General features: G+C 65.6%; 29 protein-coding genes, 1 pseudogene and 1 riboswitch (1 of these 31 running past the window's edge). Of the genes and pseudogenes, 23 read left to right on the forward strand and 7 right to left on the reverse strand.

Annotated elements, in window-relative coordinates:
- Nucleotides 1-207 precede the first annotated feature (207 nt).
- The 7 genes and pseudogenes from APH44_RS00005 (at nt 208) to APH44_RS00035 (ending at nt 8,582) form a co-directional block, all read left to right on the forward strand.
- Nucleotides 208-516, forward strand: coding sequence for a DUF485 domain-containing protein (locus APH44_RS00005; RefSeq protein WP_054890632.1), 309 nt, complete (start codon nt 208-210; stop codon nt 514-516).
- A pseudogene (locus APH44_RS00010) lies at nt 507-2,075 on the forward strand (cation acetate symporter); the annotation flags it as partial. The gene APH44_RS00005 and the pseudogene APH44_RS00010, both read left to right, overlap by 10 nt.
- 33 nt (nt 2,076-2,108) lie before the next feature.
- Nucleotides 2,109-3,341, forward strand: coding sequence for an OprD family porin (locus APH44_RS00015; protein ID WP_054890634.1), 1,233 nt, complete (start codon nt 2,109-2,111; stop codon nt 3,339-3,341).
- A gap of 24 nt (nt 3,342-3,365) precedes the next feature.
- Entirely contained in the window at nt 3,366-5,417 is a 2,052-nt protein-coding gene (gene paaZ / locus APH44_RS00020; RefSeq protein ID WP_054890635.1) for a phenylacetic acid degradation bifunctional protein PaaZ, read from the forward strand.
- 83 nt (nt 5,418-5,500) lie between these two features.
- Nucleotides 5,501-5,707, forward strand: a riboswitch (cobalamin riboswitch).
- 111 nt (nt 5,708-5,818) lie between these two features.
- Entirely contained in the window at nt 5,819-6,595 is a 777-nt protein-coding gene (locus tag APH44_RS00025; RefSeq protein WP_054890636.1) for an ABC transporter ATP-binding protein, read from the forward strand.
- Nucleotides 6,592-7,560: an ABC transporter substrate-binding protein gene (locus APH44_RS00030; RefSeq protein WP_054890637.1), complete on the forward strand. Its 969-nt coding sequence runs from the start codon at nt 6,592-6,594 to the stop codon at nt 7,558-7,560. The genes APH44_RS00025 and APH44_RS00030 overlap by 4 nt, the downstream gene beginning before the upstream one ends.
- The gene (locus APH44_RS00035; protein ID WP_054890638.1) at nt 7,560-8,582 is read left to right on the forward strand and encodes an iron ABC transporter permease; all 1,023 of its coding nucleotides are present in this window, start codon (nt 7,560-7,562) and stop codon (nt 8,580-8,582) included. Before APH44_RS00030 ends, APH44_RS00035 begins: the two co-directional genes overlap by 1 nt.
- A 131-nt stretch (nt 8,583-8,713) precedes the next feature.
- Here the strand turns inward: APH44_RS00035 and APH44_RS00040 are convergent, their stop codons facing one another.
- The gene (locus APH44_RS00040) at nt 8,714-9,235 is read right to left on the reverse strand and encodes an acyloxyacyl hydrolase (RefSeq protein WP_054890639.1); all 522 of its coding nucleotides are present in this window, start codon (nt 9,233-9,235) and stop codon (nt 8,714-8,716) included.
- Between the two features lie 230 nt (nt 9,236-9,465).
- The gene (locus APH44_RS00045; RefSeq protein WP_054890640.1) at nt 9,466-10,329 is read right to left on the reverse strand and encodes a LysR family transcriptional regulator; all 864 of its coding nucleotides are present in this window, start codon (nt 10,327-10,329) and stop codon (nt 9,466-9,468) included.
- A 118-nt stretch (nt 10,330-10,447) separates the two neighbouring features.
- On the opposite strand from APH44_RS00045, the gene APH44_RS00050 reads away from it, so the two are divergent.
- The 11 genes from APH44_RS00050 to APH44_RS00100 all read left to right on the forward strand — a co-directional run bounded on the left by APH44_RS00050 (nt 10,448) and on the right by APH44_RS00100 (nt 23,546).
- A complete protein-coding gene (locus APH44_RS00050; RefSeq protein WP_054890641.1) occupies nt 10,448-11,833 on the forward strand; it encodes an aldehyde dehydrogenase family protein in 1,386 nt (461 codons plus the stop codon).
- A 254-nt stretch (nt 11,834-12,087) separates the two neighbouring features.
- The gene (locus APH44_RS00055) at nt 12,088-13,158 is read left to right on the forward strand and encodes an enoyl-CoA hydratase/isomerase family protein (RefSeq protein ID WP_054890642.1); all 1,071 of its coding nucleotides are present in this window, start codon (nt 12,088-12,090) and stop codon (nt 13,156-13,158) included.
- Nucleotides 13,159-13,175: 17 nt separating this feature from the next.
- The gene (locus APH44_RS00060; protein WP_054890643.1) at nt 13,176-14,327 is read left to right on the forward strand and encodes an acyl-CoA dehydrogenase family protein; all 1,152 of its coding nucleotides are present in this window, start codon (nt 13,176-13,178) and stop codon (nt 14,325-14,327) included.
- A 564-nt stretch (nt 14,328-14,891) separates the two neighbouring features.
- On the forward strand, nt 14,892-15,953 hold the full coding sequence (locus tag APH44_RS00065; protein ID WP_054890644.1) for a 3-deoxy-7-phosphoheptulonate synthase: 1,062 nt from the start codon (nt 14,892-14,894) through the stop codon (nt 15,951-15,953).
- Between the two features lie 79 nt (nt 15,954-16,032).
- Nucleotides 16,033-16,314: a peptidylprolyl isomerase gene (locus tag APH44_RS00070; RefSeq protein ID WP_054890645.1), complete on the forward strand. Its 282-nt coding sequence runs from the start codon at nt 16,033-16,035 to the stop codon at nt 16,312-16,314.
- Between the two features lie 46 nt (nt 16,315-16,360).
- The gene (locus APH44_RS00075; protein ID WP_082420863.1) at nt 16,361-18,277 is read left to right on the forward strand and encodes an extracellular solute-binding protein; all 1,917 of its coding nucleotides are present in this window, start codon (nt 16,361-16,363) and stop codon (nt 18,275-18,277) included.
- Nucleotides 18,274-19,332, forward strand: a complete 1,059-nt coding sequence (locus tag APH44_RS00080) for a microcin C ABC transporter permease YejB (protein ID WP_054890646.1) — start codon at nt 18,274-18,276, stop codon at nt 19,330-19,332. Before APH44_RS00075 ends, APH44_RS00080 begins: the two co-directional genes overlap by 4 nt.
- Entirely contained in the window at nt 19,332-20,348 is a 1,017-nt protein-coding gene (locus tag APH44_RS00085) for an ABC transporter permease (protein WP_054890647.1), read from the forward strand. Before APH44_RS00080 ends, APH44_RS00085 begins: the two co-directional genes overlap by 1 nt.
- 66 nt (nt 20,349-20,414) lie before the next feature.
- Nucleotides 20,415-21,185: a 3-hydroxybutyrate dehydrogenase gene (gene hbdH / locus APH44_RS00090; protein ID WP_054890648.1), complete on the forward strand. Its 771-nt coding sequence runs from the start codon at nt 20,415-20,417 to the stop codon at nt 21,183-21,185.
- Nucleotides 21,186-21,277: 92 nt separating this feature from the next.
- Nucleotides 21,278-23,236, forward strand: a complete 1,959-nt coding sequence (locus APH44_RS00095; protein WP_054890649.1) for an acetoacetate--CoA ligase — start codon at nt 21,278-21,280, stop codon at nt 23,234-23,236.
- A gap of 34 nt (nt 23,237-23,270) precedes the next feature.
- Entirely contained in the window at nt 23,271-23,546 is a 276-nt protein-coding gene (locus tag APH44_RS00100) for a peptidylprolyl isomerase (RefSeq protein ID WP_054890650.1), read from the forward strand.
- A 3-nt stretch (nt 23,547-23,549) separates the two neighbouring features.
- Here the strand turns inward: APH44_RS00100 and hisN are convergent, their stop codons facing one another.
- A complete protein-coding gene (gene hisN, locus APH44_RS00105) occupies nt 23,550-24,341 on the reverse strand; it encodes a histidinol-phosphatase (protein WP_054890651.1) in 792 nt (263 codons plus the stop codon).
- A gap of 206 nt (nt 24,342-24,547) precedes the next feature.
- Between hisN and APH44_RS00110 the strand changes: the two genes are divergently transcribed.
- The 3 genes from APH44_RS00110 (at nt 24,548) to APH44_RS00120 (ending at nt 28,061) form a co-directional block, all read left to right on the forward strand.
- The gene (locus APH44_RS00110; RefSeq protein ID WP_054890652.1) at nt 24,548-25,207 is read left to right on the forward strand and encodes a LuxR family transcriptional regulator; all 660 of its coding nucleotides are present in this window, start codon (nt 24,548-24,550) and stop codon (nt 25,205-25,207) included.
- Nucleotides 25,208-25,339: 132 nt separating this feature from the next.
- A complete protein-coding gene (locus APH44_RS00115; protein WP_054890653.1) occupies nt 25,340-26,671 on the forward strand; it encodes a hypothetical protein in 1,332 nt (443 codons plus the stop codon).
- Between the two features lie 88 nt (nt 26,672-26,759).
- A complete protein-coding gene (locus tag APH44_RS00120) occupies nt 26,760-28,061 on the forward strand; it encodes a hypothetical protein (protein ID WP_054890654.1) in 1,302 nt (433 codons plus the stop codon).
- A gap of 58 nt (nt 28,062-28,119) precedes the next feature.
- Here APH44_RS00120 and APH44_RS00125 read toward each other — a convergent pair whose 3' ends face one another.
- The 4 genes from APH44_RS00125 to APH44_RS00140 all read right to left on the reverse strand — a co-directional run bounded on the left by APH44_RS00125 (nt 28,120) and on the right by APH44_RS00140 (nt 55,736).
- A complete protein-coding gene (locus tag APH44_RS00125) occupies nt 28,120-30,126 on the reverse strand; it encodes a MacB family efflux pump subunit (RefSeq protein ID WP_054890655.1) in 2,007 nt (668 codons plus the stop codon).
- Between the two features lie 2 nt (nt 30,127-30,128).
- On the reverse strand, nt 30,129-31,286 hold the full coding sequence (gene macA, locus APH44_RS00130; protein ID WP_054890656.1) for a macrolide transporter subunit MacA: 1,158 nt from the start codon (nt 31,284-31,286) through the stop codon (nt 30,129-30,131).
- A 148-nt stretch (nt 31,287-31,434) separates the two neighbouring features.
- A complete protein-coding gene (locus APH44_RS00135; RefSeq protein ID WP_054890657.1) occupies nt 31,435-42,837 on the reverse strand; it encodes a non-ribosomal peptide synthetase in 11,403 nt (3,800 codons plus the stop codon).
- The gene (locus APH44_RS00140) at nt 42,834-55,736 is read right to left on the reverse strand and encodes a non-ribosomal peptide synthetase (RefSeq protein ID WP_054890658.1); all 12,903 of its coding nucleotides are present in this window, start codon (nt 55,734-55,736) and stop codon (nt 42,834-42,836) included. Before APH44_RS00140 ends, APH44_RS00135 begins: the two co-directional genes overlap by 4 nt.
- Before the next feature lie 349 nt (nt 55,737-56,085).
- Between APH44_RS00140 and msuE the strand changes: the two genes are divergently transcribed.
- Nucleotides 56,086-56,646, forward strand: a complete 561-nt coding sequence (gene msuE, locus APH44_RS00145) for an FMN reductase (protein WP_054890659.1) — start codon at nt 56,086-56,088, stop codon at nt 56,644-56,646.
- 9 nt (nt 56,647-56,655) lie between these two features.
- Nucleotides 56,656-57,671: the 5' portion of an acyl-CoA dehydrogenase family protein gene (locus tag APH44_RS00150; RefSeq protein ID WP_054890883.1), read on the forward strand. 172 nt of this gene lie beyond the right edge of the window; 1,016 of the gene's 1,188 nt are visible here — the first part of the coding sequence; it begins with the start codon at nt 56,656-56,658; its stop codon lies beyond the right edge, outside the window.

A 57,671-nucleotide genomic window follows, 5' to 3' on the forward strand; every position in this document is an offset into this window, starting at 1 on the left:
GGGACTGGGCTGGACTTTAAAGGGACAAGCCTGCTCCCGCAGGGATTGGGCTGGACTTCAAATTTTGAGCAAGACCGTTGCTCCCACAAGACCCATGGTCACTGCTGTACCTGTGGGAGCGGGCTCGTCCCGCGATGAGGCCGCCAGCAACCCCGCAACACCCTGCGTGACCTGAAAAAACAATTACAAGACAGAGGACCGCTTCCCATGACACCCGAGCACATCGACTCCATCAGCAAGCACCCCGACTTCCAGCAACTGATCCGCCGCAAGCGCCGCCTCAACGGCAGCCTCACCCTGACCATGCTTGCCGCCTACTACGGCTTCGTGCTGCTGGTGGCCTTCGCCCCCGGCCTGCTCGGCCAGTCGCTCAGTGGCGGCGTCACCAGCGTCGGCATGCTGGTGGGTGTGCTGATGGTGCTGCTGTCGTTCGCCCTGACCGGCATCTACATGCACCGCGCCAACCGCGTCATCGACCCGCTCAACGACAAGGTTCGCCAGGAGTGCGCGCAATGAACTGGACTGCCATCTCGATGTTCATGGTGTTCGTCTGCTTCACCCTGCTGGTGACCCGCTGGGCCGCGGCCCGCACCCGCTCGACCAGTGACTTCTACACCGCAGGCGGTGGCCTGACCGGGATGCAGAACGGCCTGGCGATCGCGGGTGACATGATCAGCGCCGCGTCCTTCCTCGGTATCTCGGCGATGATGTTCATGAACGGCTACGACGGCCTGCTCTATGCCCTGGGCGTACTCGCTGGCAGGCCGATCATCCTGTTCCTGATCGCCGAGCGCCTGCGCAACCTGGGCAAGTACACCTTCGCCGACGTGGTTTCCTACCGCCTGGCCCAGGCCCCGGTACGCCTGAGCGCCGCGTTCGGCACGCTGACCGTCGCGCTGTTGTACCTGGTGGCGCAGATGGTCGGCGCCGGCAAGCTGATCGAGTTGCTGTTCGGTATCAGCTACCTCTACGCCGTCACCCTGGTGGGCGTACTGATGGTGCTGTACGTGACCTTCGGCGGCATGCTCGCCACCACCTGGGTGCAGATCATCAAGGCGGTGATGCTGTTGTCGGGCACCACCTTCATGGCGTTCATGGTGCTCAAGCATTTCGGCTTCAGCACCGAGGCGATGTTCGCCAGCGCCGTAGCGGTGCATGCCAAGGGCCAGGCGATCATGGCCCCCGGCGCACTGCTGTCCAATCCCATCGACGCCATCTCGTTAGGGCTGGGCATGATGTTCGGCACCGCCGGGCTGCCGCACATCCTCATGCGGTTCTTCACTGTCAGTGACGCCAAGGAAGCCCGCAAGAGCGTGTTCTACGCCACGGGTTTCATCGGCTACTTCTACCTGCTGCTGATCGTCATCGGTTTCGGCGCCATCGTCATGGTGGGGACCGAGCCGGCCTACCGCGACGCCAGCGGCGCGATCATCGGCGGCGGCAACATGGTTGCCGTGCACCTGGCCCAGGCCGTGGGGGGCAACCTGTTCCTGGGCTTCATCTCGGCAGTGGCCTTCGCCACGATTCTTGCCGTGGTCGCAGGCCTGGCGCTGTCCGGTGCCTCGGCGATCTCCCACGACCTCTATGCCTGCGTCGTGCGCAAGGGCCAGGCCAGCGAGCAGGAAGAAATGCGCATGTCGCGTATCGCCACCCTGCTGATCGGCCTGCTCGCGGTGCTGTTGGGGTTGCTGTTCGAATCGCAGAACATCGCCTTCCTCTCGGGCCTGGTGCTGGCCATTGCCGCCTCGGTCAACTTCCCGGTGCTGCTGCTCTCGATGTTCTGGAAAGGCCTGACCACCCGCGGCGCGGTAGCCGGCAGCATGGCCGGGCTGGTCTCGGCCATCGTGCTGGTGGTGCTGGGCCCGGCGGTGTGGGTCAACGTGCTGCACAACGAGCGCGCGCTGTTCCCCTACAGCAACCCGGCGCTGTTCTCCATGAGCCTGGCCTTTCTCGGTGCCTGGGCCTTCTCGGTCACCGACAGCTCGCAACGGGCCAGCGAAGAGCGTGGTCGCTACCTGGGCCAGTTCATTCGCTCCATGACCGGGATCGGCGCTGCCGGCGCCAGCAAGCACTGAACCCTTGAACCTCGAATGTCGGGTATAACAACAATGAACCACACTCGTTTCAAGTCGGCCGCCTGGCTGGCCACCCTCGCCCTGCCCTTGCCGGCCATGGCGGGTTTCATCGCTGACAGCCACGCCCGCGTCGAGCTGCGCAACCACTACATCAACCGCGACTTTCGCCAGTTCAATGCACCGCAAGCCAAGGCCGAGGAATGGGCCCAGGGGTTCACCGCGCGCTTCGAATCGGGCTTCAGCGAAGGCCCCATAGGCCTGGGCGTGGACGCCATGGGGCAACTGGGGATCAAGCTCGACTCCAGCCGCGACCGGCGCAACACCGGCCTGCTACCCTTCGGCCCGCACAGCCTGGAACCGGTAGACGACTACAGCGAGCTGGGGCTGACCGGCAAGCTGCGCGTATCGAAGAGCACCCTGCGCCTGGGCACCCTGCAGCCGATTCTGCCGGTGGTGGTGTACAACGACACCCGCCTGCTGTCATCGACCTTCCAGGGTGGCCTGCTGACCAGCCAGGAGGTCGAGGGCCTGACCGTCAACGCCGGACGGCTGACCAAGGCCAACCTGCGCGACTCATCCGGGCGCGACGACATCGGCTACGGCGCGGCCAGCAGCGACCACTTCGACTTCGGCGGCGGCAGTTACGCGATCACCCCACAGACCAGCGTCAGCTACTACTACGCCAAGCTCGACGAGGTCTACCGCCAGCAGTACCTGGGCCTGCTGCACACCCAGCCACTGGGCGAAGGGTTGAGCCTGCGCAGCGACTTGCGCTACTTCGACAGCCGCGGCGACGGCGCCGAACGCGCAGGCAGCATCGACAACCGCAACTTCAACGCCATGTTCACCCTGGGCGTGAAGGCCCACAAGTTCACCGCCACCTGGCAGCAGATGTCCGGCGACAGCGCGTTTCCGTTTCTCAACGGTGGCGACCCCTACACCGTCAACCTGGTCACCTACAACACCTTCACCCGCGCAGGTCTCGACTCCTGGCAAGTGCGCTACGACTACGACTTCGTCGCGATGGGCATTCCGGGCCTGAGCTTCATGACTCGCTACACCGACGGTCGCCACGCCAAAACCGCGACCCTCAGCAATGGCCGCGAACGCGAGCGCGACACCGACCTCACCTATGTCATCCAGAGCGGCCCGTTCAAGGACGTCAGCCTGCGCTGGCGCAACGTCACCTTCCGTTCCGGCAATGGCCTGACCAACGCCGTGGACGAGAACCGCCTGATCATCGGCTACACCCTGGCGCTGTGGTAACCGCGCCCCTCAAAGGAGAACAGCATGTCTGAAGCCCACACCCTGCAGAGCTTCATCGCCGGTCGCTGGATCGGCCAGCACGGCGCCCAGGCCCTGCGCAGCGCCCTCGATGGGCAGGTCCTGGCCTATAGCCATGAGGAACGCCCGGACTTCGCCGAAGCGCTGGACTTCGGCCGCCGCCAGGGCCTTGGCGGGCTCATGGCCCTGGACTTTCAACAGCGCGCCGCCCGCCTGAAGGCCCTGGCGCTGTACCTGGCCGAGCGCAAGGAACAGCTCTACGCCCTCTCCCACCACAGCGGCGCGACCCGTGCCGACAGCTGGATCGACATCGAAGGCGGTAATGCCACGCTGTTTTCCTACTCCGGCATCGGCACCCGCGAGTTGCCCTCGGGCAACCTGCTGCACGAAGGCCCGGCGATCCCGCTGGGCAAACAAGGGCGCTTCGCCGGCAGCCATATCCTGGTGCCACGGGCAGGCGTGGCAGTGCACATCAACGCCTTCAACTTCCCGATCTGGGGCATGCTGGAAAAGTTCGCACCGACTTTCCTCGCCGGCATGCCGTGCATCGTCAAGCCCGCGACCTCCACCAGCTACCTGACCGAAGCCGTGGTGCGCCTGATCGACGAATCCGGCCTGCTGCCGCCCGGCAGCCTGCAGCTGGTGATCGGCAGCACCGGCGATTTGCTCGAACGCCTGCAAGGCCAGGACCTGGTGACCTTCACCTGCTCCGCCGACACCGCAGCCAAGCTGCGCATGACACCGAACCTGGTGCGCAACTCGGTGCCCTTCACCGCTGAGGCCGACTCGCTGAACTGCGCCATCCTCGGGCCGGACGTAACCCCCGACGACGAGGAGTTCGACCTGTACGTCAAGGAAGTGGTGCGCGAGATGACCACCAAGGCAGGCCAGAAGTGCACGGCCATTCGCCGCGCCATCGTGCCGGCCAGGCACCTGGATGCCGTCGCCACCCGCCTGCGCGAGCGCCTGGCCAAGGTGGTGGTGGGCGATCCGTCGGTCGAAGGCGTGCGCATGGGCGCGCTGGCCTCCCATGACCAGCAGCTTGACGTCGGTGAGCGCGTGCGCAGCCTGCTGCAAAGCTGCGACCAGCTGTTCGGCGCCGACGACGGCTTCTCGCCGGTGGGCGAAGGTGTGGCCGAAGGTGCGTTCTTCGCCCCGACCCTGCTGCACGCACGTGACCCGCACGCCGAGGGTGGCGCCCACGATATCGAGGCGTTCGGCCCGGTCAGCACCCTGATGGCCTACGACGACCTGGACGAAGCCCTGGCCCTGGCCGCGCGTGGCAAGGGCAGCCTGGTGGCGACCCTGGTGACCCGCGACCGCGCCATCGCCGCCAAGGCCATTCCCGCGGCCGCCGCCTGGCACGGCCGCCTGCTGGTGCTCGATCGCGAGGCCGCGCCGGAGTCCACCGGGCACGGCTCGCCGCTGCCACAGCTCAAGCACGGCGGCCCCGGGCGTGCGGGGGGCGGCGAAGAGCTCGGCGGCCTGCGGGCGGTCAAGCACTACCTGCAGCGCGCCGCGATCCAGGGCTCGCCAAGCATGCTGGCAGCGGTGACCGGCGAGCACGTGCGCGGCGCCGAAGTGATCGAGACCGAGGTGCACCCGTTCCGTCGCTACTTCGATGAACTGCGCATCGGCGAATCGCTGCTGACTCACCGACGTACCGTCACCGAGGCGGACCTGGTGAACTTCGGCTGCCTGTCGGGCGACCACTTCTACATGCATTTCGACGAAATCGCCGCCAAGCAGTCGCAGTTCGGCAAGCGCATCGCCCATGGCTACTTCGTGCTGTCGGCGGCGGCCGGGCTGTTCGTATCGCCAGGTGAAGGACCGGTACTGGCCAACTACGGGCTGGACACCCTGCGCTTCATCAACCCGGTGGGGATCGGTGACACGATCCAGGCGCGCCTGACCTGCAAGCGCAAGATCGACCAGGGCAAGACCAGCCCGTTGGGGCAGCCGCAAGGGGTCGTGGCCTGGGATGTGGAGGTGACCAACCAGCTCGGTGAACTGGTGGCCAGTTACGACATCCTGACGCTGGTGCTCAAGCGCAGTTGATCATTGCCGGCCTGAACGTGTCGGCCCTGGCGCGGGCGTGCCCCGCGACAGGGCCGGTTGACTCCCCACCCCATAAATGCTCAGATGCGCCCCTTGTTTCAGGTGTCCCCTGCCGCCGAGCCGGGGATTAAACGGGAAGCCGGTGCCTCGCCCATGCGAGCAGTCCGGCGCTGCCCCCGCAACGGTAAGCGAGCGATGCATTCGATACACCACTGTGCCAACGGCATGGGAAGGTGAATGCCTCACGCCCCTCGCAAGCCCGGAGACCGGCCTGTCACAGCAGTTGGCAACTCCCGCGGTGGGCGGGCGCAGGCCGGTTCTCGCGGCAGCCGCACGCCCGCGACAGCTGCGCGCACCTCCACCGTACGGGTATCACTCACCCTGCGACGGTTGGTTCATCCATGTCATGCCCTACCCTGCATATCCAAGGCCTGCACTGGTCACCGCACAGCGGTGGGCAGCCGCTGCTGGAGGGCATCGACCTGCAGATCGGCGCCGGCGAATTCGTCGGCCTGATCGGCCCCAACGGCAGCGGCAAGACCAGCCTGCTGCGCTGCACCTACCGCTTCAATCGCCCCTGCGCAGGCCAGGTGCACCTCGATGGCGAGGATATCTGGCAGCGCAACCCACGCTGGGTCGCCCAGCGCATCGCGGTGATGCTGCAGGAGTTCCCCGAAGACTTCGGCTTGAGTGTGCGTGACGTCGTTGCCATGGGCCGTACCCCGCACCTGGGCTGGTTCGACGGTGATGGCGACGCGAGTCTGATCGACGACACCCTGGCCAGGCTCGACCTGCTGCCGCGCGCCCTCGATGCCTTCATCTGCCTGTCGGGCGGAGAAAAACAGCGCGTGCTGCTGGCCCGAGCGCTGGTCCAGCAACCTCGGCTGCTGATCCTCGACGAGCCGACCAATCACCTCGACCCACGCTTCCAGCTGGGGTTGCTGCAGCAACTGCGCAACACCGGCCTGAGCCTGCTGGCCAGCTTCCACGATCTGAACCTGGCCGCCGCCTTCTGCGATCGGCTGTACGTGATCGATGCCGGGCGCATCGTCGCACACGGCACGCCAGGGCAGGTGCTCACCGAGCAATGCCTGGCGGAGGTGTTCGGCGTACAGGCACTGGTCGACCGCCACCCGCTGGCCTCCCATCCACGCATTACCTGGATCAGCCCCGCATGAAATCGCTGCTCACCAGCCTGGCCCTGCTGGCCGCCCTGCCGCTGGCCGCCGAGGCCGACAACTATCCACTGACCGTGCGCAGTTGCGAACGCGACGTCACCTTCACCCATGCGCCGCAGCATGCCGTCAGCCACGATATCAATCTCACCGGCATGCTTCTGGCCCTCGGCCTGCGCGACCACATGGCCGGCTACAGCGGTATCAGCGGCTGGAAAACCCTCGACCCAAGCCTGCGCGAAGCACTCGACGGGCTGCCAGAGCTGGCGCCGCGCTACGTGTCGGTAGAAAACCTGCTCGATGCCAACGCCGACTTCTTCCTCGCCGGCTGGAGCTACGGCATGCGAATCGGCGGGCCGGTCACCCCACAGACCCTCGCGCCCTTCGATATCCCGGTGTACGAACTGAGCGAGTCGTGCTCCTGGATCATGCCGCAACGCCAGGCCAGCCTCGACGACCTCTACCGCGACCTGGACAACCTTGGCCGCATCTTCGATGTGCGCGAGCGCGCTACCGCGCTGGTCAACCAGTTGCGCCAACGCGTCGAGCGCGTCGCAGCGCAGATGGCCGAGGTCAGGCAACGGCCGCGCGTATTCCTCTACGACAGTGGCGAAGACCGCCCCACCACCTCCGGACGCTTCGGGATGCCACAGGCGCTGATCAGCGCTGCGGGGGGCGATAACGTCATGAGTGATGTCGCCGCCAGCTGGACCCAGGTGAACTGGGAAAGCGTGGTGGAACGCGATCCGCAGGTGATCGTCATCGTCGACTATGGGCCCACCAGTTGGCAGCAGAAACGCGACTTCCTTCTACAGCACCCGGCACTGGGCAGTGTCGAGGCGATCCGCAAGCAGCGTTTCGTGGTGCTGTCGTACCTGGAGGTGACACCGTCGGTGGAGAACGCCCAGGCCATCGAGACCCTGGCCACGGCCTTGCATCCGCAGCCGTTCGCCGAGGCCCGCCGCTGATGCCGATTCGCAGCCCTGCGGGCTATCGCCTGCTGATCGTTTCGCTGCTGCTGGCCTTGCTGCTGTCGTGCCTGCTGTCACTGGGGTTCGGCTCGGCGCAGGTCGAGCTGGGCAAGGTGGTTGGCATTGTTTTGCAGCAGGTGGGGCTGGGGCAAAGCGGCGACTGGAGCCGCGGCCAGGCGCAGATCATCTGGCAGATCCGCGCGCCGCGCGTGCTGCTGGGGGCGCTGGTCGGTGCAGGGTTGGCGCTGGTCGGCGGCGCCCTGCAGGCAGTGACCCGCAACCCCCTGGCTGATCCGCACTTGCTGGGTGTCAGCTCCGGGGCGGTGTTCGGCGCAGTGCTGGTGGTGCTGTTTCTCGGCCCGTTCGCCGGTGCCTTCAGCCTGCCCCTGGCCGCGTTCATCGGCGCGTTGGGCAGCATGCTGCTGGTGCTCGGCGTGGCCAGTCGTGGTGGGCGCCTGGAAAGCGATCGCCTGCTGCTGGCCGGGGTGGCGGTGTCGTTCGTGGTGATGGCCGCCGCCAACCTGCTGCTCTACACCGGCGACCCGCATGCTGCCGCCTCGGTGATGTTCTGGATGCTTGGCGGCCTGGGCTTGGCACAGTGGTCGCTGCTGTGGCTGCCGACCGTTTGCGTGCTGGCGGGCTTCGTGCTGTTGATGAGCCTGGCGCGGGCGCTGAACGCGCTGATGAGTGGCGAGCAGACCGCTGTCAGCCTGGGCTTCGACACCCGGCGCGTGCGGGCCAAGGTGTTCGTCGGCACGGCGTTGCTGACCGGTGTGCTGGTGTCGCTGTCGGGCGCCATCGGTTTCGTCGGCCTGATGCTGCCCCACGTCGCTCGCCGCCTGGTGGGTGCCGAGCATCGCCGGCTGCTGCCGGCCTGTGCCTTGCTCGGTGCGCTGTTCATGATCTGGGTCGATGTCGGCGCACGCACGCTGATCGCCCCGCAGGATCTGCCGATCGGCATCGCCACGGCAGCCATCGGCGGACTGTTCTTCATCCTCTTGCTGCGACGCAAGGCCTGAGATGAACGATACCTGCGGACTGCTCGCCGGCCCTGACCTGGCAGAGGGCTCGTCAAGCCACGCCTTCAGCCAGGGCTAGCATGGCGCGCGTGTGCACCATCGGACCGATACCGACGGTGCACAGGCAGCGCTTAGAAGCCGGCGCTGTAGAACAGCGCGTACGACTCGATGCCGTCGTTCGGCTGCTTGATGCCGGCGTTGGAGTAATGCGTGGCGCGAATACCGATCTTCTGCTGACCCGGCAGCTTCAGACCGAAGCCGATGCGGTCTTCGAAGTTGACCGACGACCCCAGCTTCTGATCACCGACGTCGGTCTTGGAGAAGGCGGCCAGGCCGATACCGGCCTCGATGAACGGGACGTAGCCCGAATCGCCGAACTCATAGACGAATACCGGGCTGAACGACAGGGAGTGGGCGCCGCTGTAGTCGCCACCCTCCCAGTAGGTGTAGGCGCCATCCCAGTAACCGGTCAGGTGGCCGGTGCTGCTCTGCAGCCACTTCTTGTCCCAGTCGAACGACAGGCCGATGCGATAGGTCATGTCGCCCTGGCTGGTGGCGCCCACGGCACCGGAGATTTGCGCGGCCTGGGCCAGGTTGGCACCGGCCAGAGCCAGTACTGCGGCGGCCAGCGAGGTGGCAAGACGGGTTTTCATCAATGACTACTCCAGAAGGTCTTCACGGGCAGGTGCCCTGGTGGGTCGTGCCTGCAGCAAGTGGAGGCTTGGCCTCTCGTTATTCGCTTGCGCCCCAGGCCATCCCATCTGGGGTCACAAGTAGTAATACTTTTCTGATTATCGTCAGCCGCGATAAAAGATGAAAGTCATTTGCCACTATCGAATAGGAAAAAAGTTAGCAAGGTATCGTTTTTTTCGCCTCGAACTCCTCAGCCGGCCTGCTCCTCCAGCAGGCGGATGAACATGCTCAGGCTGCGTGACACCGTACCGCGACGCCAGACCAGCCAGGTCTTGAGGTAACGAAAATCCTCGGACAACGGCCAGGCGCTGACCGTACTGGCGCCGGGCATGCTGTCGAGCATGCTGCGGGGCATCAGTGCCAGGCCTGCACCGGCGCTGACACAGGCGAGCATGCCGTGGTACGACTCCATCTCGTGGATCTTGCCCGGGACCGCCTTGTCCTTGACGAACCAGCTCTCGAAATGATGCCGATACGAGCAGTTGGCACGGAAGGCGTAGATGCTTTCGCCGTTGACATCCTGGGCGCGACTGACCGGGGCGTGGTTCAAGGGTGCGATGACCATCATCTCCTCCTCGAACACCGGCATGCCCTCAAGTGTCGGGTGCAGCACCGGGCCGTCGACGAAGGCTGCCACCAGCCGTCCGGACAGCACCCCTTCGAGCATGGTCCCCGACGGGCCAGTGGAGAGGTCCAGATCGACCTTCGGATAACGCTGGTTATAGGCCGCCAGCACCGTAGGAATGCGCACCGCTGCGGTGCTCTCCAGCGAGCCGAGGGCAAAGGTGCCTTGCGGGTCTTCGCCGGCCACGGTCGAGCGCGCCTCCTGCACCAGCTCCAGGATGCGCCGGGTGTACTCCAGGAAGTTCCAGCCCGCCGGAGACAGGCGCAGGCGGCTCTTTTCGCGGATGAACAGCTCCACCCCCAGGTCTTCTTCGAGCTGCTTGATACGGGTGGTCAGGTTCGACGGCACCCGATGGATGTGTTGGGCGGCAGCGCTGATGCTGCCGTGTTCGGCCACCGCCTTGAACATCTCCAGTTGCACCAGGTCCACAGCCTTTCTCCATTCGTGAATGTTTCGCTCATTATTATTCAGTTTTCATTAAAGGCGCACGCCACTAGTCTGGCCTTCAGTCGAATACGACACCGCCAAGACAACAAGAGGACCCGCCATGAGCGAGATCAGCAGCCTGACCCATGCCATTTCCGTCGACCCGTACAGCGGCGAACAGATTGGCGCCTACCCCTACGACACCGATGCCGCACTGGACGCAGCCCTGCAACGCGCCAAGGCCGGCTACGCCCAGTGGCGCCAGGTGTCGCTGGGTCAGCGCAGCGAATACCTGATCGCTCTGGCCGACGCACTGCAGGCCAACCAAGAGGCCTTCGCGGTGATGATCACCCGCGAAATCGGCAAGCCGATCGCCCAGGCCCGTGGCGAAGTGACCAAGTGCATCGGCCTGTGTCAGTGGTACGCCGAACACGGCCCGGCCATGCTCGCTCCCGAGGCCACCCAGGTCGAGAAAGCGCGTATCGAATACCGCCCGCTCGGCCCTATCCTCGCGGTGATGCCGTGGAACTTCCCGATCTGGCAAGTGCTGCGTGGCGCCGTCCCCGCCCTGCTGGCCGGCAACACCTATGTGCTCAAGCACGCGCCGAACGTGATGGGCAGCGCCTACCTGCTGGCCGAGCTGTTCAAGCAGGCTGGCTTGCCGCAAGGCGTGTTCGAGGTGGTCAACGTCACTCCGGATGGCGTCACCCGCGCGATCAATGACCCGCGCATCGCCGCCATTACCCTCACCGGCAGCGTGCGTGCCGGCATGGCCATCGGCGCCCAAGCGGGCGCAGCGCTGAAGAAGTGCGTGCTCGAACTGGGCGGCTCCGATCCGTTCATCGTGCTGGCCGATGCCGACCTCGATGCCGCCGTCAAGGCTGCAGTGATTGGCCGCTACCAGAACACCGGCCAGGTCTGCGCCGCGGCCAAGCGCTTCATCGTGGAAGACAGCATCGTCGAGGCCTTCACGCAGAAGTTCGTGGAAGCGACCTGCGCCCTGAAAATCGGCAACCCACTGCAGGACGACACGTACATCGGCCCGATGGCCCGCTTCGACCTGCGCGACGAGCTCGATGGCCAGGTCCAGGCGACCCTCGCCGAAGGCGCCACGTTGCTGCTGGGCGGCAAGAAGGTCGAAGGCAGCGCCAACTTCTACGAGCCGACCGTGTTCGCCAACGTGACCCGCGACATGACTGCCTTCAAGCAGGAGCTGTTCGGCCCGGTGGCGGCGATCATCAGCGCCCGTGACGCCGAGCACGCGGTGGAACTGGCCAACGACAGCGAGTTCGGCCTGGCGGCGACGATCTACACCGCCGACCTGGCCCAGGCCGAGCGTATGACCTCGGCGCTGGACACCGGCGGTGTGTTCATCAACGGCTACTGCGCCTCCGACCCCCGCGTAGCGTTCGGCGGCGTCAAGAAGAGCGGTTTCGGGCGTGAGCTGTCGCACTTTGGTGTGCGTGAGTTCTGCAACGTGCAGACGGTGTGGCTGGACCGTAACTGAGGCGAGTGCGCGTCGCTCTTTTCGCGGGCAGGCCCGCTCCCACTGAGGATCACACCAGAGCTTGTGGGAGCGGGCTTGCCCGCGAAGAGGCCAGCACCCACACGGCAGATGCCTGATCATCTGCCACAAAAATGCACCCCTCCCCTGCAGATTTACCAATTGTGTCAGGCAAATACGCATGGCAGGATCCGTTGATCCTCCAGCGTATTTCCAGACTTGACTTGGAAAATCAATAACAAAGCAGGGAGACCGCGATGACCGCGCACGCTCAACCAACGGCCACGGATCATGTTCTGGCCGACACCCGCAATCACATCGGCCACCTGACACTCAACCGTCCCTCCGGCCTCAACGCCCTGACCCTCGACATGGTGCGCAGCCTGCAACATCACCTCGACGCCTGGGCGCAGGATCCGCAAGTCAAGGCCGTTGTACTGCGCGGCGAAGGCCCCAAGGGCTTCTGCGCTGGGGGCGACATCCGCTCGCTGCACGACAGCTTCAAGTCCGGCAGCGACCTGCATGAACGCTTCTTCGTCGAGGAATATGCCCTCGACCTGTGCATCCATCATTACCGCAAACCCATCCTGGTACTGATGGACGGCTTCACACTCGGTGGCGGCATGGGCCTGGCCCAGGGCGCGGACCTGCGCATCGTCACTGAACGCAGTCGTCTAGGGATGCCCGAAGTCGGTATCGGCTATTTCCCCGATGTCGGCGGCAGCTACTTCCTTTCGCGCATCCCTGGCGAGCTAGGGATCTACCTGGGTGTCAGCGGCGCGCAGATCCAGGCCGCCGATGCGTTGTACTGCGGGCTGGCGGACTGGTATGTGGACAGCGCAAAGCTGGCCGCGCTGGACGAAGGCCTGGACCATCTGAACTTCGGCGACCAGCCACTCAAGGATCTGCAAGGTCTGCTCGCCAAACTTGGCTCGCAGATATTGGAAGACGCGCCCCTGGCCAAACTCCGCCCGGCCATCGATCACTTCTTCGCCCTGCCCGACCTGACCAGCATCATCGAGCAACTGCGCGCCGTGAGCATCGGCGACAGCCGCCCCTGGGCACTGGCCACCGCCGATCAGCTGGAAACCCGCTCACCGCTGGCGATGGCGGTTACCCTGGAGATGTTGCGTCGCGGTCGCCGCCTGAGCCTGGAAGAATGCTTCGCCATGGAACTGCACCTGGACCGCCAGTGGTTCGCCCATGGCGACATCATCGAGGGCGTGCGTGCGCTGATCGTCGACAAGGACAAGCAGCCCCGCTGGAACCCGCCCACACTCGCCGCGCTGTCGCGCCAGCGGGTCGATCAATTCTTCGAAGGCCTGTGAGCCCGGGAGTACACAGCATGCAAGACCTGGAACTGAGCGAAGAACAGATCATGATCCGCGACATGGCCCGGGACTTTGCCCGTGGCGAGATCGCGCCCCATGCCCAGGCCTGGGAGAAGGCTGGCTGGATCGACGATGACGTGGTCCGCGCCATGGGCGAGCTGGGCCTGCTGGGCATGGTCGTGCCCGACACCTTCGGCGGCAGCTACACCGACTACGTCGCCTATGCCCTGGCGGTAGAAGAAATCTCGGCTGGCGACGGCGCGACCGGTGCGATGATGAGCATCCACAACTCGGTCGGCTGCGGCCCTCTGCTGGCTTATGGCAGCGCTGAGCAACAGCAGCAGTGGCTGCCGCGCCTGGCCAGTGGCGAAGTGATTGGCTGCTTCTGCCTGACCGAGCCGCAGGCCGGCTCCGAAGCCCATAACCTGCGCACACGCGCCGAGATGGTGGACGGCCACTGGGTCATCAGCGGCGCCAAGCAGTTCGTCAGCAACGCCCGCCGTGCGGGGCTGGCCATCGTCTTTGCCGTCACCGATCCGGAGCTGGGCAAGAAGGGCCTGTCGGCGTTTCTGGTAGAGACCGACAACCCAGGCTTCAAGGTCGATCGCAGCGAACACAAGATGGGCATCCGCGCCTCTGACACCTGCGCAGTCACCCTCGACAACTGCCGCATCCCGGCCGCCAATCTGCTGGGTGAGCGCGGCAAGGGCCTGGCCATTGCCCTGTCCAACCTCGAAGGCGGACGCATCGGCATCGCCGCCCAGGCCCTGGGCATTGCCCGTGCCGCGTTCGAGGCCGCGCTGACCTATTCGCGCGAGCGTATCCAGTTCGGCAAACCGATCAACGAGCACCAAAGCATCGCCAACCTGCTGGCCGACATGCAGGTGCAGGTCAACGCCGCACGCCTGCTGATCCTCCACGCCGCGCGCCTGCGCACGGCCGGCAAGCCATGCCTGTCGGAAGCCTCGCAGGCCAAGCTGTTCGCCTCGGAAATGGCCGAACGGGTGTGCTCCATGGCCATCCAGGTGCATGGCGGCTATGGGTATCTTGAGGACTATCCGGTGGAGAAGTACTACCGCGATGCGCGCATCACGCAGATCTACGAGGGCTCGAGCGAGATTCAGCGGATGCTGATTGCGCGAGAACTCAAGCACTACCCGCTGTGATCGCATCCCGCCGGGGCCGCGTCGCTGCCCCGGATTATCATCGCGATAGCATTTATCCATTGAACACAGCGTTGCAGGTGCAGTAAGCTCGACCCCACTCACTGGAGAGCAACATGTCGAAACATACCTGCAATCACGCCAACACCACCGGTCGCACCTCGCGCCCTGTGCTGGCCGTTGCCGGTCGTACCGTCGCCTGCTTCTATTTTGGGTATTGGTTTAGCCACTAGGCGCCGATACCCACACGGCGCCCACCTTCGAGGGGCCGCCGAACATGAGAATCCTCAAACCCCCGGTCGGCTCCCCGACCGGGGGTTTTGCGTTTCCAGGCCCTGAAAAACATTCATTCGTTCCGAGGACAGATTCATGAACTACACCAGCTACCCCTACGCAGACACCTACGCCTGGCGATTTAGCCAATCCCGTTCGGGCCAGCCTGCCGCCTCCGTACGGTCCATCACTGGTGGCGACGCTGCACACAGTAATCATCCGAATACCTGTCGAACACCTCGATAGGGCCGACCGCGCGGGAAGCACCCGCCGTCCGCCCAGGGAAACAACGCCATGCAAGCTTCGAATCTCGCTCTGCCCCTGACCCAACCTGCCGCTGCCAACGCCTCTGTCAGCCAGCGCCTGCCCAGCCCCCACCTGCTCAAGCAGCAGATGCCGCTTTCCAGCGAACTCGCCCAGCAAGTAAACGCCCATCGCCAGGCCGTGCGCGCCATTCTCGAAGGCCGCGACCCACGGCTGCTGGTGATCGTCGGCCCCTGCTCGATCCACGACCCACGCTCGGCCCTGGAATACGCCGACCGCCTGGCGGCCCTGAGCCGCGAAGTCGATGACAAGCTGCTGCTGGTGATGCGGGCCTACGTGGAAAAACCGCGCACCACCGTCGGCTGGAAAGGCCTGGCCTACGACCCGCACCTGGACGGCAGCGACGACATGCATGCCGGTATCGCCCTGTCCCGAGGCCTGATGCTGGGCATGCTCGAACGCGGCTTGCCGATCGCCACCGAACTGCTCCAACCGATGGCCGCGGGCTATTTCGATGACCTGCTGAGCTGGGCGGCCATCGGTGCGCGTACGACTGAATCACAGATTCACCGCGAGATGGTCAGCGGCCTGGAACTGCCGGTCGGCTTCAAGAACGGCACCGACGGTGGGGTTGCCATCGCTACCGACGCCATGCGCAGCGCCGCGGCGCCGCACCGCCACTTCGGCATGGATGCGCAAGGCTACCCGGCGATCATCGAGACCTTCGGCAACCCGGATACCCACCTGGTGCTGCGCGGCGGCCACAAGGGCCCGAACTACGATGCCGACAGCATCGCCCTGGCCCGCCAGGGGCTGGCCAAGGCCGGGCTTGCGGCGCGGATCATGGTCGATTGCAGCCACGCCAACAGCGGCAAGGATCCGGCGCGTCAGCCCGCGGTATTCGAGGATGTGCTGAGCCAGCGCCTGGCCGGTGACACCTCGATCGTCGGCGTGATGCTCGAGGGGCACCTGTTCGACGGCTGCCAGGCGCTGGGCAAGGGCGCGTTGAAATACGGCGTGTCGATCACCGATGGCTGCCTGGGCTGGGATTCGACCGACGCCTTGCTGCGCCGGGCGGCAGATCAGTTGTAGGAGGCTTACGGCAAGCCTTGCGAGACATTTCGCAGCCAATTGCGCTAGGCTTGCCGTTTCACATCAAGGAGCAGTTCCCATGGCACGTGCCACCGCCCGCCACATCCTCGTCAGCAGCGAAGAGAAGTGCAACGAACTCAAGGCTCAGATCGAAGCCGGTGCCGACTTCGGCGAAATCGCCAAGGCCAACTCCACCTGCCCGTCCAGCCGCCAGGGCGGTGACCTGGGCTCCTTCGGCCCAGGCCAGATGGTCAAGGAATTCGACACCGTGGTGTTCAGCGCGCCAGTCAACACCGTGCAGGGCCCGGTCAAGACTCAGTTCGGCTACCACCTGCTGGAAGTGACCAGCCGCCAGGACTGATTCGGTCTTGTTCGCCCGCCCCTGCAGCGCCCTTGTAGGAGCGGGCTTGTCCCGCGACAGGGCCAGTACCGTCACCTCCTGCGTCTCGCAGCTGCCGATCGCGGGGCAAGCCCGCTCCTGCCGGGGGCTGAGCCGTCTGTTGGTCGGATGCTTGCTGTCATGCCTGGCATTGACTACCCAGGCCGCGCCCTCCCACGCCCTCACCGTCTACGGTGAAGCGCCGCGCTACCCCGCCAACTTCTCGCACTTCGACTACGTCGACCCGCACGCCCCCAAGGGCGGCAGCTTGCGGCGCTCGGCCATCGAGATTGGCCAGTTCGACCATATCCTGCCGTATATCGACAAGGGCACCGGCGTCAGCGAGGTCGATGGCTGGCTGTATGCACCGCTGGCAGTCCGCTCGTTCGATGAGCCGTACACGGTCTATGGCTTGATCGCCCAACGGATGGAACGCGGTCCGGAGGACGCCTGGTTGCGTTTCGAAATCGACCCGCGTGCCACCTTTGCCGACGGCACACCAGTGCGCGCCGAGGATGTGCGTTTCACCTTCGAGCTGCTGATGAGCAAGGGCAGCCTCAAATACCGCACGCAGTTCGCCGAGGTTGCCGGGGTCACCGTTGAAGGCCCGCGCAGCGTTCGCTTCGACTTCAAGCAACCCCATGGCCGCACCCTACCGCTGGACCTGGCAAGCCTGCCGGTACTGCCGGAACACGACTGGCAGGCACGCGACTTTGCCAATGGCGCCGGGTTCGAGAAACCGGTAGGCAGTGGCCCCTACCGCATCAGCCGGATCGACAACGGCCGCAGCATCACCTTCGAGCGTGACGCCGACTGGTGGGCCAGGGACCTGCCGGTCAACCGCGGGCGCTACAACTTCCAGCGCTTGCGCGTCGAGTACTTCGGCGACACCGAGGTGGCCCGCCAGGTCCTCAAGGGCGGCGGCTACGATTACAACCGCGAGTTCTCCGCCACCGCCTACACCCTGGGCTACAACGGCGCCCAGCTCGACGATGGCCGCCTGCAGCGCGCCCATCTGGGCCCTGCCAAGCCACAGAACGCCCAGGGGTTCGTATTCAACCTCGACAAGCCGGTGTTTCGCGACCGCCGTGTACGCCAGGCGCTGGCCATGCTCTGGGACTTCGAGTGGAGCAACCGGCAGATGATGCGCAACCTGTACATCCGCCAGCAAAGCCTGTACTCCAACACCCCGCTCGCAGCACGCGAGCTGCCCGACGCCGAGGAACTCAAACTGCTCGAACCGCTACGCGGCCAGATCCCCGACGAGGTCTTCAGCCAAGTGTTCACGGCACCGGTGACCGATGGCACGGGCATCGTCCGCAAACAGCAGTTGCAGGCACTCGAGCTGCTCCAGGCTGCGGGCTGGCGCCCCGAAGGCGATCGCCTGGTAAACGCCGATGGCACAGCGCTGAGCTTCACCTTCCTCAACGGGCAATCGGGCCTCGAGCGCCTGCTCTTGCCCTGGAAGCGCAACCTGGCGCAAATCGGTATCGAGCTGAATATCCGCAACGTCGACTCGGCGCAATACATCAACCGGCTGATGGCGCGCGACTACGACATGGTCGTGACCGGCTACCCGGTGACGCTGTCACCCGGCTCGGAGCAATACAACTACTTTGGCTCCGCCGCCGCCCACGACCCTGGTTCGAACAACCTCATGGTGCTCAAGGACCCGGCGGTCGACCACCTGCTCGATGGCCTGGTACGCGCCTCGACCCAGGCCGACATGCTGCGCCATGCCCACGCCCTGGACCGGGTGCTGCAGTGGAACTACTACTGGATTCCAAACTATTATCCGCCCGGCAGCTCGACCGTCTGGTGGAACCGCTTCGGCCTGCCCAAGGTGCAGGCCGCCTACGACGAAGGCCTGGATACCTGGTGGGAGCTCAGCCCCACGGCGCTGACCAATCAGCAGATGGCTGAACGTACGAAGGTTGCGCCATGACCGCCTATATCCTGCGGCGCCTGCTGCTGATCATTCCGACCCTGCTGGCGATCCTGCTGGTGAACTTCGCCATCGTCCAGGCGGCTCCCGGCGGTCCTGTGGAGCAGGCCGTGGCACGCCTGCAAGGCATTGGCGGCGGTGCCCCCGGCGCGCGGGTCGAGGTGATGCAGGGCGAGTCTCGCGCCAGTCGTGGGCTGGACCCCAAGCTGATCGAGGAGATCAAGCGCCAGTACGGCTTCGACAAGAGCGCCCCGGAGCGCCTGTGGCTGATGCTCGGCCAGTATGCCCGGCTCGATTTTGGCCAGAGTTTCTTCCGTGGCGCCAAGGTCACCGACCTGATTCTCGACAAGTTGCCCGTCACCCTCTCGCTGGGCTTCTGGGCGACGCTGATCACCTACCTGGTCTCGATCCCGTTGGGCATCCGCAAGGCTGTGCGCCACGGCAGCCGTTTCGATGCCTGGAGCAGCGCGCTGATCGTGGTTGGCTACGCACTGCCCTCGTTCCTCTTCGCCCTGCTGCTGATCGTACTGTTCGCCGGCGGCACGTCGTTGAACTGGTTCCCGGTGCGCGGGCTGGTTTCGGAAGACTTCGACCAACTGAGCCTGCTGGGCAAGGTCGCCGATTACTTCTGGCACCTGGTGCTGCCGGTCGGGGCCTTGGTGATCGGTGGGTTCGCCACCCTCACACTGCTGACCAAGAACGCCTTCCTCGATGAGATCTCGCGCCAGTATGTGGTCACCGCCCGGGCCAAGGGCTTGAGCCAACGCCGGGTGCTCTACGGCCATGTGCTGCGCAATGCCATGCTGCTGGTGGTGGCCGGGGTGCCGCAGGCGTTGATCACGGTGTTCTTCGCTGGTTCGTTGCTGATCGAAGTGATCTTCTCGCTCGACGGCCTCGGACGCATGAGCTACGAGGCGGCCGTCTCGCGGGACTACCCGGTGGTGTTCGGCACCCTCTTCATCTTCACCCTGGCAGGCTTGCTGATTCGCCTGGTCGGCGACCTGTCGTACACCTTGCTCGACCCGCGCATCGACTTCGACACGAGGGCGCACTGATGCTCTCGCCTGTCGCCCGGCGCCGTCTGCAGCGTTTTCGCCATAACCGCCTGGGCTGGGTTTCGCTGTGGCTGTTCGCCGCCCTCCTGCTGCTGAGCCTGGGTGCAGAGCTGGTGGCCAACGACAAGCCGCTGCTGCTTTCGTACAAGGGCGAGCTGTACACCCCCGCACTCAAGCGCTACACCGAGCAGCAGTTCGGCGGTGAGCTGCCCTTCCAGCCCGACTACCGCAGCGCGTATGTGCGCCAATTGATCGAAGGCCAGGGCGGCTGGATGCTCTTCGCCCCCATCCCCTTCAGTGCCGACACGCCCAACTACGACCTGCAGGTGCCCACCCCCAGCCCGCCCAGCGCGAGCAATTGGCTGGGCACCGACGATCAGGGCCGCGACGTGCTCGCGCGGGTGCTGTATGGCGCACGTATTTCCTTGCTGTTCGCCTTCGCCCTGACCCTGGTCAGCGTGCTGATCGGCGTCGCCGCCGGCGCGCTGCAGGGCTACCACGGCGGCTGGGTCGACCTGCTCGGCCAGCGCCTGCTGGAGGTTTGGTCGGGGTTGCCGGTGCTGTATCTGCTGATCATCCTGTCCGGCTTCGTCGAACCGAATTTCTGGTGGTTGCTGGGGATCATGGCGCTGTTCTCCTGGCTGACCCTGGTCGACGTAGTGCGCGCCGAGTTCCTGCGCGGGCGGAACCTGGAGTACGTCAAGGCCGCCCGTGCACTGGGCCTGCCTGACACCCAGGTGATGCTGCGGCATATCCTTCCCAATGCCATGAACGCCACACTGACCTACATTCCGTTCATGCTGACCGGTGCCATCACCACCCTGACAGCACTGGATTTCCTCGGCTTCGGCATGCCGGCCGGCACCGCCTCGCTGGGTGAGCTGGTCACCCAGGGCAAGCAGCACCTGCAAGCCCCCTGGCTGGGCTTCACCGCATTCTTTGCGCTGGCAGTGATCCTGTCGCTGCTGGTATTCATCGGCGATGCGCTGCGGGAGGCGTTCGATCCGCGGCGCTGATTCGGCCCTCGACTGAAAGACACACTGATCGTTTCAACGCTATCGGCATCGTGTAAGGAGCGGCACATGACTCTAGACGGCAAGACGGCACTCATCACAGGATCCACCAGCGGTATCGGCCTGGGCATCGCCCAGGTACTGGCCCGGGCAGGTGCCAACATCCTGCTCAACGGTTTCGGCGATCCACAACCGGCGCTCGCCGAGATTGCCCGCCACGGCGTGAAGGTCGCCCACCATCCGGCCGACCTGTCCGAGGTGACGCAGATCGAGGCCCTGTTCGCCCTGGCTGAGCGCGAGTTCGGCGGCGTCGACATCCTCGTCAACAACGCCGGCATCCAGCACGTCGCGCCGGTGGAAGCCTTCCCGGTGCAGAGCTGGGACAAGATCATCGCCTTGAACCTCTCGGCCGTGTTCCACGGCACCCGCCTGGCCCTGCCGGGCATGCGCGAACGCGGCTGGGGGCGGATCATCAACATTGCCTCGGTGCACGGCCTGGTGGGTTCCACCGGCAAGGCCGCCTACGTGGCGGCAAAACACGGAGTGATCGGCTTGACCAAGGTGGTGGCGCTGGAAACCGCGACCAGCAACGTGACCTGCAATGCCATCTGCCCCGGCTGGGTGCTGACCCCGCTGGTGCAGAAGCAGATCGACGACCGCGCAGCGGCAGGCGGCGACCCTCGGCAGGCCCAGCATGACCTGCTGGCCGAAAAACAGCCCTCGCTGGCCTTCGTCACCCCCGAGCACCTGGGCGAGCTGGCGCTGTTCCTGTGCAGCGAGGCCGGCAGCCAGGTGCGTGGCGCCGCCTGGAACGTGGATGGCGGCTGGTTGGCGCAGTAAGGTCTAGAGTTCAATCAGGGACCGTCTTGAATGTACCTTCAAGACGGCGCCTGGCAGGCCGTGTCGATGCCCCACCGACCGAGGAGGTTCGCATGAGCGACGTACTGTGGCGCCCCAGCCACGCGCAGGTCGAGGCCAGCCGAATGGACCACTTCCGCCGCCAGGTGAACCAGGACCTTGGGCTGCAGCTCGCCAACTACGCAGACCTGCACCGCTGGAGCATCGAGCAGCGCGAAGCGTTCTGGCAGAGCCTCTGCGCGTTCTTCGAAGTGCGCTGGCACAGTCTGCCCTCGCAGGTGCTCAGCGAAGGCGCGCAGATGCCGGACGCGCGCTGGTTCGCAGGTGGCACGCTCAACTATGCAGAACACCTGTTGCGCCGGCGCGACACGCATCCGGCGCTGATCGCCGTGCGTGAGGACGGCACACGCGAGGTACTCAGCCACCGTCAACTGGCCGCCGAGGTCGCCGGCCTGCAACGCGCCTTCAAGGCCCTCGGCATCCAGCCAGGCGATCGTATCGCCGCGATCATGCCCAACACCTGGCAAACGCTGGTGGCCATGCTTGCCAGCGCCAGCCTGGGGGCGGTCTGGTCCAACGCCTCCCCCGAGTTCGGGCTGCACGGCATCATCGATCGTTTTGGCCAGATCGCGCCCAAACTGCTGATCGCCTGTGCCGGTTATCACTATGCCGGCAAGGTGATCGACCAGGTGGAGAAGATCAACCAGGTCTGCGCCCAGTTGCCGGCGCTGGAGCACCTGCTGGTCGTGCCCTACACCCGCGAGCAGACGCGCACCGATGAGTTCGTCGGCCCCAAGGTCAGCCTCTGGCAGGACGTCTATCAGGCCGGCGGCGAACCTGAGTTCACCGCCCTGCCTTTCGACCACCCGCTATACATCCTCTACTCCAGCGGCACCACCGGCGTACCCAAGTGCATCGTCCACGGTGCAGGAGGCGTACTGCTGCAGCATCTGAAGGAACACGGCCTGCACAACGATCTGAAGGCCGACGACGTGATGTTCTACTACACCACCTGTGGCTGGATGATGTGGAACTGGTTGGCCAGCGGCCTGGCGGTCGGTGCCACCCTGGTGCTGTACGACGGCTCGCCGCTGCACCCCGGCCCCGAACGCCTGCTCGACCTGATCGACGCCGAAGGCATCCAGGTATTCGGCACCAGCGCCAAGTACCTGGCCACCCTGGAACAGCAAGGCCTGGTGCCGATGCGCAGCCACCGCCTCGACAGCCTGCGCCTGTTGTTGTCGACCGGTTCGCCGCTGTCGCCGCACAGCTACGACTACGTCTACCACCAGATCAAGCGCGATGTGCGCCTGGTGTCGATGTCCGGCGGTACCGACATCGTCTCATGCTTCGTGCTGGGTAACCCGACCCTGCCAATACGGCGCGGGGAAATGCAATGCCGGGGCCTGGGCATGGCCGTGCAGGTGTGGAACGAACGACGCGAGGCGGTGGTGGGCGAGAAAGGTGAGCTGGTCTGCACCCGCCACTTCCCGTCGATGCCGTTGGGGTTCTGGGGTGACACCGACGGCAGCCGCTACCACGAGGCTTACTTCAGCCTGTTCCCCGGCGTCTGGGCACAGGGTGACTACGCCGAAGAGACCGCCAGCGGCGGGCTGGTGATCCACGGACGCTCCGACGCGGTGCTCAACCCTGGCGGCGTGCGCATCGGTACGGCAGAGATCTATCGCCAGGTGGAGAAGGTCGAAGAGGTGGTCGAGAGCATCGCCATCGGCCAGGACTGGCAAGGCGACGTGCGTGTGGTGCTGTTCGTGCGTCTGCGCGAGGGCCTGCAACTGGACGACGCCCTGTGTCAGCGCATCCGCCAGGTGATCCGCCAATACACCACGCCGCGTCATGTGCCAGCGGTGATTGCCCAGGTGCCAGACATCCCACGCACCGTCAGCGGCAAAGTGGTGGAGCTGGCGGTGCGCAACGTGGTGCACGGACTGGCGGTGAAGAACACCGATGCCCTGGCCAACCCCGAGGCGCTGGCGCATTTCCGTGACCGCGCCGAGCTGCGCGATCAGGCATAATGGCGCCCTTTTTTGCCCGAAGCACAGGTGTCACATGAAAGCACAAGCGCGCCATATCCTGGTCAAGACCGCCGATGAGGCCGAACAACTCAAGCAACGCCTGGCCAAGGGCGAGGCGTTCGACGTGCTGGCGAAGAAGTTCTCGACCTGCCCGTCAGGCAAGCGCGGTGGTGACCTGGGCGAGGTGCGTCCTGGCCAGTTGGTCGGGGCCATCGACCAGGTGATCTTCAAGAAGGCCCTGCGCGTGGTGCATGGGCCGATCAAGACCAAGTTCGGTTATCACCTGGTGCAGGTGTTCTACCGCGACTGAGCGTTACATCGCTGCGCGCAACATCTCCACCACCTGGGCATGAAGCGCTGGGTCGCCGCAGGCCACGATGCAGCCACCGTTCTGTGCCGAGCTGCCATCCCACGCGGTGATCACACCGCCCGCCCCTTCGATGATCGGCATCAGTGCCTGCACGTCGTAGGGCTGAAGGCTCGCCTCGACGATCACATCGACAAATCCCGACGCCAGCATGCAATAGGCGTAGCAGTCGCCGCCATAACGCATCAGCCGCGCCCGCCCGGCCACGTGCTCGAAGGCCGCCTTGCGCGCCGGGGTGTCGAACATGTCCGGTGTGGTGCACATCAGCGTGGCGGTCTCGAGCGACCCGCAGGCACGGGTCTTCAGCGGCGCACCGCTACGCCAGGCGCCCTCGGGCGTACCGACGAAACGCTCGCCGGTAAAGGGTTGGTTCATCACCCCCACCACTGGCTGCTGGCCATCGTTCAGGGCAATCAGCGTGCCCCACAGCGGCAGGCCGGTGATGAAGGCCCGGGTGCCATCGATCGGGTCCAGCACCCAGGTCAGCGGGCTGCTGCCCTGTGCCACGCCCTGCTCCTCGCCCAGGATGCCATGCGTCGGATATCGCGCCTGGATCAACGCACGCATGGCGTCTTCGGCGGCTTTGTCCGCCACGGTCACCGGATCGTAGAGGCGCCCGCCCTTGTCCTCGACCTCCAGGCTCGCGCGAAAATACGGCTGGATCGCCAGCGCAGCGGCGTCGGCCAGTTGCTCGGCAAAAGCACGAAACTCTGCGATCTGCTCAGCGTTCAGGGACATGGAACCGGCCTCGTAGGGAAAAGGCGGCCATGATACCCCAGCACGGCGTCGCAGGCGCACAGGCACCTCACTTTCGGGCATGGGGTTATAACCATTTCATCAGACGGTAGCTGAATCGTTGTACTAGGATAGCAAGCAGTCGCGTCCAAATACTGGCCAAAAGCCATATCGCGACTTTCGGATGACCGCTACTCATGGACGATACGATGAATTCGCACCTGCTCTTTCCGCAGATCGGCAAAGTCATTGCCAGCACCGGCAGCCGCCAATTCCCGCGCCTGCTGCATGACCTGATCCAGACCCACCTGAGCATCGATGCCACGCATATCCGCCAGGTGCGCCTGGCCTCCCCCGGTTTGCACGGCAGCACCACCCTGCTCAGTGAAACCGTGTTCAGCGCCAGAGAACCCGCCTGCGACGAGCTTCTGGACCCGGCCCGTCTGCATCTGGTGCGCCGCACTGCCGATTATCACTACGAACTGCACATCCTGCGCGCTGATCGCGCAAGTTTCTCGCCGCGCGAGCGCGACTGCCTGCAGGACATCTCGCCGCTGTTGCTGCCCATGCTGCAAAAGCACCTGGATGCGTTGCAGTCCAGCATCAGTGAGCGCCCGACAATCGATACCCTGCAGGAGCGTTTCCGCGAGCGCCTGAGCCAGACGGGTCTTGCCCTGTCAGAACGGGAAATGCAGGTATGCCTGGGCCTCCTGGCCGGTCACACCGCACCGCAGCAGGCCGAACTGCTGCAGTTGAAGGTCAATACGGTGGAAAGCTACCTGCGTCGCGCGGCGATCAAGTTGGGGATCAGCGGGCGGCATTCGTTGATGCGCTGGATGTATGGCGCCCATTCCTCGATACACCCCTGAGCGCCCAGCTACCGGGGCATTCAACTCCCGCAGTCGATGTGGCGCAGTACCGACCTATCATTTTTGCCAGTTGGAGCAGCACATCGACTGCGCTAGTTTCGACGCCATCCTGACACGATGGAGCTCACCACCATGTCCGTGCAGTCTTCCGGCACGCCTGACCACGGCTATGGCACGCAAGGGGTGGCCAATATTCCGCCCCAGCATCCCTATGACTCGGACGTGGCCTCTCTCCAAGTCGGGCCATCGACCCTCGACGCCAGGGGGCGGCTGGTGGTATTCGGCCGTAACCCCGCAGACTCCAGCCCAGGATTGCTCACCCGGCTCAACGCCGATGGCCAGTGGGACGAAAGCACCGGCCATGTGGTCGTAGACGCTGCGAATCTGCCCGATGAGGCACTGGACTTCAAAGGGCTTGTCGGCGCCACGATCAATGGCCAGCAGACCTATTTCGCCGTTGGCGTGCCCACCTATTTCGATGCCGACTTCGAACGGTATCTGAACTTCGTCGGTATCAGCCGTTTTGATGAAAGCTTCCAACCGGTAACGTCCTTTGGCGATAACGGTCATGCTTTACCAGACCCGGGCAAAGGTTGGCAGAAGGGTGACGTAGGCGACACCAGAAAGCATCGGGTGAAGCACTCGACCAAAGCGCTTCTGTCGTCCGAGGAGCGCCCACTGGTATTCGCGAACGGCTTGTTGCGAGCCATCTTCCCCTACACCCTCGGCGACGGGAACGACGAGCGCACTGAAAGCTGGTTGGCGGTCTTCAACCCCGTGACTGGCGAGCTGGCACCTGAGCTCGGCGAGGCGCGTGATCTCTGCATGTTGCCACTGACCGACAAAGCCGGTTTTTCGTTGCGGGTCTTGCGTGCGCACTTCTTCGCCGACGGGAGTTTCCTGGTGCTGGCAGAAAACGCCAGCCAGCGAGTCATCGTGAGGCGTTACGACCGGCACGCCATCGCCGATGAACGCTTCAATGATGACCAGGGCCAGCGGGAACTGTTCGCCTTTGAAGGAAGCATGCGCCTCGGCATGTTCGCAAGGAACGGTCGGATCGCTGTTTCCCGGGGTGTGGAATTCCAACTCCTACAACCCACGACTGTGTTCGTACTGACCGAGTCCGGTACGAACGACACGACCTTCAATCGCGGCCAACCTTTGACGCTCGGCAGCGACAGCCATGGCCTGGCGCTGGGCGAGCTTCACATCGATGATCAGGATCGCATTTTGCTCGGTGGCGCCCTGCTGACCGCCATCAACGTCGGCCGTTTGCATGTGTATCGCCTGACACGGTCCGGAGAGTTCGACAGCGCCTTCGGCAACCGGGGCCTCTTTGACGGCGGCCCTGACTTCAGAACGGCGAACAAGGTGTTTGCCAGTGGGCACGGCATACACATCCTGACGCTGTTCCCTACCAGCGGCCCCTACTTCCTGGAAAGGGTGCTCAAGCTGCACGACTGACCGGCTTCTGCAGCACCCTGCGTACCGCAGACTCTTGCCAGTACCGTGAATAGTTCCTACCGCTTACCAACCCACGAGAGTAAGTCTCATGAAAGCGACAGCTAATACCGGTGATAACGCAGGGAAACTGGACCCGGATTTCGGAGTTGGGGGCCTCGTAGAGTTGCGTCCATTCGATGAGGATCGCGGTTTTGAAATCATCGACTCTGCGGGCCTGCAAGATGGCGGGAGCGTGCATGTTATCCGGACATACGACGAGGGAGAGAACTACCTGGTCAGCTTTGATCACGGCGGCGAACTGATCCATCGGAAACAGGTCATCTTGCCCGATAAAATCCAGCCGAACACCCACTATTTCTTCCGACTCAAATACAGCCAGCTTGACCGGGTAGCCTGTTACTTGCCGGGCGTACGTTGGCCATCCGAAAATGTAGAAGATCCCATCATCCACACTTCAGCCGTCGGTTGTTTCCTGACGGATCTACAACCGCAGCCAGGGTTTGGCGAAAATGGCATTGCGACAATTACACCTGCAGACTTGGGCAAGAACAGCGCCAATCGCCGCGCGACGCCCAAGCGTGAAGCGTTCGCCGCCGACCATGCCGAGACACCAGCAACGCGAGCCTACAACGTGAACAGTGGAGAGGCCCAACTCATCAATGGCGCTCTGTGGTCAGTCTCCAGCAGCTATCACGAATTTGAAGATCCACCGTTCAAAAGCTGGATTTCCAGATTTGCTCCAGACACAGGGGAGTTGCTGTCGATTTACCCGCTGCAGCCCCTTGGGGGCACGACATGGGAGCCGGTGGATGTCCATTTCCTCAAGGAAGGTGGATTCATCATGTTGGCCTACATAGAACAACAAGCCTTCCTGACGAAGTTTACCGACACCGGGATGCTCGACAAGACATTCAACGATTCGGGCTACGTTGAAATGCCGGATCTTGATTATGACAATAGTTGCATGTACGTGCATCAAGACCGAATCCTGATCGCCTCCGTAGAGCCGGCAATACAAGCTGCGCCGCTATTGACGTTGGATGCCTACCTCTTGTCAGGACAACCTGACAGTACATTCCAGCGTAAAAGCGAGGTGGTAACAGACTCGGTGATTATTACCTCACCACATATCGCCGTCGATGCGACGAACCGTATTCTCGTCGGCTTCACCAGTAGTATGAACTTCAATTCGTCCCCTACGCCCTTTGCCGTTATGATCTATCGCTTCAACTGGGCGGGCAACGCGGACCTGTCGTTTGGCGACGCCGGCAGGTTCGTACATTATAATGTGGTGCAATTCAAACACATGTTTTTGAACGGTAATGAGATCCGTGGCGCAGGCAAAGATTTTTCGACCCAATTGCCTCTAATGTTCAAAGTCCTCGATTAAGTCCTCCATTGAACGCGTCGCTGACTCACACCCCGTGCGTCAGCGACTGCCGTTCAGTTCAATCCCGCGCCAAGGCTTCGATCGGGTCCAGTCGTGCGGCGTTTCGTGCGGGCACGAAGCCGAACACGATGCCGATCAACGTCGAACAGGCGAACGCGGTGGCAATCGAGGCCGGCGAGAACACCATCTCCCACTGTTTGACGAACAGTGTGAACAGGTAACCAATCCCATACGACAACGCGATCCCCACCAGCCCGCCAAACAGGCAGACCATCACCGCCTCCACCAGGAACTGCTGGCGAATGTCCGACTGCCGGGCACCGACGGCCATGCGGATGCCGATCTCACGGGTACGTTCGGTGACCGACACCAGCATGATGTTCATCACCCCGATACCCCCCACCACCAATGAAATTACCGCGATCAACGACAGCAGCAGGGTCAGCGAACGACTGGTCTTCTGCACCGTCTGCATGATGCTGTCGAGGTTGTTGGTGAAGAAGTCCTTGGTGCCATGGCGCTGCAGCATCAAGGTGTTGACCTCCTCCTCCACCCGTTTGCTTGGCATGCCGTCCTTGATCCGCACGCTGATGCTGTCCAGGTGGCGCTGCCCCAGCAGGCGCCCGGCAGCGGTTTCGTAGGGCACCCAGACGTTCAGCGCGTTGCTGGCAGCGAACAGGTTCTTGTTCTCGGTGGTCACGCCGATCACCGTGCACGGCAGATTGCCGATCAGGATCACCTGCCCGAGCGGGTCTACCCCCTCGCCGAACAGCCGCAAGCGCGTGTTGTGGTCGATCACCACCACTTGTGCCTGGCGCCGGGCATCGCTTTCGCTGAAGGCGATGCCGGCTGCCAGGTTGATGTTGCGTACCTGGAAGTAGCGTTCGCTGACGCCATTGAGCTGTACGTCCAGGTCCAGGTTGCGGTAGCGCACCAGCATGCTGCGGCCGATTACCGGCGTTGCACTGTCGACGTAATACAGTTGGTTGAGCGCAGTGACGTCGGCCAGCACCAGGGTCTCGATGGCCTTGGCCCTGCTGTCACCGAAGTTGCTGCCCGAATAGATGTCGATGGTGTTGCTGCCGATCGCCTGAATATCCTTGAGCACATAGCCTTTGGCGCCCTCGCCGATTGCCGAGATCGACACCACCGAGGTGATGCCGATGACGATGCCGAGCATGGTCAGCAACGTGCGCATTCGGTGCGAGATCAACGCGATCCAGGCCATGTTGAACGCTTCACGGAACAACCCCAGGCTGGCCACCAGTCGCCGAGGCGGACGGGCCTTGCGTTGCGGCTCGGGGATGGCCGCATCGGGCGCAGTCTGCCGCGTGTTGCGCTGATCACTGACGATCTGCCCGTCGCTGACTTCGATGATGCGCTCGGCATGGGTTGCGACCTTGGGGTCGTGGGTCACCAGGATCACGGTGTGCCCGGCAGCGTGCAGCTCCAGCAGGATGGCCATCACTTCCTTGCCGCTGGCCGTGTCGAGGGCGCCGGTAGGCTCGTCCGCGAGGATCACCTCGCCGCCGTTCATCAAGGCCCGGCAGATACTCACCCGCTGCTGCTGGCCGCCCGACAGTTGGCTGGGGCGATGCGTCAGGTGCCCGGCCAGGCCAAGGCGCTTGAGCAGTTCCTGGGCCCGCTCGTGGCGCTGGGCCTGGGGCGTGCCCGCATAGACCGCCGGGATCTCGACATTGCGCAGGGCGTCCAGGTGCGGCAGCAGGTGATAACGCTGGAAGATGAAGCCGAAGTGGTCACGGCGCAGCGCTGCCAGCGCCTCATCGTCCATGTCGCGGGTTTCCTGGCCGCCCACCTGATAGGAGCCGGCGCTGGCATGGTCCAGGCAGCCGAGGATGTTCATCAGCGTCGACTTGCCCGAACCTGACGCACCAATGATCGCCACCAGCTCGCCCGCGTTGATTTCCAGATCGATATGGCGCAGGGCAAGAAACTCGCGGTCTCCCGCCATGAAACTGCGGCTCACGCCCTCCAGGCGCAGCAGCGGCTGGCCGGCTTCGACGGCGGTGGTGCGCTGCGAGGCCAGTTCGACGTTCATGTTCATGCTCATGCCCCCGCCGCATCGCCGATGGGCTCACCGATCACTACCCGGTCGCCCTCGTCCAGCCCCTGCCTGATCTCGACCCTGACATTGTTGTTGATCCCGGCCTGCACCTGGCGCACCTGGGCAAAGCCCTTGGCGTCGACTACCCGCACCGGGAAGCTGCCGTCGCCACTGCGCGGCCCGAGCGCCGCCACCGGCACGCTGAGCACCGCCTCGGCGGTGGCCAGCACGATGCGCACCTGGGCGGTCATGGAAATGCGCAGGCGGTGGTCTGGGTTGGGCACCTCGAACAAGGCGTTGTAGAACACCGCGGTGTTCTGCTTTGGCGCAGCGGCGCCGCTCTTGTCGGTGCTCTCCAGGTAGTTCTGCGGCGCAGGCTCCGTGCCGCGCAAGGTCGCGTAGTAGCGTTTGTCTTCGCCAAGGATGGTGAAGTACACCTGCTGGCCGGGGCTGATATGGATCACGTCGGCCTCGGAGACCTGCGCCTTGACCGTCATGGTATCCAGGTCGGCAAGCTTGAGGATCACCGGCGCCAGTTGCTGGGCGATCACTGTTTGCCCTTCCTGGGTGACGATACCCACCACATCGCCGTCGATGGGTGCACTGATGCGGGTGTAGTCGAGGTTGACCTTGGCCGTGTCGATCTGCACCTGGGCACTCTTGATCTGCGCGTCCAGCGAATGCAGGGTCGCCTGCTGCACCTGGTATTCGGACTCGGCGTTTTCGAAGTCCTGGCGCGAGATCGACTCGTCGTCCTGCAACGCGCTGTAGCGCTCGTAGACCCGGCGTGTCTGGTTGACCCGGGCCAGGGTCGAGCGCCGCTCCGCCTGCAGCTTTTCCTCATCGACCTGGGCCTGGCGCAAGGTGTTGCGCAGCACCAGCGGATCGATCTCGGCGAGCCACTGCCCCTTGGTCACCTTGTCGCCCAGCTTGACCTTCAGCGAGCGCAACTGGCCGGAAACCTGGGCACCGACATCGACCTGGCGGATACCCTCGAGAACACCGCTGGCCAGCACCGCGTTCTCGATGTCGCCACGCTCGACCGTGGCAGTAATGTAGCGCGGCGGCGTGGCCGGGGCCTGTACCGCGTACAACGTGATCCCAGCCACCAGCGCCAGGGCACAGCCCAGGCTTATCTTGCGAAATCTGCTCTTGTCCATAAATGCTCGTTCATCCGTTCCAAAGGCCTGCATGCCACACCGCCCCTTGTGGGGGCGGGCTGGCCTCGCAATCACCGGGCAAGCCGGTGCCAGATACTGCGGTGCTGCAATCGCGGGCCCAGCCCGCACCCACAAGGTTCGCGCCAAATCAATGAGTGACCCGCTGCAGCGCCTGCCCGTCGTGCCACCAGGCCGCAAGGCTGAACACATCCGGGGCCTTGAGGATGCTGAAGTGGTTGCCAGGCCCATGCCACACCGCCAGTTGCGGCAGCAGGCGCTGCCAACCGGCAAGCATCGCCGCCTGTTCGCGCTGGTTGCCGGCCGCATCCAGAGTCGCATCGGCCACCAGCACCAGGCTGGCCGGGCCGCTGTAGCCGACCTGCGCCGGGTACGGCGTACGCAGCGCGCTGGAGAAGGTGCGGGCGATCCCGTGCAACGCCCTGACAGAAGAACGCGCCGGCATCAGCCCGCCGCGAACCATGGCCTGGTGCAAGCGTTCGAGTTGCTGCTCATCGTCCAGTGCGGCAAAGGCCTGGCGGTCGATTTCCAGCGAGCGCCCACTGGCCAGCTGCAACGACTCGATGAGCCGGTCCAGCGCTGCTCCTGCGGTGTAGGGCCGACCGCAGACGCTGTTGCCACCGGGTGACTCGCTGTCGATCAAGGTCAGTGAGCGCACCTCCCGCCCCTGTGCCTGCAAACGCACCGCCATGGCATGCGCCACCCAGCCGCCAAAGGAATGCCCGACCAGGTTCAACGGCCCCTGCGGGTACAGCGCTTCGATGGCCTGGACATGGCAGGCCGCCGCGGCGTCGATGCTGCTGTGCGGTGTGGCGGTGCCATCCAGGCCACGCGCTTGCAGGCCGTACACCGGCCAGTCGCCGCCCAGGGCCTCGGCCAGGCCGATGAAGCTGGTCACGCTATCGCCGGCCCCCGGCACGCAGAACAGCGGCGCATGACCGCCCTGCCCGCTCTGGATCGCCACCAGCGGCTGATACGCCGCCCGCGGTTTCTCGCCGATACCCGCGCGGGCCGCCTGCAGCGCCGTGCCGAGCGCGCGGCCCAGCACCTGCACGTGCGGCGCCTGCATCATGCTCAGGTGATCGCCCGGCACCTCGATGCACCGCACCTGACCGGCCGGCACCGTGCGCTCCCAACCAAGCAATGGCTGCTCACCGTGACGCTGCACGCTTTGTTCGGCGCGCAGCAAGTGGATGGCGATGCCCAGCGGTTCGGGACGGTAATGGGCCATGGCATGGCCGTGGGCAATTTCGCGTTCGAAGAACAGCTTGAGCTCGTCATCGCTTGCAGCGGCAAGTTCCGCATACAGCAAGCCCTGTTCACGGCAGGCCGCGAGCAAGGTGGTGAAGTCGGCTTGGCCATCGTCCAAGGTATTGACCCTGGCCAGTTGCTGCGCGCCTGCCGCGCCGAGCCCCTGCCAGTGTCCGGCGCAGTGCAGCAGCAGTTGCTGTTGCAACAGGCGCGCGCCTTGCCAGCGTGCCTTGCCCTGGTCGACCAGACGCGGCTGCCAGGTGTCGATCAAGCCCAGGAACTCGACCTGCTCGTCCGCCCCCAGCAGTTGCGCGGCGATTTCATAGGCCAGCAAGCCGCCGAACGACCAGCCGGCAAGCCGGTAAGGCCCGTGAGGCTGAACCCGGCGGATGCGCTCCAGTTGCGCGCGGGCCAGGGCCTCCAGGGTGTCCGGCTGCGCCTCGCCCAGGGCCAGGCCCGGTACGCCATAGATTGGGAAGTCACCTTCCAGTTGCTGGCCCAGTACCGGGAAGTAGAAGTCCATGCCGCTGAACTCGTGGATCAGGAACAGTGCCGGTGCGTCGCCCTCCGCGCGCACGCACACCAAGTCCGTTTGCGGTGTCGCCGCCTGCAGATGTTCGGCCAATGCCGCCACGCTGGCATGCTGGAACAGCTCGGCGAGCGATACCTGCAGTCCCTGTTCGCGCAACAGGCCCACCAGGCGGATGGCCAATAGCGAATGACCGCCCAAGGCGAAGAAGCTGTCATGCCGCCCCACCTGCCCGATCTCCAGCACCTGCGCCCAGAGCGCTGCGAGCTGTTGTTCCAGCGCGGTGGCTGGTGCCTCGTAACGGCTCTCGGCAAGGTCCTGCATCGCTGGAGGCGGCAGCGCCTTGCGGTCGATCTTGCCGTTGTTGGTCAGCGGCAGCGCATCGAGCACGATGCAGGCCGACGGCACCATGTACGGCGGCAGGCGTCCCTGCAGCCAACCCCGCACAGCGGCGGCATCGAGGTGCGGGTCTGTGCGGGTGAACCAGGCCACCAGGTGAGCCGGCCCCTGCGTCAGGGTCAGGGCCATGACCACCACTTCGCCGATGCCCGGGCACAGCGCCAGGTGCTGCTCGACTTCGCCCAGCTCGATACGGAAACCGCGGATCTTCACCTGGTCGTCGTTGCGCCCCAGGCACTCCAGCTGGCCGTCGTCGCGCCAGCGGCCCAGATCGCCGGTACGGTACAGGCGAGCGCCAGGCTGCGGGCTGAACGGGTCGTCGATAAAGCGCTCGGCGGTGAGTTCCGGGCGGTTGAGGTAGCCCAGCGCCACGCCATCGCCACCGATGTACAACTCACCTACCGCCCCCAGCGGCAGCGGACGCAGGTGCGCGTCCAGCACATGCACCTGGGTACTGCCGACCGGTCCCCCGATCGGCACCAGCTCGGCGTCGGCCGGCACATGGCGAACCTGCCCGGCGGTGGCATAGGTGGTGGTTTCGGTCGGCCCATAGCAGTGCACCAGGCGCAAGTCCGGTGCCTGCGCCAGCAAGCTGCGGAACGCCGCCGGATCGGCTCGCTCGCCACCGCACAGCAGCACGCGCAACCCTGCCAGCACGTCAGGGATCATCTGCACGTACTGGTTGAACAACGCCGTGGTGACGAACAGCACTGTCGCGCCCCCTTCACGCAGGGCCACGCCCAGACGCACAGGGTCGAGCAAGGTGTCATGGTCGATCACCAACACCTGGCCGCCATTGAGCAGCGCACCCCAGACATCCATGGTGCTGGCGTCGAACGCGGGGTTGGAGGCGAAAGCGATACGGTCCTGGGCGCTGAAGTCGGCGTAGCCATCGTTGAGCACCAGGCGAGCGATGCCACGATGAGGCGCGCGCACGCCCTTGGGCGTCCCGGTGGAGCCGGAGGTGTACATGACGTAGGCGACCGTATCCCCACCCTGGACCAGCCCTGGGTTATGACCGGGCTGACGGTTAAGGTCCAGGCGATCGAGGTCGATGCGGCGCGCGCGGTAGCTCAGGGTCGCCGAGCTGTCGCAGATCAGCGCTACGGCCTGGCAGTCCTGCACCATGAAGCCCTGTCGCTCGGCCGGCGCATGGATGTCCAGCGGCACGTAGGCCGCACCGCACTTGGCGACGGCCAGCTGGGCCTGGAGCAATCCCAACGAACGCGGCAGCAGGATCGCCACATGATCGCCCGGCGCTACGCCTTGCTCGATCAGGTGGTGGGCCAGGCGGTTGGCCTGCTCGTTGAGCTCGCCGTAGGTCAGGCTGTGCGCCCCGTCACGGGCGGCGATGGACAATGGATGCCGTGCTACCTGTTGTTCGAACAGGCGATGCACTGGCAAGTCGCGCGGATAGTCGCGGGTGGTGGCGTTGAAGGCCTCGTGCAACTGCCGAGCCTCGGCCAGCGGCACCACGCTCAGGCGCTCGAGCCCTTCGCAGGCGCTGGTCTCAAGCGCCTGCAGCAGCAGGTGCAGGGCATGCTCCACGTAGCTGCAGATCCGCCGGGCGTCGATGCCCTGCGCGGTTTGCGCGGTCAGCTCGAACGCCAGGCCCAGGTCATCGACGCTCAACGCCAACGGGTAGTTGCTGCGCTCGTGCGCCTCGACCAGCTCGATGCCCTCCCAGGCCTTGCGCGCCGCCTCGCCCTGCCCGGCCAGCGAGCCATGGCGATAGTTGAGCAATGCATTGAACAACGCGGCCCCCGTAGGCAAGCCACTGCAGCGCTGGGCTAGCGCCAGGCGAGCGTGCTCATGGGCCAGCAGGCCGGTCAGGCGTTGGTGGGCTTGCTGCAAGGCTGCCAACACGGGCTGTCCGGCAAGGTCCAGGCGCAGTGGCAAGGTATTGATGTAGACGCCCAAGGCGCGCTCGGCGCCCTCGCCACCCTGCAGCCGACCGAGCAGCACGGTGCCGAATACCACGCTGTCGCGCCCGCTCAGTTGCCCGAGCACCTGTGCCCAGGCCAGGTGCATCAGGCTGGCAGCGCTGACGTTATGGCGTCGCGCCTGTTCGCGGATCCGCAGGTTCAGCGCATGGTCGAGGCGCTGATGGTGCTGCGCCACGGCATCTTGGTGTGGCGTTGCATAACCGCCGTAAGGCAGGGTCGGTTCGTCGATGTCGGCCAGTTGCTCGCGGAAGAAGGCTTCATGGGCCGCCTCGCCCGCCCCACGCTGCAGTTGGGCGATGTAGTTGCGATAAGGCACCGCCGCTGGCAGGGCATGGGCCTGCTCCAGCAGGCAGGCTTGCAGTTCGCTGCGCAATACCTCGAGGGCGACATGGTCCATGACCAGATGGTGGAACAGCAGCGTGGCGCTGATCCGGCCGGTGCTCGGCTCGGTACGGTGTACCAGGCGCAGCAGCGGTGCGCGGGCCAGGTCGAATCGACGAGGCTCGATGGCATCGCCCTCCTGCACGACATCCAGCGGAGCACGACGCCAAACCACCTGCACAGGCTCAGCCAGGCCGTCCCAGTGGAAGGCGCTGCGCAGGATATCGTTGCGCGCGATCACCTGATCCAAGGCGCGGTGCAGCGCCTGCAAACGACCCCGATCGGCGAGCAGGAAACGCACCTCCAGCACGTAGGTCGCCTCACCTTCACCGGCCAGATGGTGATAGAGCATGCCCGCCTGCAGCGGCCCTAGCGGGTAGATGTCCTGGACATTGGCGGTACCGCCAGCCACCTGGCCGACGATACGATCGATCGCCTCTTGCGTCAGCGTCACCAGCGGCAGCAGCTCAGGCGTGATGTGCGGGCAGTCGGCGGTGATGCGGTTGGCAGGCACCTGCACCTGGTCGAGGGTCTCGACCGTCACGGCCAGGGCCGCCAGGCTCGGCTCGGTGAACAGCCCCTGGATATCCAAGGCCAACCCGCGGGCGCGCAGGCGAGCGACCAGGGTTACGGCCAGCAGCGAATGGCCGCCCAATTCGAAGAAGTTGTCGTGTCGCCCTACCCGCTCCACGCCCAGCAACTCGCCCCACATCTCGGCGAGCAGGCGCTCGTTATCACCTTCGGGAGCCTGGTAGGCCTGGCCTTGCAAGGCCTCGACGGCGGGAATCGGCAGGGCCTTGCGGTCCAGCTTGCCGTTGGGGCTCAGCGGCAGTGCCGGCAGATGCACGAACTGTGCAGGCACCATGAACTCGGGTAGTTGAGCCTGCAACTGCCCCTTCAATGTGTCTGCCGTGTGCACAGCTCCGGTGTAGTACGCCACTAGGCGCTTGCCGGCGGGCGGCAAGTCCAGGGCCAGCACAGCGGCCTCCTTGATGCCTTCGATGCGGGTCAGGCAGGCCTGGATCTCACCGAGTTCGATGCGCAGGCCGCGGATCTTCACCTGGTCGTCGTTGCGCCCCAGGTACTCCAGGGTGCCGTCGGCCAGGTGCCGGGCCAGATCCCCGGTGCGGTACAGGCGAGCGCCGGGGCGGGTGCTGAACGGGTCTTCGAGGAAGCGCTCGGCACTCAGCTGCTCGCGGTTCAGGTAGCCGCGGGCAACCTGCACGCCGCCGATATACAGCTCACCGGCAACGCCCTGCGGCACTGGCTGGCCCTGGGCGTCGAGCACGTACAGCGTAGTGTTGGCGATCGGTTTGCCGATCGGGGTGTTGTCCGGGGTCTGTTCCAGTGGCTCGGCGCAATGCCAGGCACTGACGTCCACTGCCGCTTCGGTCGGGCCGTACAAGTTGTGCAGCTCGACGCTGGGCAACTGCGCCTTGAAGCGCCGCACCAGGCTACCGGGCAACGCTTCGCCGCTGCACAGCACCCGGCGTAGCGCTGCTGGCTCGGCATCACCATAGGCGAGGAACACATCGAGCATCGAAGGGACGAAATGCAGGGTCGTTACCGATTCGGCTGTGATCACCTGGCGCAGGTAACCCGGGTCACGGTGCCCGCCCGGGCGTGCCATCACCAGTTTTGCGCCGGTCTGCAAAGGCCAGAAGAACTCCCACACCGACACATCGAAGCTGAACGGGGGTTTCTGTAGCACCACATCATCAGCGCTCAGGCCATAGGCGTCCTGGGTCCAGAGCAGGCGATTGACCACCCCGGCGTGCTCGTTCATCACGCCTTTGGGCAGGCCGGTGGAGCCGGAGGTGTAGATCACGTAGGCCAGGTGTTGCGGTGTAAGGCCCGCAACCTGGGGGTTGTCGCTGGAAAGCGCTTGCCACACCGGGTCATCCAGATCGACTTGCGGCACATCGAACGCCGCCAGCACCTCGCGGGTGGCCGCATGCCCCAACACCGCCACCGGCGCGCTGTCGGTGAGCATATGGCGGATACGATCAGGCGGGTAATCCGGGTCGACCGGCACATAAGCGCCGCCGGCCTTGAGGATCGCCAGCAAGCCGATGACCATCGAAGCGCTACGCTCTACGCAGATCGCCAGGCGATCGTCCGGCTGCACCCCGAGTGCAATCAGGTAATGGGCCAGACGGTTGGCCTCGGCGTTCAGTGCGCGGTAGGTCAACTGTCCGGTTTCGGCACGCAGGGCGATGCGTTCGGGCGTGCGTTCGACCTGGGCCTCGATCATCCCGTGCACCGTCTGCTCCAGGTCGTAGCCTACGGCGGTGTCGTTGTAGTCGACCAACAGTCGACGACGCTCCTGCGCATCCGGCAGGGCAACGCTTGCCAGCACCGCGCCGTCGCTGCCGGCCATGGCCCACAGCAGTTGCTCCAGATACCCGCAGTAGCGCTCTACCGTGGCCCGGTCGAACAACGCGGTGGCATAGTTCAATGCGCCGCCGAAGCCATCTGCGGTTTCGCCCAGGCTCAGGCTCAGGTCGAACTTGGCAAAGCCCTGCCCTTGGCCGAGGTTGCGCAGGCTCAAGCCGTCCAGCCCGGCGGCGAAATCATGACCGCCCTCCCACTCCAGCGACACCTGGTACAGCGGCGTGTGGGCCAGGCTGCGCGATGGTTTGATCAGGTCTACCACCTGCTCGAACGGCAAGTCCTGATGCTCCTGTGCGGCCAGTACCTGGGCCTTGACCCGCGCCAGCAAGGTGCCGACATCCGGCGCATCCGCCAGGTCCAGGCGGATGGCCAGGGAGTTCACGAACAGACCGATCACCCCCTCGACCTCAGCCTGCCGACGCCCGGCCACCGGCGTACCGATCACCACCTCGCCCTGCCCCGACAAACGAGCCAGCAGCATCGACCAGGCGCCCATGAACAGCATGAACGGCGTGACCTGGTGGCGCTTGCACAGGGCCTTGAGATCGTCTGCCAGTCGTGCGTCCAGGCGTATACGCACGCTGTCGCCTGCGTAATCCTGGCGCACCGGACGCGGTCGGTCGGTCGGCAGGCTCAGCAGCGCAGGTGCACCGGCCAGGTTGTTGCGCCAGAACTCGCCTTGGCGCTGCAGCGCCTCGCCCTGCAGCCAACGGTGCTGCCACATCGCGTAATCGCCATACTGGATCGGCAACGGCGCAAGCCGCGCCTCGCGGCCTTCACGCAAGGCCTGGTACAGCGCGCTCAGCTCACGGGTCAGCACGCCCATCGACCAGCCATCGGCGACGATATGGTGCAGTGTCAGCAGCAGTACATGATGCTGTGGCGCCACCTGCAGCAGGCGAGCGCGAAGCGGCAATGCCTCGCCGAGCGCGAACGGCCGTGCAGCTTCTTCACGCACCAGCGCACGCAGGCGCTGTTCATCGGCCCCAGGCACCTGCTCGCGTTGCACCACCAGGCGCTGCGCCGACAGCCGCACCCGCGGCTCGCCATCGACCTCGAAGAACTCGCTGCGCAGCGCCTCGTGACGCTCGACCAGTGCCACCAGGGCCTGCGTCAAGGCGTCGGCATCCAGCTCGCCGCACAGCTCCAGCGCCAGGGGAATGTTGTAGGCCTGGCTGGCTCCGTTCATCTGTGCCAGGAACCACAGGCGCTGCTGGGCGAACGACAACGGCAGCGGCTGCTCGCGTGCCACCGCGAGCACCGGCGGCAGCTCACTGCGCGCAGCCCCCGCCACCACCTCGGCCATCGCCGCCAGTTCGGCCTGGGCGAACAGCGTCCCCAGCGTCAGCTCCACGCCGAGTCGCTGACGAACCTGGGCAACCAGACGCATGGCCAGCAACGAGTGACCGCCCAGCTCGAAGAAGTGATCATGCCGCCCGACCCGCTCGACCTGCAGCAACCCCTGCCAGATCTGCGCCAGGGTCTGCTCCAGCTCGCCCTGGGGCGCCTCGAAGCGACGCTCGAACAGGTCGGCGCGGGTGGGTGCCGGCAGCGCCCGGCGATCGAGCTTGCCGTTGGCCGTCAGCGGCAGCGACTCGAGCCGCACGAAGGCCACCGGCACCATGTAATCGGGCAAGTGCGCCTGCAGCTGTGTACGCAGTTGTGCAGGCGTGGCCACCTCGACGCTGTCCTGGCCAGTGAAGTAGGCCACGAGCCGCGGCTGCCCCGGCTGGTCCTCACGGGCCAGCACCACGGCTTCGTTGATGCCTGGCAGGGCTGCCAGGCGGCTTTCGATCTCACCCAGCTCGATGCGCACGCCACGGATCTTCACCTGGTCGTCGTTGCGCCCGAGGTAGTCGAGGGTGCCGTCATCCAGCCAGCGCACCAGGTCGCCAGTACGGTACATGCGGGCGCCCGGTTGCGTGCTGAACGGGTCATCGAGAAAACGCTCGGCCGTCATCTGTGCACGGTTCAGGTAACCACGGGCTACCCCGGCGCCACCAATGTACAGCTCGCCGGCCACCCCCTGCGCCACCGGCTGGTGGTGCGCATCGAGCACGTAGAGCCGGGCGTTATCGACCGGTGCGCCGATGTGCAGCACGCCGCCAGGCACCATCGCCCCGGAGCTTGCGACCACCGTGGCTTCGGTGGGCCCGTAATTGTTGATCACGGCAAATCCGGGGTGACGGGTGAACTGCCGCAGGCGGTCACCACCGATCAGCAGGGTGCGCAGGGTCGGGTGATCGATCTGGTGGCTGAAGGCGTATTCGGCCACCGGCGTCGGCAGGAAACTGACATCCAGCGGGCAGCCGCGCCACCAGGCGAGCAAAGCGTCGATGTCCTCGCCCTGTTCGCTTGGCGGCGCGATATGCAGGGTCGCCCCGGCGCACAGGGCCGGCCAGACTTCCCAGGCCATGGCATCGAAGCCGAAACCGGCCAGGCTCGAGGTGTGACGCCCCTGGCACAGGTCGAAGGCGCGGCAATGCCAGTCGATCAGGTTGTTGAGGGTCCGATGTTCGACCATCACGCCCTTGGGCAGGCCGGTGGAACCGGAGGTGTAGATCACGTAGGCAAGGTTGCCGACAGCCAGGCCATCGACCTGCGGGGCGTGCTCGCTCGACGGCCAGTCCGCGCGATCGAGTTCGACCACCGGTGCCGGGCATTGGCCCAGGCGCGCGCGCAGATCGTGCTGGGTCAGCACCACGCTCGGGGCGCTGTCATCGAGCAGATAGGCGATGCGTTCGTCGGGATGCGCGGGGTCGATCGGCACGTAACCCGCGCCGGCCTTGAGGATCGCCACCAGGCCGACCAGGGTGTCCAGACCTCGCCGGGCCAGAATCGCCACGCGGTCTTCAGGCTGCACCCCGAGCATGACCAGGCGTTGGGCCAGCGCGTTGGCACGCAGCTCCAGCTCACCGTAGCTCAGCGCGATGCCTGCGCAGGTAGCGGCTACGGCACCGGGCTGCTGGCGGGCCTGGTGCTGGATGCGCTGGTGCACCGTGAGCACGGTTTCGGTGTCACCCGGGCGGTCATTGAAGGTCTCGAGCACTCGCTCGCGCTCGACAGCGGGCAGCATGTCCAGCCGATCGACATTCAGCCCTGGACTCTGTGCCAGGGCCTGTAACAGGCTTTCGAGGGTTTTCTCAAGATAGGCGCAGACCCGCTGCTTCGGCACTTCAGCCGCTGCCAGCAAGGTCAGGCGCAGGGCATCGCCCAGGTCGTCGACACTCAGGGTCAGCGGATAGTTGGTGCGTTCTTCGCTGGTCAGTACGTCGATGCCCTCCCACGCCGCACGGGCCTGGCCATCGGCAACCGGCGCACTGTGCCGGTAGTTGAGCAAGGCGTTGAACAATGGCGTCGGCGCGGCCACGCCGCTGCAACGCTGGGCCAGGGCCAGCGGCGCGTGCTCGTGGCGCATCAGGGTGGTCAGGCGCTGGTGAGTGGCCTTGACTGCCGTGATCAGGTCCAGGCCAGCCAGGTCCACCCGCAGTGGCAAGGTATTGATGAAAATGCCCAGTGCACGGTCGTTGGCCTCCGCGCCCATCAGGCGGCCCATCAAAACCGTGCCGAACACCACCTGCTCGCGCCCGGTCAGGCCACCCAGCACCCGCGCCCAGGCCAGGTGGAACAGGCTTGCCAGGCTCACGCCCAGCGCCCGTGCCTGGCTGCGCAGGCCGTCGCACAGGGCCGGCGCCAGGCTCAGGCTTTCTTCGTGCGGCGCGCTGCCGTCACCCTGCACGTCCTGCAGGCCGTAGGCCAGCGTCGGCTCGACGATATCCCCCAGTTGCTCGCGGAAAAACGCCTCGTGCTGCGCCTGGCTGACGCCGAGCAGGGCCTGGCCGACGTAATTGCGAAACGGTACTGCCGCGCCCAACAGGTGGCCATCGCCGCGTAACACGGCCTGCATTTCGTGACGCACCACCTCGAGGGCGCTGTGGTCCATCGCGATATGGTGGAACTGCAGCGTGGCCTGCACACGACCATCGCTGGCCGCAGGCTCGCAATGCAGGCGGATCAGCGGTGCCTGGCCGAGGTCGATACGCTCGTCCAGGGGCAGGCCGCGGGACACCTGCAGCCGGGCCTCGCGCCAGACCACCTGCAGCGGCGCCTCGAGCCCCTGCCAGTGCACCGAGGTGCGCAGGATATCGTGGCGGTCGATCACCGCCTGCAGCGCATCGACGAACGCCTGCAGATGGGCCTGGCTGGCAAAGGCGAAGCGCGACTGCATCACGTAAGGGTCGCTGCCCTCTGCGCTGGCGTGATGATAGAGAATGCCCTGCTGCAAGGGCGCCAGCGGGTAGATGTCCTGCACGTTGGCATGGCCGCCGGGAATCTGCCCGACCAGCGCATCGATGGCCGCCTGGTCGAGCTCGGCCAGGTTGAGCAGTGCCGGGGTGATCCGCGTGCAGTCGGCCGGGATGGCGTTGGCCGGAGCGCCGACATTGCCAGCCCTGGCCACGTACTCACCGCGCTCGAGCAGCGCGATCAGCGCCGGTTTGTGTTCACGCAGGCGCGCCACCAGGCTCGCATCGGTCAGCGCCTGGCGGTTGCCTTGGACCACCAGCTGGCCATCCTTGAGCGCCAGCTGGATATCGTTGGCTGACAATGTCGCCAGTAGGTCGTTGATGCTCACAGGACGATCTCCATTCTGTCTGTGATGGCGGCATAGCCTGCCAAGGTCGGTTGTTCGAACAGCGCGCGCACATCGGCCTCCAGGCCCTCCTGGCGCAGGCGGGCGGTCAGGGTCACCGCCAGCAGCGAGTGGCCACCCAGTTCGAAGAAGTTGTCGTGCCGCCCTACTCGCTCCACACCCAATAGCTCACCCCAGAGCGCGGCCAGCAACTGCTCGGTATCGCCCTGTGGCGCCTCGTAGGGACGCGCATCGGCCACGGCGGCAGTCGGCAGCGCCTTGCGGTCGAGCTTGCCGTTGGGGCTCAGCGGCAAGGCGTCCAGGTGCATGAACAGCGCCGGAACCATGAATTCCGGCAGTTGCGCCGACAGCTGCTGGCGCATGCCCTCGACGGGCTGCACGGCACCGGTGTAATAGGCGACCAGGCGCTGATCCACCGCCAGCACCACCGCCTCCTTGATCCCCGCAATGCGGGTCAGGCAGGCCTGGATCTCGCCCAGTTCGATGCGCAGGCCACGGATCTTCACTTGGTCGTCGTTGCGCCCCAGGTACTCCAGGGTGCCGTCGGCCAGGTGCCGGGCCAGATCCCCGGTGCGGTACAAACGTGCGCCAGGGCGGGTGCTGAACGGGTCTTCGAGGAAGCGCTCGGCACTCAGCTGCTCGCGGTTCAGGTAGCCGCGGGCAACCTGTACACCGCCGATGTACAGCTCACCGGCAACGCCCTGCGGTACTGGCTGGCCCTGGGCGTCGAGCACGTACAGCGTGGTGTTGGCGATCGGTTTGCCGATCGGGGTGTTGTCCGGGGTCTGCTCCAGTGGCTCGGCGCAGTGCCAGGCACTGACGTCAACTGCAGCTTCGGTCGGGCCGTACAGGTTGTGCAACTCGACGCTCGGCAACTGCGCCTTGAAGCGCCGTACCAGGCTGCCGGGCAACGCTTCACCACTGCACAGCACGCGCTTGAGGCGTGCGGCCTGCAAGTCGCCGTGGGCGAGGAAGACATCGAGCATCGACGGCACGAAGTGCAGGGTCGTGATGCCACGCTCGGCGATGACGTCGGCCAGGTACTGCGGATCGCGATGGCCGCCCGGACACGCCATCACCAGATGTGCGCCGGTCTGCAGCGGCCAGAAGAACTCCCACACCGATACGTCGAAGCTGAACGGGGTTTTCTGCAGCACTACGTCATCAGCGCCCAGGCCATAGGCGTCCTGGGTCCAGAGCAGGCGGTTGACCACCCCGGCGTGCTCGTTCATCACGCCTTTGGGCAGGCCGGTGGAGCCGGAGGTGTAGATCACGTAGGCCAGGTGTTGCGGCGTAAGGCCCGCAACCTGGGGGTTGTCGCTGGAAAGGGCTTGCCACACCGGTACATCCAGATCGACTTGCGGCACCTCGAACGCCGCCAGCATCTCACGAGTCGCCGCATGCCCCAGCACCGCCACTGGCGCGCTGTCGGTGAGCATATGACGGATACGATCGGCCGGATAATCCGGATCGACCGGCACGTAGGCGCCGCCCGCCTTGAGGATCGCCAGCAAGCCGATGACCATCGCCGGGCTGCGCTCGACGCAGATCGCCACGCGATCGTCCGGCTGCACCCCGAGTGCAATCAGGTGATGGGCCAGACGGTTGGCCTCGGCGTTCAACGTGCGGTAGCTCAGTTGGTGTTGCTCGGCGATCAGGGCGATGCGCTCAGGCGTGCGTTCGACCTGGGCTTCGATCATCCCGTGCACCGTCTGCTCCAGGTCGTAGCCTACGGCGGTGTCGTTGAAGCCAACCAGCAGGCGCTGGCGCTCTTCGTGTTCCAGCACCGGCAGTTGGTTCAGCGCCAGGTCGGGCTGACGCTCGAGGGCATCCACCAGGCCCGTCAGCACCTGCTGCAGTTGCCCGCAGACCCGCTCGGCCCCTACCGCAGGCAGTACCTGCACGGTCAGGCGCAGGCCATCGCCCAGGTCATCCACGTTCAGGCTCAAGGGGTAGTTGGTGCGTTCTTCGCTGGCCAGTGTCTCGATACCCTGCCACGCCTGACGCTGGATTTCGGTCTGCGCAGCGCCGGCGCTGTGCCGGTAGTTGAGCATGGCGCTGAACAGCGGCATGGGTGCGGCCACGCCACTGCAACGCTGGGCCAGGGCCAGCGAGGCATGCTCGTGGGTCAGCAGCGCGCTCAGCCGTGCGTGGGTGGCACGCACGCCTTCACGTACGCCGAGCCCCGCCAGGTCAACGCGCAGTGGCAAGGTGTTGATGAACATGCCCAGGCCGTGCCCGCTGCCTGCACCACCTTGCATGCGTCCCAGCAGCACCGTGCCGAACACCACGTTGTCGCGACCACTGGCACTGCCCAACAGACGTGCCCACGCCAGGTGCAGCAGGCTGGCAGTGCTCACGCCGAGCTGGCGTGCCTGGCTGCGCAGGCGCTGGTTCAGGTCAGGGGCCAGGTGTACCTGAGCCTGCTCGATACGGCGCACATCACCTTGGATGTCACGCAGGCCGAACGGCAGGGTTGGCTCGTCGATATCGGCCAGTTGTTCGCGGAAGAACGCCTCGTGCTCGGCCTCGCTGACACCGAGGCGCGCCTGGGCCACGTAGTTGCGGTACGGCACGGCGGGCTCGCTCGGCGCGGGCAGCCCGTGGAGATAACCGAGCATCTCTGCGCGCACCACCTCAAGCGCCGTGTGATCGAGCACCAGGTGATGGAACTGCAAGGTCGCCTCGATGCGCTCCCCTGCACGGCGATAGAGCAGGCGCACCAGCGGCGCCTGGTTCAGCGCCAGGGTGTCGAAACGCTGCGCAGGCTCGTTGGCGATGTCGATCACCGGCAGTTGGGCATGGCGCCAGACCACCTGCAACGGCTGCGCCAGCCCTTCCCACAGCACTGCGGTGCGCAGGATATCGTGACGGGCGATGACGCTTTCCAGCGCGCCGGCAAACGCTTGCAGTCGCGCCGGGCTGTCGAATACCAGCTGCGATTGCAGCAGGTACGGGTCGGCTCCGGCGGCGCTCAGGTGATGGTAGAGAATGCCTTCCTGCAGCGGCGCGAGGGGGTAGATGTCCTGCACATTGGCCGCGCCGCCGGGCACGCTTGCCACCACACGGTCGATGGCGGCCTGGTCCAGTTCGATCAGGCTGAGCAGGTCGGGTGTGATACGGGTACAGCCGGGTGCAATGCGATGGGCCGGCACCTGTACCTGACAGCCCTGGCCAAGCGCTGCGGCCAGCGCCGCCACGCTCGGTTGGCTGAACAGCAAGCGCACATCGGCCTCCAGGCCTTGCTGGCGCAGGCGCTCGATCAGGCTGACCGCGAGCAGCGAATGCCCACCCAGTTCAAAGAAGTTGTCATGCCGCCCTACCCGCTCCAGGCCCAGCAGCTCGGCCCAGACCTGCGCCATGACCTGCTCGGTCTCGCCCTGCGGGGCTACATAGGCCGCCACCGGCAGATCGGCCGGGTCCGGGTCTGGCAGCGCCCTGCGGTCGAGCTTGCCGTGACTGGTCAGCGGCAAGGCCTCCAAGCGGATGAACGCCAACGGCACCAGGTGGCTCGGCAGGCTGGCCTGCAAGGCCTGGCGCAGGCCATCGACCGGCGCGTTCGCGGTGTACCAGGCCAGCAGCCGATCGCCGCGTACCAGTACCACGGCGTCACGTACGCCAGGCTGGGCGGCCACGGCCGCTTCGATCTCGCCAAGTTCTACGCGCACACCACGTATCTTTACCTGGTCGTCGTTACGCCCGAGGTAGTCGAGGGTGCCATCGGCGTTCCAGCGCACCAGGTCGCCACTGCGGTACATCCGCGCTCCAGCCCTTGAGCTGAACGGATCGGCGACGAAACGTTGCTCGGTCAGTTCGGGCCGGTTCAGGTAGCCGCGGGCAACCCCGTCGCCTCCGATGTACAGCTCGCCCGCCGCGCCGACCGGCACCGGCTGGCGGCGTTCGTCGAGCACATAGACCTGGGTATTGGCGATGGCGGTGCCGATGTGCAGCGCAGCACCGACCTGCACCTGACCCGAGGTGGCGACCACGGTCGTTTCGGTCGGGCCGTAGTTATTGATCACGGCAAAGCCTGGATCACGCTCGAACTGGCGCAGACGGTCACCGCCGATCAGCAGCGTCCGCAGGCTGGCGTGCTGACGCTCCCGACGCAGGGCCTGCTCGGCTACCGGGGTTGGCAGGAAGCTGACCTGCAGCGGTTGCTGCAACCACCAGTCGAGCAAGGCATCGACCTGTTCGTTGGCAAGTGTTGCGGGCGGCAGGTGCACCACGGCGCCGGCGCACAAGGCCGGCCAGACTTCCCAGGCCATGGCGTCGAAACCGAAGCCGGCCACGCTGGAGGTGTGGCTACCGGCGCGCAGGGCAAAGGCCTCGCAGTGCCAGTGCACCAGGTTGGCCAGGGTACGGTGCTCGACCATCACGCCCTTGGGCTGGCCGGTAGAGCCGGAGGTATAGACCACATAGGCAAGCGCATCCGCGGCAAGGCCCGGCACCTGCGGGTCATGCTCGGCAGCGGACTGCCAGTCGCCCTGGTCCAGGTCCAGGCGTGCGACGTGTGGCGGCAAGCCGTGCTGGTGCGTGTCGGCGAGCACCAGTGCCGGGGTGCTGTCCTCGAGCAGATAGGCAATACGCTCGGCAGGGTAACCAGGATCGACCGGCACATAGGCGGCGCCGGCCTTGAGCACCGCCAGCAGTGCCACCAGGCGCTGCGGCGTGCGCGGCAGGCACAAGGCAACCCGGGCGCCAGGCCGCACGCCCAGGCCGATCAGGTGGTGGGCCAGGCGGTTGGCGGCACGATTGAGTTCGCCATAGCTGAGCCCTTCTTCGCCTTGCACCACCGCTTGAGCCTGGGGTGAGCGGGCCGCGCAGGCCTCGACCAGCGCATGCACGGTCTGGCCCTGCGGATACTCACGGGCACGAGGGTTGAAATCGACCAGCAGGCGGCGACGTTCATCGGCGCCCAGCACCGACAGGTCATCCAGCCGTGTACTCGGCGCCTGCTCCAGCGCCTCGACCAGTCGCGCGATGCTGTTGGCCATCCACTGCGCGACACGCTCGGCGCCGATGTCCGCGACGGCCAGCACGCTCAGGCTGAACCCCTCACCCAGGTCATCGACGCTCAAGGTCAGCGGATAGTTGCTGCGCTCCTCGCCACCCAGAAGGCGCACGCCCTGCCAGATACCCTCGCCATCGCGTGGGGCATCGGCAGCGCTGTGGCGATAGTTGAGCAAGGCGCTGAACAGCGGTTGCCCGGCCGGTACGCCACTGCAACGCTGGGCCATGGCCAGCGACGCATGCTCATGGCCGAGCAGTGCAGACAAACGGGCATGGGTGGCACGCACCGCTTCGGCCACCGCCACCTGGGTGTCGACCCGCAGCGGCAAGGTGTTGATGAACACCCCCAGTGCCCGGTCGGCACCCTCGCCGCCTTGCAGGCGGCCCATCAACACTGTGCCGAACACCACCTCGCTGCGATTGGCCAGCACGCCGAGCAGGCGCGCCCAGGCCAGGTGCATCAGGCTCGCGGCGCTCACGCCCAGGGTACGCGCCTGGTCGCGCAGGCGTCGGGCCAGCGCGCCATCGAGGGCCTGGTGCGCCTCGGCGATGCCGTGGCCTTCGCCCTGCACATCCTGCTGGGCAAATGGCAGGGTCGGCTCGTCGATATTACCGAGCATGTCGCGGAAGAACGCCTCAGCGCCCGCCGCATCGCTGCCCAGGCGCGCCTGGGCCACGTAGTTGCGGTAGGGCACCGGCGCATTCAGCTTGGCTACATCGCCGAACAGCAGGGTGTGCATTTCGGCGCCAACCACGTCCATCGCAGTGTGGTCGAGGGCCAGATGGTGGAACAACAGGATTGCCACGACCTGGCCGTTGCGCAGGTCCTGACTGTAGACCAGGCGCATCAACGGTGCCTGGGACAGGTCGATCCGATGCTGACGGGCGTCGAAGCGCGCCTGCAATTGGTCAATGACCTCGCCTTCGCCCTCCAGCTCGACCGGCACCACGGCCAGCTTCGCCTGGCGCCACACCACCTGCACCGGCTGCGCCAGGCCCTCCCAGATCAGCGAGGTGCGCAGGATGTCGTGCCGGTCAATGACCTGCTGCAAAGCATCAGCCCAGGTCTGCAGGCGCTCGAGGGTGTCGAAGGCCAGGCGTGACTGCAGCAGGTAGGGATCGCCCTGGCCGGCACTCAGGTGGTGGTAGAGAATGCCTTCCTGCAACGGGGCAAGGGGGTAGATTTCCTGCACATTGGCAGCCCCGCCCGGTACCGTGGCGACGATGCGCTCGATGGTGGCCTGGTCCAGTTCGATCAGGCTGAGCATTTCGGGGGTGATCTGCGAGGCGCCGGCCGGTACGCGGTTATCCGGCACCCGCACCTCGCGCCCGCTGCCCACCGCAGCGGCCAGTGCGGCGAGGGTCGGCTGGGCGAACAGCACGCGCACATCGGCGGCCAGGCCGACCTTGCGCATGCGCTCGATCAGGCTGACAGCCAGCAGCGAGTGGCCACCCAGCTCGAAGAAGTGATCTTGCCGGCCAACACGCTCGACCTTGAGCACATCGGCCCAGATCGCCGCCAGCGCGATCTCCACCTCGCCCTCCGGCGCGGCGAAGGCACGACTCACCACGGCGGTCTGACTTGGTTGCGGCAACGCCTGGCGATCGAGCTTGCCGTTGGCGGTCAACGGCCACTGGCCAACATGGACATAGGCCGACGGCAGCATGTAGTCGGGCAACTGGCCTTGCAACTGCGCATGCAGCTCGGTGATCGGCGGGACGCGGCCTTCAGTGCTGAACCAGGCCACCAGGCGCTTGTCGCCCGGGGCTTCTTCACGCACCAGTACCACGGCTTCCTGTACCCCGGCGCATGCAGCGAGGCGCGCCTCGATCTCACCCAGCTCGATACGGAAGCCGCGCAGCTTGACCTGTTGGTCGTTACGGCCCAGGTAACGCAAGGTGCCATCAGCCTGCCAACTGACCAGGTCGCCGCTGCGGTACAGGCGTGCGCCCGGCGTCTCGCTGAACGGGTCTTCGAAAAAGCGCTCGGCGGTCAAGGCCGGCTGATTCAGGTAACCCAGGGCAACCCCATCTCCGCCGATATACAGCTCACCGACGGCACCGATCGGCACTGGCTGGCGCCGGGCATCGAGCACGTAGCAAAGGCTGTTGCCGATCGGCCGGCCAATCGGGATCGCCCCCTCGCCCACTGCGAGGATTTCATGGGTGGTACTGAAGGTCGTGGCTTCGGTCGGGCCATAACCGTTGAGCAAGTGCGCCGGAGCGCCCTCGCGCAGTACACGGGCAATCACCTGGGGGTCGAGCACATCACCGCCGACCATCAGGTACCGCAGCGACCGGAACAGCGGCAGCAGGTGCGCGGCGTACTGGTGGAACAACCCGGCGGTCAGCCACAGCACTGTGACTTGATGCTCCAGCAATGCCTGGCCCAGGGCCTCGTGCGACAGCACCTGATGCTGATCGATCACCACCACGCGCCCGCCGTTGAGCAGCGGCGCCCAGACCTCCAGGGTGCTGGCGTCGAATGCCGGGTTGGAAGCAAAGGCTATGCGGTCATCGCCTTGCAGGTCGGCGAAGCCGTTGTTGATGACCAGCCGCACGATCGAGCGATGGGCCACCAGCACACCCTTGGGCAGGCCGGTAGAGCCGGAGGTGTACATGATGTAGGCCGCAGCCCGCGCATCCACGGCAATGTCCAGGCCATGGGCGGGATAGGCTGCGAGCTCCAGCGTATCCAGCTCTACCCGGCGCGTTGCGCCGACCTGCGGCTGATCGGCCTGGGTCAGCAACAGCGTGGCGCGGCTGTCTTCGAGCATGAACGCCTGACGCTCCGAGGGCGCATTGGCATCCAGTGGCACATAGACCGCGCCGCACTTGATCACGGCCAACTGGCTGGCCAGCAAGTCGAAGGAGCGCGGCAACAGCAGCGCCACACGGTGCCCCGGGCGCACGCCCAGTTCCAACAGGTGACGAGCCAGCCGGTTAGCGTGCTCATCGAGCTCGCCGTAACGCCACTGGCGCTGACCGTGCACCACGGCAACCGCGTCCGGGGTCTGGGCGGCGTGCGCCTCGAACAAGCTCTGCACCGCGTGTTCGCGTGGGTAGGCGCGGCCGGTGGCGTTGAATCCGTGCAGCACCTGCTCGCGCGCCTCGGGCGACAGGCAGGACACCGCATGCAGGGGTGTTTCCGGGACAGTCTCCAGGGCATCGGCCAAGTTCGCCAGGGCGCTGCCGAGCAAGGCGCACACCTGAGCGCCATCGACCTGCGGCACAGCCTGCACGGTCAGTTCCAGGCCCTGCCCCAGATCATCGACGTTGACCACCAGCGGATAGTTGCTGCGCTCACGCGAGGCCAACAGTTCGATACCCGACCAACCCAGGCCGTCCCCTGCGCCTTTGGCGCTGCTGTGGCGGAAGTTGAGCAAACTGGTGAACAGCGCCTGGGACGCCGGCACACCGCTGCAACGCTGGGCCTGCGCCAGCGATGCCTGCTCGTGACCGAGCAGGCGTGCCAGGCGCTGATGGGTGCGGCGCACACCCTCGGCGGCGCCAACGGCATCGACACTGACCCGCAGCGGCAAGGTGTTGATGAACATGCCCAGCGCCCGATCTGCCCCGGCGCCACCCTGCAGGCGTCCCAGCAGCACAGTACCGAACACCACCTCGCTGCGCCCGCTCAGTTGCGCCAATACCTGCCCCCAGGCCTGGTGCACCAGGCTGGCGACGCTCACGCCCAGCGCGCGGGCCTGCACGCGCAGGCGCCCTGCCAGTGTGCCGTCCAGCGCCTGGTGGCTGTCGATCACCTCCACGCCATTGCCCTGCACATCGCGCAGGCCGAAGACCTCGGTCGGCTCGTCGATATCTGCCAGCATCTCGCGGAACATCGCTTCATCGGCCGCAGGATCGGCATCCAGTCGCGCACGTGCCACATAGTTGCGGTACGGCACGCTGTCGATGTGCACTGGCTGGCCCTGCAGTGCAGCACCCACCTCGGCCACCAGCCGTTCGACGGCGGTATGGTCGAGCAGGATATGGTGCAGCAACAAGGTCGCCTCCAGGCGCTCACCCTGGGCATGGCGCACCAGTTGCAGCAACGGCGCGCTCGTGAGGTCCAGGCGCTGCAGGTCGGCGTGCTCTGTCACGCGCAGCTGCGCGTGGCGATGCACCACCTGCACCGCTTCCTGTAGCCCCTCCCAGTGCAGGCTGGTGCGCAGGATATCGTGGCGGGCGATCACCGCATCCAGCGCCTTGACGAAGCTTTGCAGCTCCACTTCACCGGCAAAGGCGAAGCGTGCCCGCAGCACGTAAGGGTCGGCCCCGGAACTGGCCAGGTGGTGGTAGAGGATGCCCTGCTGCAGTGGTGCCAGGCCGTAGATGTCCTGGACATTGGCGGTACCGCCCGGGATACCGGCGGTCAATGCGTCGATCTCGTCCTGGCTGAGGTTGGCCAGTGGCAGCATCTGCGGTTCGATGCGCGGGCAGTTCGCCGGAATGCGATTGATCGGCACCTGCGTCGGTAGATCGGCGCTCACCGCAGCCGCCAGTGCCGACAAGGTCGGTTGGCCGAACAGCACGCGCACATCGGCCGCCAGTTCCTGCTGGCGCATGCGCTCCACCAGCTTGACCGCCAGCAGCGAGTGGCCGCCCAGCTCGAAGAAGTTGTCGTGCCGACCGACCTGCTCAAGGCCCAGCAACTGTTGCCAGATGGCCGCGATGCGTTGCTCCACCTCGCCGTGCGGCGCTTCGAAGGCGCGACGGGCAAAGGCCTCGCCATCGGGCTCGGGCAAGGCCTTGCGGTCGAGCTTGCCATTGGCGGTCAGCGGGAAGCTCTCCAGGCGCACGAAGGCCGCCGGTACCATGTACTCGGCCAAGTGGCACAGCAGGCTGTCACGCAGTGCCGCCGCATCGGGCTCGGCGCCTGCCGCGGCCAGCCAGTAGGCGACCAGGCGCTGCTCGCCGGCGCTGTCGCGACGCGCCATGACCACGGCTTCGCGCACACCTTCACAGGCCGCCAGGCATGCCTCGATCTCGCCCAGCTCGATGCGAAAACCGCGGATCTTCACCTGGTCGTCGTTGCGGCCCAGGTAATCCAGGCTGCCATCGGCGGCCCAGCGCGCCAGGTCGCCGGTCTTGTACAGACGCCCGCCAGGGTTGAACGGGTCGGCGATAAAGCGCTCGGCACTGAGCGCCTCGCGATTCAGATAGCCGCGGGCGACACCGGCACCCCCCACGTACAGCTCGCCGGTGACACCGGTCGGTACAGGCTGACGGCAGGCGTCGAGCACATACAGTTGCAAGTCGGGAATACGTGAACCGATGGGGCTTACCCCCACCAGTTGCGCATCCGCCGCCTGCAGCGGGCGGTAGGTGACGTGCACGGTGGTTTCAGTAATGCCGTACATGTTCACCAAGCGCGTGCCGGCATTGCCGATGCGTGCATACCAGGGCTTGAGCAGCCCGGGCTCCAACGCCTCACCGCCGAAGATCACCTGGCGCAGGGAATGCTGCAGTTCGCTGCGTTCCTGCGCCGCGATCAGTTGGCGGAAGGCGCTGGGAGTCTGGTTGAGGACGCTGACGCCGGTGCGGCAAAGCAAGGCATAGCACTCTTCCGGCGAGCGACTGATGCGTTGCGGCACGATCAGCAACTGGCCACCGAAGGCCAGCGCTCCCCAGATTTCCCAGACCGAGAAATCGAAGGCGAAGGAGTGGAACAGCGCCCAGGTGTCCTGGCGGTTGAAGGCGAACCAGTCGTGGGTCGCCGAGAACAGGCGCGAGACATTGCCATGCTCGACCATCACGCCCTTGGGCAGGCCGGTGGAGCCGGAGGTGTAGATCACATAGGCCAGGTGCGAAGGCAGCAGCCCAGCGAGCATCGGATTGCCGGTGGGCTGTAGCTGCAGCGAAGTGTCGTCCAGGTCGATCACCGGCGCCGTCACCTCACCCAACAGCGCCAGGCTGTCCGCCTGGGTGAGGATGGCCCGCGGGGCACTGTCGCTCAGGGTGAAGGCAATACGCTCGGCAGGATAGCCCGGGTCGATAGGTACATAGCCCGCACCGGCCTTGAGCACGCCCAGCAGGCCGACCAGCATGCCCAGGCCACGCTCGACGCAGATTGCCACGCGGTCATTCGGGCCGATGCCCATTGCGATCAGGCGGTGAGCGAGCTGGTTGGCACGCTGGTTGAGCTCGCCGTAGCTCAGGCTCTGCTGCTCGAAGATCAGCGCCGTATCCTGCGGACGCGCCTGGGCGTGGGCCTCGAAACGCTGGTGCAGCAACGGCGTCAGGGCGAATTCGAGCAAGGGGCGGTTCTGGCCATGGATCAGTTGCTCGCGCTCGTCGGCGGGCAGGATATCGATGCCGTTCAGCGGCGCTTCTGGATCGCTGTCCAGAGCCTCGACGATCTGCTCGAGCGCCCGCGCCAGGTAACCCGCGATACGCTGGGCGCCTAGCCCGCCAGCGACCAGGGCGGTGATGCGCAGGTCCTCGCCAAGGTCGTCGATGTTGATCGTCAGCGGGTAGTTGGTGCGTTCTTCGGCGCCCAGCACCTGGATACCAGGGGCGATGTCGATGACTTCGGCAGCGTCGGCGGCATCGCTATGGCGATAGTTGAGGACGGTGTTGAACAGCGGCGCAGGCGCCGCCACCGCACTGCAGCGCTGGGCCAGTGCCAGCGGCGCCTGTTCATGGCCGAGCACGCCGGTCAAGCGCGTGTGAGTCGCCTGCAGCCCTTGGCGCACGCTGTGCTCGCCAACATCGATGCGCAGCGGCAAGGTGTTGATGAACATGCCCAGCGCCTGTTCGCCGCCCTCGCCGGCCTCCATGCGCCCGAGCAGCACGGTGCCGAACACCACCGCCTCGCGCCCGGACAACTGGCCCAGGACCCGGGCCAGGCCCAGGTGAGTGATGGCCGCAGGGCTCACACCCAAGCGGCGTGCCTGGGCGCGCAGGCGCAGGCTCAGCCCGCGCTCGAGGGTCAGGCGGGCTTCCTCCACGGCCTGATCCTCGACGTCGGCCACGCCGAAGGCCAGGGTAGGTTCGTCGATATCGGCCAGCATCGCGGTGAAGAACGCTTCATGCGCCGGCACGTCCAGCGCCTGGCGCGCCTGCGCAAGGAGGTTACGAAACGGCACCGCCGGCCCGACCTGCTCGGCATTGCCGGCCAGCCAGGCGCCAATCTCGCGGCGCACGATGTCGAGTGCGGTGTGGTCCATCACCGTGTGGTGGAACAGCAACAGGGCGACGACCTCCTTGCCCGCGCCCCGGGCATGCACCAGGCGCAGCACCGGTGCCTGGCGCAGGTCGAGGCGATAGTGGCGGGTGTCGTGCAACCGGCGCAATTGCGCCAGCGGCTCGTCCTGGCCAGGCAGTTGCAGCGCTTCGCGCACCAGCGGTGCTTCGCGCCAGACCACTTGCACCGGCTCGTCCAGGCGCTCCCAGTACATCGAAGTGCGCAGGATGTCGTGGCGCTGGATCACCCAGTCCAGCGCATCGGCGAAGACATCCAGGTGTGCCTGGTCGGCAAAGCGCAGTTGTGCCTGCAAGAGATAGGGGTCGCCCGCATCGGCGGACAGGTGGTGGTAGAGCATGCCCTCCTGCAGCGGCGCCAGGGGATAGATGTCCTGTACGTTGGCAGCGCCGCCGGGAATGCTGGCGACAATCCGGTCGATGGCCTGCTGGTCCAGGTCCACCAGCGGCAGCATCTGCGGGGTAATCTTGAACGCCGAGCTCAGCCAGTCGTCGTTCTGCCGGGCGAGCATCTCCAGCAACGCCGGCTTGTGTGCGGCCAATGCGTCCCACAGGGCGTCATCCAGGGCATCGTCGTCACCATGGACGACGAGGTCCTGATCGTCACGCTGAAGTCGGATCGCACGGGTGGAGAGCACAGCCATCAGTTCGCTGAAGCGCATGGGTAAGCATCCTGCTTTTGCCAGTCGGAAATGGCGCCACGCTAAAGGATCGGGGGTGCGAGGGGTGACAGGGTAAGGGGGGACAAAGCACGGACTGCCAAACAGGAATAAGAATATGAATTCTTATTTCTTTTACGCGTTTAGAACTTCCTCTATAACGTTTCGAACTGTACAGCAGCCAACACCGGCCAACTGTTTGCAGCGCAACACCCGATCAACACCCCGCTGCTCTGGCAACACGGCCGTTGTCGCAGAAATCTCGGCAACCCGTTGATTCAAAAGGAATCGAAACTTCGGCACGACGATTGCTCAAGCAAAGTCCCCCGCTCACCCGAACAGGAGACTCGCCATGAGCACCCCCTTGAACGTCGTTGCCCTCTCCGGTGGTACTTCCCGCCCTTCGCGCACCCTGGCACTGACCGAAGCCATCCTCGCCGAGCTTGGCCAGCATCTGCACATCCGGCCGCACCTCATCGAGCTGGGCGATATTGCCCGCCCACTGGGTGCTGCACTGTGGCGTAGCGAACTGCCCGACACCGTCGAGCAGCAACTGCAGCACATCGAACAGGCCGACCTGCTGGTGGTGACCACTCCGGTCTACCGGGGCAGCTTCCCGGGGCACTTCAAGCACCTGTTCGACCTGATCGGCCAGGACGCCCTGGTGGACACCCCGGTATTGCTGGCAGCCACCGGCGGCAGCGAGCGCCATGCGCTGGTGCTGGATCATCAGTTGCGCCCGCTGTTCAGTTTCCTGCAGGCACTGACCCTGCCCATCGGCGTCTATGCCAGCCAGGCCGAGCTGCAGGACTATCGCGTTTCCAGTGATGCCCTGGCTGCGCGCATCGGTCTGGCCGCCGAACGTGCCGTACCGCTGTTCGCCCCTCACCATCAGCTGCGCAAGAGTGCCTGAGTGACCACCATGAATGCACCCGTGACACCCTCCACGCGCCCGGCACTGGCCATTGCCCACGACCTGGCCGCCCAATTCGCCCTCACCGCTGTCGAACGCGACGAACGCGGCGGCACCCCCAAGGCCGAGCGTGATGCCCTGCGCGACAGCGGCCTGCTGTCACTGGCCATCCCCACGGCCTTCGGTGGCCAAGGGGCGACCTGGCGTGAAACCTTCGACGTGGTGCGTGAGTTCGCCCGGGTCGACAGCTCCATTGCCCACGTGTTCGGTTTCCACCACCTGATGCTGGCCACCGTGCGCCTGTTCTCACGCCCTGACCAATGGCAACCCTGGTTCGAACAGACTGCGCGCAAGCATTGGTTCTGGGGCAATGCCCTCAACCCGCTGGACACGCGCACCCAGGTCAAGCACTTCGAGGGGTGGTGCGAGTTTTCCGGCAAGAAGAGCTTCTGCTCCGGCGCCAGCGACTCGGAAATGCTCATCGCCTCGGCGGTGGACGAGCGCGCCGGCGGCAAATTGCTGATCGCCGCAATCCCCAGTGGTCGTACCGGCATCAGCCTGCACGGTGACTGGGACAACATCGGTCAACGCCAGACCGACAGCGGCAGCGCCACCTTCGAACGGGTGCGGGTCGAGCACAACGAACTGCTGCTCGATCCCGGCCCGCTGAGCACGCCGTTCGCCGCCTTGCGTCCGCTGATCGCGCAACTGCATTTCGCCAACCTGTTCCTGGGTATCGCCGAAGGCGCCTTCGACGAAGCGCGCCAGTACACGCTGAAGGAAAGTCGCCCCTGGTTCCGCTCCAGCGCCAGTGAGAGCCGCGAAGACCCCTATGTGCTGCGCCACTATGGTGAGTTCTGGGTCGGTCTGGAAAGCGTGCGCCTGCTGATCCGCCGCGCCTGCGACCAGCTCGATGCGGCCTGGGCCCTTGAGCACAACCTGAGCGCCGAGGCGCGTGGCGACCTGGCCCTGGCCATCGGCACCGCCAAGGTTGCCGCAACGCGCCATGGGCTGGACATCTGCAA

It is taken from the genome of Pseudomonas sp. NBRC 111143 (assembly GCF_001320965.1).
In the GTDB taxonomy this organism is placed as follows: Bacteria; Pseudomonadota; Gammaproteobacteria; order Pseudomonadales; family Pseudomonadaceae; genus Aquipseudomonas; species Aquipseudomonas machongensis.

Coding starts and splice junctions, on each gene's coding strand:
- APH44_RS00005 (WP_054890632.1), top strand. CDS start 208: ATGACACCCGAGCACATCGACTCCATCAGCAAGCACCCCGACTTCCAG.
- APH44_RS00015 (WP_054890634.1), top strand. CDS start 2,109: ATGAACCACACTCGTTTCAAGTCGGCCGCCTGGCTGGCCACCCTCGCC.
- paaZ (WP_054890635.1), top strand. CDS start 3,366: ATGTCTGAAGCCCACACCCTGCAGAGCTTCATCGCCGGTCGCTGGATC.
- APH44_RS00025 (WP_054890636.1), top strand. CDS start 5,819: ATGTCATGCCCTACCCTGCATATCCAAGGCCTGCACTGGTCACCGCAC.
- APH44_RS00030 (WP_054890637.1), top strand. CDS start 6,592: ATGAAATCGCTGCTCACCAGCCTGGCCCTGCTGGCCGCCCTGCCGCTG.
- APH44_RS00035 (WP_054890638.1), top strand. CDS start 7,560: ATGCCGATTCGCAGCCCTGCGGGCTATCGCCTGCTGATCGTTTCGCTG.
- APH44_RS00040 (WP_054890639.1), bottom strand. CDS start 9,235: ATGAAAACCCGTCTTGCCACCTCGCTGGCCGCCGCAGTACTGGCTCTG.
- APH44_RS00050 (WP_054890641.1), top strand. CDS start 10,448: ATGAGCGAGATCAGCAGCCTGACCCATGCCATTTCCGTCGACCCGTAC.
- APH44_RS00055 (WP_054890642.1), top strand. CDS start 12,088: ATGACCGCGCACGCTCAACCAACGGCCACGGATCATGTTCTGGCCGAC.
- APH44_RS00060 (WP_054890643.1), top strand. CDS start 13,176: ATGCAAGACCTGGAACTGAGCGAAGAACAGATCATGATCCGCGACATG.
- APH44_RS00065 (WP_054890644.1), top strand. CDS start 14,892: ATGCAAGCTTCGAATCTCGCTCTGCCCCTGACCCAACCTGCCGCTGCC.
- APH44_RS00070 (WP_054890645.1), top strand. CDS start 16,033: ATGGCACGTGCCACCGCCCGCCACATCCTCGTCAGCAGCGAAGAGAAG.
- APH44_RS00080 (WP_054890646.1), top strand. CDS start 18,274: ATGACCGCCTATATCCTGCGGCGCCTGCTGCTGATCATTCCGACCCTG.
- APH44_RS00085 (WP_054890647.1), top strand. CDS start 19,332: ATGCTCTCGCCTGTCGCCCGGCGCCGTCTGCAGCGTTTTCGCCATAAC.
- hbdH (WP_054890648.1), top strand. CDS start 20,415: ATGACTCTAGACGGCAAGACGGCACTCATCACAGGATCCACCAGCGGT.
- APH44_RS00095 (WP_054890649.1), top strand. CDS start 21,278: ATGAGCGACGTACTGTGGCGCCCCAGCCACGCGCAGGTCGAGGCCAGC.
- APH44_RS00100 (WP_054890650.1), top strand. CDS start 23,271: ATGAAAGCACAAGCGCGCCATATCCTGGTCAAGACCGCCGATGAGGCC.
- hisN (WP_054890651.1), bottom strand. CDS start 24,341: ATGTCCCTGAACGCTGAGCAGATCGCAGAGTTTCGTGCTTTTGCCGAG.
- APH44_RS00110 (WP_054890652.1), top strand. CDS start 24,548: ATGAATTCGCACCTGCTCTTTCCGCAGATCGGCAAAGTCATTGCCAGC.
- APH44_RS00115 (WP_054890653.1), top strand. CDS start 25,340: ATGTCCGTGCAGTCTTCCGGCACGCCTGACCACGGCTATGGCACGCAA.
- APH44_RS00120 (WP_054890654.1), top strand. CDS start 26,760: ATGAAAGCGACAGCTAATACCGGTGATAACGCAGGGAAACTGGACCCG.
- APH44_RS00125 (WP_054890655.1), bottom strand. CDS start 30,126: ATGAACATGAACGTCGAACTGGCCTCGCAGCGCACCACCGCCGTCGAA.
- macA (WP_054890656.1), bottom strand. CDS start 31,286: ATGGACAAGAGCAGATTTCGCAAGATAAGCCTGGGCTGTGCCCTGGCG.
- APH44_RS00140 (WP_054890658.1), bottom strand. CDS start 55,736: ATGCGCTTCAGCGAACTGATGGCTGTGCTCTCCACCCGTGCGATCCGA.
- msuE (WP_054890659.1), top strand. CDS start 56,086: ATGAGCACCCCCTTGAACGTCGTTGCCCTCTCCGGTGGTACTTCCCGC.